The sequence below is a fragment of the Bradyrhizobium xenonodulans genome (assembly GCF_027594865.1).
Lineage (GTDB): Bacteria > Pseudomonadota > Alphaproteobacteria > Rhizobiales > Xanthobacteraceae > Bradyrhizobium > Bradyrhizobium xenonodulans.
Map to the genome: position 1 here is coordinate 1,077,030 of NZ_CP089391.1, position 56,479 is coordinate 1,133,508.

Consider the following 56,479-nt stretch of genomic DNA (forward strand, 5'->3'; position numbering starts at 1 on the left):
ACACCCAGCCGGCCGAGGCCGCGCAGGATGTCCGCGCCTTCGAGAGACGCGAGCTGGAAAAGATCGGCATGCCCGAGGAGATCTCGCTGCGCCACCGGCCCACCCAGTTCGGCCACATCTTCTCCGGTGATCACTACGCGGCCGGCTATTACAGCTACATGTGGTCCGAGGTGATGGACGCCGACGCCTTCGGTGCGTTCGAGGAGGCCGGCGACATCTTCGATCCCGCCGTCGCCAAGCGCCTGCACGACGACATCTACGCGTCAGGCGGATCGGTCGATCCCGAAGCCGCCTACGAGGCCTTCCGCGGTCGCCCGCCCGAGCCCGACGCACTGCTGCGCCGGCGCGGCCTGCTCGACAGCGCCAAGGCGGCCTGATGGGCATGCGCGCCCTGTTCGGTCTGCTGCTCGCCGCCGGCCTCACGTTCGTAGCGGGCGCGGCGCGGGCGCATCCGCATGTCTGGATCACCGCGACCAGCGAGCTGCTTTACGCGGCCGACGGCAGCATCACCGGCGTCCGCCACGCCTGGACGTTTGACGACATGTTCTCGGCCTATGCGGTGCAGGGGCTCGAGACCAAGACCAAGGGCGCCTATACCCGCGAGGAGCTGGGGCCGCTGGCGCAGACCAATGTCGAATCGCTGAAGGAATACGCCTACTTCACCTTCGCGCGAGCCGACGGCAAGAAGGAGCGATTCCAGGAGCCGGTCGACTACTTCCTCGACTACAAGGATACGGTGCTGACCCTGCACTTCACGCTGCCGCTGAAGAACCCGGTCAAGCCCAAACAGCTGATGCTCGAAGTGTTCGACCGCTCCTTCTTCATCGACTTCCAGATGGCCAAGGACAATCCGGTCAAGCTGGTCGGTGCGCCCGCCGGCTGCCAGATGAAGCTTGATCGTCCCAGCGACGGCTCGGCCACCGCCCAGAAGCTCAACGAGCAGACCTTCATGAACGGCGAGAATTCGAATTTCGGCATGATGTTCGCCAACAAGATCACGGTGGATTGCCCTTGAAGCCGCAACTCTCCCCGCTCGCGCGCGGATTGCTCGCCTGTGCCGGCGTTCTCTTCGTCGCGGCCGTGGCCGATGCTGCGCTTCACGATCTTCTCGCGCAAAACCCGTTCGGCGCGCCGCGCCCGGCGCAGGCGGCCGAGCCCGAGGCCGGCGGCCTCATCGGCTGGCTGCTGGCCAAGCAGTCGGAATTCTATCGCCAGATGTCGTCGACCATCCGCGCCGCGAAGTCCGACGGCTCGGCGGTGTGGACGCTGCTCTTCATCTCGTTTGCCTATGGCATCTTCCACGCCGCCGGCCCCGGTCACGGCAAGGCGGTGATCGCCTCCTATCTCGTCGCCAACCGCGAGACCGCGCGGCGCGGCATTGCGCTGTCGTTTGCCTCGGCGCTGATGCAGTCGCTGGTCGCGATCCTGATCGTCGGCATCTCGGCCTGGGTGCTGAATGCCACCGCCAAGACCATGTGCAAGGCAGAAGGCGCGATCGAGATCGCGAGCTACGCACTGATCGCGCTGTTCGGCCTGCGGCTGGTCTGGGTCAAGGGCCGCACCTTTCTCCGCGCGCTGCAGGCGGCCCAACCGGTGCCGGCGATCGCCGGCGTGCCGCATGACCATCATGATCACGGCCATCACCGTCATCATGATGCGCATGATCATCACGACCACGACCATCATCACCATGGTCACGCCCACGCGCATCACGACCACGGGCATGACCACGTCCACGACGAGCATTGCGGCCATTCCCACGGCCCGACCCCGAGCGAGCTCGCCGGCCCCGGCGGCTGGCGGCGCGGATTTGCCGCGATCCTGACCGTCGGCATCCGACCCTGTTCGGGCGCGATCCTCGTGCTGGTGTTCGCGCTGGCGCAGGGCCTGTTCTGGGCCGGCATCGCCGCGACCTTCCTGATGGGATTGGGCACCGCGATCACGGTCGCGGCTATTGCGGTGGTCGCCGTCTCCGCCAAGGACATTGCGGCCCGCCTCAGCGCCGGGCGCGACGGCGGCGGCGCGCTCTTCATGCGCGGCATCGAATTCGGCGCCGCCGGCCTCGTGCTGCTGTTCGGCGCAGGCCTGCTGTTCGGCTACATCGCCGCCGAGCGGACGACGTGTTTCTAGGCCGAGCTCTCGTGCCCCGGACGCAGTTCAGCGCGTAGCGGTGTGCTGCCGAGTCAACCAACAAGAATGATCGGGGGGGTCCATGTCGCGCGAAAACTTCTGGTTCTTTCACCCGTTCCGGGTGCGCTATTCCGAGATCGACGGTCAGGGCGTGGTCTTCAACGCGCATTATCTGACCTATTTCGACACCACCATCACCGAGTATTTCCGCGCGCTCGGCTTTGACCAATATGCGGACGCGCAGGCGAGCGGCATCGATTTCCACGTCGTCAGGTCTGTCATCGAATACAAGGCGCCCGTCCGGTTCGATTGGGAGCTCGACGTCGGTGCGCGCGTGGCGCGGATCGGCAATTCAAGCCTCACCTTCGAGCTCGCCATCTTCCTGAAGGACGGCACCGACGCGCTGATAACCGGCGAGATCGTGTGGGTCTACACCAACCAGGAGACCCATCGTCCGGTCGCGATCCCGCCGTCGATGCGGGCGCTGATCGCGACGCGGGAGCGTCATCTGCCGGCGTGAAGCCGCCTCACACCGGCAGAAACCGCTTCAAGACCGGCATGAAGAAGATCCCGAGATTGATGGCAAAGCCGATGCTGAAGAGGATCGAGCGCAGCGTCGGGCGGTTGCCGAGATAGGTCAGCACATAGGCGATCCGCACGATCAGGAACAGCACCGCGAGCTCGTCGATCAGGCGCTGCGGCGAATCCCGGAATTCGGCAAGCAGGACGGCAAAGGCGAAGAACGGAAAGGTCTCGATGCCGTTCTGGTGGGCGCCGAGCGCGCGCTGCGCCAGCGCGTCCTCGAAAAAGGCGGGGTCGCGCGGCCGGGAATTGTCGAACGTGCGAAACCTGATCCATTTGATCGAGACGATCGTCGCCAGATAAAGCAGCAGCGCTCCAAATACGCAGCATTCCGCGAGTGTCATCAGCCCCTCCCCGCTGGGGTGCGACCCTAGCGAAACGGGCCTCATCTTGACAAGTTCGGAGCAACGCGCGACGCAACGGTACCATGACGACCTTAGCCCCCATCGAGACCCCGAAGCCGGCCGTTCAGTCCAACCCGAAGCGGGTCGGCGTGCTCCTGGTCAATCTCGGCACGCCCGATACGGCCGATGCGCCCGGTGTGCGGGTCTATCTCAAGGAGTTCCTCTCGGACGCCCGGGTCATCGAGGACCAGGGCCTGATCTGGAAGCTCGTGCTCAACGGCATCATCCTGCGCAGCCGTCCGCGCACCAAGGCGCTCGACTACCGGAAGATCTGGAACAACGAGAAGAACGAGTCGCCGCTGAAGACCATCACGCGGTCGCAAGCCGACAAGCTCGCCGCCGCACTGTCGGACCGCGACCATGTCGTGGTGGACTGGGCGATGCGCTACGGCAATCCCTCGATCAGATCGGGCATCGACGCGCTGATCGCGAAGGGGTGCGACCGCATCCTCGCCGTGCCGCTCTATCCGCAATATTCCGCCTCGACCTCGGCCACCGTCTGCGACGAAGTGTTCCGCGTGCTCGCCCGCCTGCGCAACCAGCCGACGCTGCGGGTGACGCCGCCTTACTACGAGGACGAGGCCTATATCGAGGCGCTCGCGGTCTCGATCGAGACGCATCTGGCGACGCTGCCGTTCAAGCCGGAGCTGATCGTGGCATCCTTCCACGGCATGCCGAAATCCTATGTCGACAAGGGCGATCCCTATCAGTCGCACTGCATCGCCACGACGGATGCGCTGCGCCGCCGGCTCGGCATGGACGGCACAAAATTGCTGCTGACCTTCCAGTCGCGCTTCGGCAATGACGAGTGGCTTCAGCCCTACACCGACAAGACCATGGAGCGTCTCGCCAAGGAAGGCGTGCGCCGCATCGCGGTGGTGACGCCGGGCTTTGCCGCCGACTGCCTGGAGACGCTGGAGGAGATCGCGCAGGAGAATGCCGAGATCTTCAAGCACAATGGCGGCGAGCAGTTCTCCGCGATCCCCTGCCTCAACGACAGCGATCCCGGCATGGATGTGATCCGGACGCTCGTGCTGCGCGAGCTTCAGGGCTGGATCTGATGGTGCCTCCCGTGAAACGCCGGGAGGTTTTGGCGCTTCTTGGGATGACCGCCGCGCTGCCGGCCTCCGTGCTGGCGCAGCAGCCGAATGCGACGCGGCGGCTCGGCGTGCTCTCGGTCACGGCAGCGGATGACGCGATCGGGCAGGCCCGCAGCACGACCCTGGTCGAGGCGCTCGCCGTCCATGGCTGGAAGGAACACGACAACTTGCGGATCGATTGGCGCAGCGGCGCCGGAGACCGTGCGCGCATCGCGCGGCTCGCCGACGAACTGATCGCGCTCAAGCCCGACGTCCTGCTTGCGGTCGGCACGCCCTCGGTCGAGGAGCTGCGCCGGCGTACCGCGACGATCCCGATCGTGTTCGCCGTCGTCACCGATCCCGTCAGCCAGGGCTTTGTCGAAAACCTCGCTCATCCCGGCGGCAACATCACCGGCTTCACCGATTACGACGGCCCACTCGCCGGAAAATGGCTGGAGATGCTGACGCAGGTCACGCCAAAAGTGTCCCGCGTGGTCGTCGTCTACAATCCCGCCACCGCGCCATTTGCCCCGTTGATGCTGCGCACGATCGAAGATGCCGCACGGACGCTTCATGTGACCGTCGAGGCAGCGCCCGTCCACGACGCCGCCTCGATCGCGGCGCTGGCGTCGCGGAAAGATTGCGGCGTGCTGATCCTGCCGGACTTCTTCACCATGGCCAATCGTGCGCATCTGCTGGCTGCGATCGGCGAGGCGCGCGTGCCGGCGGTGTTCTGGAGCCGCACCTTCGTCGACGAGGGCGGGCTGATGTCCTACAGCACAGACAGCGCCGAGCAGCTTCGCCGCGCCGCCTTCTATATCGACCGCATCCTGAAGGGCGCGCAAGCGGCCGACCTTCCGGTCCAGAATCCCACCAAGTTCGAGCTCGCGATCAACCTGAAGACCGCCAAAGCGCTTGGCGTCACGCTTCCCCCAAGCCTGCTCGCCCTTGCGAATGACGTCATCGAATAGGGACGGCTGTGACGGAGCGGTGTGGCCGAATTCGTTAACTTCGGCCGCTAGGGCTGCGTCGGCGCGCTTTCAAGAGCGTGCTACAAATACATAATCGGGACCGTTCCCTCTCCGTACGTCTTGTGCAGAATCACGCCGATGTCGACGTTACGCACGACCGCTGAACCGGTAAGGTCGCGTTCCCGACCAATGACAGCGCGGGAAAGGGCTTTTCCCGCCTTGGAGGAGATATGAGCGGTTTCGACATTTTCGCGATTGTTCTGGTTTTGCTAGTCATCGTCACGCTGGTCGCCGGCGTGAAGACGGTGCCGCAGGGTTATGACTGGACCATCGAGCGGTTCGGCAAATACACCCAGACGCTGAGCCCCGGGCTCAATCTGATCGTGCCCTATTTCGATCGCGTCGGGCGCAAGATCAACATGATGGAGCAGGTGATCGACATTCCCGAGCAGGAGGTCATCACCAAGGACAACGCCACCGTGACGGTGGACGGCGTGGCCTTCTTCCAGGTGTTCGACGCCGCGAAGGCGAGCTACGAGGTCTCCAACCTCGTGCAGGCTGTTACGGTGCTGACCATGACCAACATCCGCTCGGTGATGGGCTCGATGGATCTCGACCAGGTGCTGTCGCATCGCGACGAGATCAACGAGCGCCTGTTGCGCGTCGTCGACGCCGCGGTCTCGCCCTGGGGCCTCAAGGTCAACCGCATCGAGATCAAGGACATCGTGCCGCCGGCCGACCTCGTCGAAGCCATGGGTCGGCAGATGAAGGCCGAGCGCGTCAAGCGCGCCGACATCCTCCAGGCCGAGGGTCAGCGCCAGTCCGAGATCCTGCGCGCCGAGGGTGCCAAGCAGGGCCAGATCCTCCAGGCCGAAGGCCGTCGCGAGGCCGCTTTCCGCGACGCCGAGGCGCGCGAGCGGTCGGCGGAGGCCGAAGCCAAAGCGACGCAAATGGTCAGCGAGGCCATCGCCAAGGGCGACGTCGCCGCGCTGAACTATTTCATCGCCGACAAGTATATCAAGGCGTTCGGGCAGCTGGCCGACTCGCCAAACCAGAAGGTCATCATGCTTCCGGTCGAAGCGATGAGCATGCTGGGCTCGCTCGCCGGCATCGGCGAGATTGCGAAGGCAACGTTCGGCGAAAGCGCGGCCTCGGCTGCCGCAGCCGCCCGCCGGGGCAGCTCGGTGCCGACAACCGGCAGCACGCCGCCGGCGGTGCCGCCGCGGCAAGGATGATGAAAGAGGTCGTGTCATGACCGACATGTTCGTATCGCTCGGCACCTGGAACTGGCTGATCTTCGGCTTCGTCCTGATGGCGTTGGAGGTGCTGGCGCCGGGCGTCTTCCTGTTCTGGCTCGGGCTGGCTGCGCTGCTCGTCGGCCTGATCTCGTTCGCGGTCGCCATGTCCTGGCAAATCCAGCTCGTGATGTTCGCGGTGTTTGCAGCCGCCGCCGTGCCGGTGTGGCGCCGTCTCGCGCGGCCGAAGCTGGACGCCAGCGCCAGCCCCTTCCTCAACAAGCGCACCGAGGCGCTGCTCGGGCGCGAGTTCACCCTGGAAAAGCCGATCATCGACGGCAGCGGCACGGTGCGCATCGGCGACACGGTGTGGCGCGTAGCGGGTCCGGATACGCCGGCGGGGACGCGCGTGAAGGTGGTGCGGGTGGACGGCGCGAATTTGACGGTGGCGGCGGCGTGATTCTTTCTCCCCTTCTCCCACAAGAATGGGAGAAGGGAAGACAGTGTCCTTGGCTGCTCCTTGAGCCCTACTTTCTCCACCTCTCCGCAAACCGGTGCAGCGGCATGAACTTCTCGCACAGCTCGCGTCCCAGCGCCGTCAGGCCATAACCTCCGCCGTCACCCAGCTCCACGAATCCGGCCTCGCGCAGCTCCGTCAGCCGCGCTTGCAGCACCGTCGGCGAAGCCTCATCGCAGGCCGTGCGCAGTGCGCGCGAGGTGAGGGGGCTCCCGCGCAATTCCCACAGGATGCGCAGGCTCCAGCGCCGGCCGAGCAGGTCGAGCAGCGCCATGACCGGCCGCCCGGTGCGCGAGCCGCGGACGCTTCGTGATCCGGAACCGGCCTGTTTCGCCATCGCTTTACCCCCCTTGCGCCATGCTACAGATAATGTAGCGTATTGCTACGATAAATGTAGCAATGGAGACGGCTCATGTCCCAGGCCACACCGCGCATCGCCCCGCTCGCGCCGCCTTATCCCCCGGAGATCCAGCAACAATTCGACCGCATCATGCACGGCGCGCCGCCGATTGTGCTGTTCCGGGTGATGGCGGGCCACGCCCGCGCCTGGGACAAGTTCCGCGCCGGCGGCCTGCTCGACCCCGGCCCGCTGTCGCTGCGTCAGCGCGAGATCGTCATCGACCGCACCTGCGCGCTGAACAAATGCGAATACGAATGGGGCGTGCACGTCGCAATTTTTGCCGGGCGTGCGAAGCTCGCGGAGAAGGAGGTGCGCGCCACCGTGCAGGGCGATGCAACGTCTTCGTGCTGGTCGCCGGCCGAGCAGGCGCTGATCGCGGCGGTGGACGCGCTGCATCACCGCGCGACGCTTGATGACGCCGAATTCGCCGCGCTTTCGGCGCATTACGACGAGGCGCAGATCCTGGAGATCATGCTGCTGTGTGGCTTCTATCGCACCGTGTCGTATCTGGCGAACGGCTTGAGGCTGCCGCTGGAGGAGAAGGCGGCGCGGTTTCCGCGATAGATTCCCTCGCCCGCTTGCTGGGAGAGGCGAAGGAGCTACGCCACGCCCGCCCGCAGCAGATCGTGCAGGTGGACGATGCCCACCACCTTGTCCGCCTCGGTCACCACCAGCGTCGTGATCTTGCGCGTGTTCAGCACCTCGATCATCTCGGTCGCCAGCATCGAGGGCGGCACGGTCTTTGGTTGCCTGGTCATGATGTCGTCGACGGACGCGGTCAGCAGATCGGGACGCATGTGGCGGCGCAGATCGCCGTCGGTGATGATGCCTGCGACCCCGCCGGCATCGTCGACGATGCAGACGCAGCCGAGACCCTTGGCCGACATCTCCATCACCGCGTCCGACATCTTGGTGCCGAGCGGCTTGAGCGGAATCTCCGCGCCGGTGCGCATGTAGTCGCGGACGAACTTCAGCATCGCGCCCAGCTTGCCGCCGGGGTGGAAATGCGCGAATTCCAGCGCAGTGAAGCCGCGTCCCTCCAGCAGCGCGATCGCGATGGCATCGCCGATCGCGACCTGCATCATGGTCGATGTGGTCGGCGCCAGATTGTGCGGGCAGGCCTCGCGCGCCTTCGGCAGCTCGAGCACGATGTCGGCGGCCTGTCCCAGCGAGGACGAAGCGTTCGACGTCACCGCGATCATCGGGATCGCGAAGCGCGCCGAATAGTTCACCAGTGTCTTCATCTCCGGCTGCTCGCCGGACCAGGACAGCGCCATGATGACGTCGTCGGTGGTGATCATGCCGAGATCGCCATGGGCAGCTTCCGCGGTGTGGACGAAGAAGGCGGGTGTGCCGGTCGAGGCCAGGGTGGCCGCGATCTTGCGGCCCATGTGGCCCGATTTGCCGAGGCCGGTGACGATGACACGGCCCTTGGCGTTGCGGATCAGGTCGACCGCCTTGGCGAAGGTTGCGCCCAGCGGGCCGCGCAGGGCAGCGGCGAGCGCGTTGATGCCGCCGCTCTCGGTCTCCAGCGTGCGGAGCGCGGATTCGACGCTATCGGGGATGGGGCCGGATGATTGGGTCATCAGCGGTTTCGAGCTCGGCATGTTCTGGTCCAGGGAAGGGTGGGGCGTTCGCCCGTTGGCGCCTGCTTAGCACGCCGGGGCGAACGAGGCGACGAGAGCGCCAAAACCCTCAACGGGTCATTAACCATAATTGTTTTAACTCCATTAACGATGGTTCCCGCCTCCCGGCGGAGGTCATCGTGAAAGTGTTTGATTTCGTTGGAGTTATTCCATCGTGGGGTCGTCTCCAGGCACCAGCCGGAGCAAACGCGTGCAATTCCTGCGCGCGGCTTTGCCATGCTTCGTGCTGATCGCCCTCGGAAGCGCGCCCGCGGCCGCCCAGAGCCTCACGCCGGACCTGTTCAATCCCAACCGCGGCGGTTTTGCTGCGCCCGACACGCTGCCGACGCGCCGTACGGCGGGCGTGCCGCAGGCTCCATCCGATGCGCTGCCGCAGCTGCCCGATCCCAGTGCCGATCCGCGCAAGCGCCAGCAGACGCCGTCAACCTCGCGCACCGGCCAACTTCCGGCCAACCAGGTCCCGACCTACGGCCTGCCCGCCGCCAACGGCGCGAGCAGCTCCGGCTACGACTCGCTGAACCGCAAGCGGCAGCAGCCAAAGCTCTATCCCGGCCAGCCCAAGCCGAAGCGCCCGCTCGGGCCCGGCTCGCCCGTGCCTCCCGCAGCACAGGACAGGACTCTCGGCCCGCCGCGCATCGCGCCGCCGCCGTCGGAGACCGCGCACAAGGTGCCGGTGCCGGCGGCAATGGCGGGCACCGTGCCCGGCCAGCCGCTGCGCCGCCGCCTCAAGGCCGATGACGATGCATTCGGCGCGGTCGGCGACTATGCCGGCAGTTTTCTGATCAAGGGCGGGCTCGAGCTCTCGACCGGCTACGACACCAACCCCGCGCGCCTCAACAAGCCGGTCGGCTCGCCGGTCTTCGTCGTCGCGCCCGATCTGCTCGTGGCCTCCGACTGGGAGCGTCACGCGCTGGTCGCGGATCTGCGCGGCTCGTTCTCGGGCTACACCAACAACATGCCGGCGACGATCGACGGCTTTGCCTCGCCGTCGCCGGTCGAGATCAACCGCCCCGACTTCACCGGTCATGTCGACGGCCGCCTCGACGTCGACCGCGATCTCAAGCTGACCTCGCAGCTCCGCCTGCGGCTCGCCACCGACAATCCCGGCAGCCCGAACGTGCAGGCCGGCCTGCAGAAATATCCTGTCTACGCGACCTACGGCACGACCGTCGGCTTCGACCAGACCTTCAACCGCTTCCAGGTCGCCGCCGGCGCCACCGTCGATCGCACCGCCTACACGGATTCCAAGCTCACCGACGGCTCGACCTTTGGCAATGGCGATCGCGACTTCAACCAGTATGGCGGCGTGGGGCGCTTCTCCTATGATCTGAAGCCGGGCCTGAAGCCGTTCGTCGAGGTTCAGGGCGACACCCGCGTGCATGACCAGGCCGCCGACCGCAACGGCTATTTCCGCGATTCGAGCGGCGGCTACGCCAAGATCGGCTCGTCGTTCGAGTTTTCCCGCATCCTCACCGGCGAGGTCTCGGTCGGCTATTCCGCACGCAACTACACCGACCCACGCCTCAGCCAGCTCGCGGGCTTCCTCACCTCGGGCTCGCTGATCTGGAACGCCAGCGGCCTCACCACGGTGAAATTCTTCACCGACACGCAGATCAACGAGACCACGATCCCCGGCTCGTCCGGCGTGCTGGTGCACACCTACGCCGCCGAAGTCGACCACGACTTCCGCCGCTGGCTGACGGCAGTGGGCAAGTTCACCTACGGCACCTACGACTACCAAAACCAGAATCGCAACGACAAGACCTACTCGCTCGAAGGCAATCTGATCTACAAGCTCAACCGTAACATCTGGGTCAAGGGCACGCTGCGTCACGACATCCTGGATTCGAACCAGCCGGGCTCGAGCTCGCAGGGGACGGTGGTGATGCTGGGGGTGAGGCTGCAGAATTGAGGGGGCGGCGGATCGCGGTCGAACGCACGCGGCCCGGTCGGCGCCGCTCTCGCCACTCACTCCGTCGTCATGCCCCGCGAAGGCGGGGCATCCAGTACGCCGCGGCTTCTCAGTGGGTCACAACTGTCTCGGCGTACTGGATCGCCCGCTTTCGCGGACGATGACAGCGCGTATCGGGTCTAGCAGCGGAGCGAAAAGCTACCGCGGCAGATCCGTCTTCCCCATCAGGAACGTATCGATCGACCTTGCGCACAGCCGCCCCTCGCGGATCGCCCAGACCACCAGCGACTGGCCGCGGCGCATGTCGCCGGCGGTGAACACGTTCGGGCGCGAGGTCTGGTAATCGAGCGTGTTGGCCTTGACGTTGCCGCGGGGGTCGAGGTCGACCGAGAGCAGCTTGAGGAGGCCCTCGTGCACGGGGTGGACGAAACCCATGGCGAGCAGGACGAGCTCGGCGTCGAGCTCGAACTCGGTGCCGGCAATCGGCTTGAACTTGTCGTCGACGCGGACGCAGTGCAGCTTCTTGACCTGGCCGTTCTCGCCGGAAAATTTCTGCGTCAGCACGGCGAATTCGCGGACCGCGCCTTCGGCCTGGCTGGACGAGGTGCGCATCTTCAGCGGCCAGTTCGGCCACGTGAGGCCCTTGTTCTCGCGCTCGGGCGGGGCGGCCATGATCTCGAGCTGGGTCACGGACAGCGCGCCCTGGCGCAGCGAGGTGCCGATGCAGTCGGATCCGGTGTCGCCGCCGCCGATGACGACGACGTGCTTGCCGCCGGCCAGGATCTCCTGGACGCCGTTCAGCGGTTCGCTGGAGACGCGGCGGTTCTGCTGCGGCAGGAAGTCCATGGCGTAGTGGATGCCCTGGAGGTCGCGGCCGGGGATCGGCAGGTCGCGCGGGGCTTCCGCGCCGCCGGTCAGGGCGACTGCGTCATACTCATTCAGCATCTCGCGCGGATCGACATTGCCCTCGGCGCCGACATGGCTGTTGTAGTGGAAGGTGACGCCTTCGCCTTCCATCTGCTTGACGCGGCGGTCGATGACGCCCTTCTCCATCTTGAAGTCGGGGATGCCGTAGCGCAGCAGGCCGCCGGCCTTGGCGAACTTCTCGAACAGGTGCACGTCGTGGCCGGCGCGGGCGAGCTGCTGCGCGCAGGCCATGCCGGCCGGACCCGAGCCGATCACCGCGACCTTCTTGCCGGTCTTCACGGTCGCCACTTCCGGCTTCAGCCAGCCATTGTCCCAGGCGCGGTCGACGATCGCGCATTCGATGGTCTTGATGGTGACGGGGTTGTCGTCGATGTTGAGCGTGCAGGAGGCCTCGCACGGTGCCGGACAAATGCGGCCGGTGAACTCCGGGAAATTGTTGGTCGAGTGCAGATTGCGCGAGGCTTCTTCCCAATTGCCCTGATAGACGAGGTCGTTGAAGTCGGGGATCTGGTTGTTGACCGGGCAGCCGGGCGTGCCGGGCGCCACCGAGCCGGTGCCGTGGCAATAGGGAATGCCGCAATTCATGCAGCGCGCGGCCTGGTCGCGCGTTTCCTTCTCGGTCAAGGGAACGACGAACTCGCCAAAATGCTTCACGCGCTCGGCGACCGGAGTGTACTTGCGGTCATGCCGTTCGATTTCGAGAAAACCCGTGATCTTGCCCATTAAACCCGAAGTCCCTGCCGCTTAAATTCTTTGTTCTCTCACCCCTCATCCCGAGAAGCGGCGCGTCTTTCGCGCCGCGTCTCGAAGGATGAAGGCCCGGATGGCTGTCTCATGGTTCGAGACGGCGCTTCGCGCCTCCTCACCATGAGGCTTTTTCCCTACGCCCCGATCGCGATTTTCGGCTCGGCGTCCGCGTTGGCGGCCATTTCGCGCAGTGCGCGCCGGTACTCGACCGGCATCACCTTGCGGAATTTGGGCAGCCATCCCTTCCAATTGGCAAGGATGTCGGCGGCGCGCTTGGAGCCGGTCGCTTTGGCGTGGCGCGTGATCAGGACGTGCAGGCGCTCGACGTCGGAGTCGAGCAGGTCCTTGAACACGTCGACCCGGCCGTGCGCCTCGAGGTCACCGGAGTGGTGATAGGTGCCGGCGTTGATCAGCTCCTCCGACAGCACCGGCTCGAGCTCGACCATCGCCATGTTGCAGAGCTTGTCGAAGTCGCCGGCCTCGTCGAGCACATAGGCGATGCCGCCGGACATGCCGGCCGCGAAGTTGCGCCCGGTCTTGCCGAGCACGACCACGATGCCGCCGGTCATGTATTCGCAGCAATGATCGCCGGCGCCTTCGACCACGGCCACCGCGCCCGAATTGCGCACGGCAAAACGTTCGCCGGCGATACCGCGGAAGTAGCACTCGCCCTGAATGGCGCCGTACATCACGGTGTTGCCGACGATGATGGACTCTTCCGGCACGATGCCGCTGTTGGCCGGCGGCTTGACGATGATCTTGCCGCCCGAGAGGCCCTTGCCGACATAGTCGTTGCCTTCACCCTCGAGCTCGAAGGTGACGCCGTTCGCAAGCCACGCGCCAAAAGCCTGGCCCGCGGTGCCCTTGAGGCTGACGTGGATGGTGTCCTGCGGCAGGCCGGCATGGCCGTAGATCTTGGCGACCGCACCCGACAGCATCGCACCCGCAGAGCGGTTGGTGCTGTTGATGGTGGCCTCGATCTTCACCGGCGCACCGCGATCGAGCGCGGGCTGCGCCTTCTCGATCAGCGTACGGTCGAGCACCGCCTCCAGATGATGGTTCTGGCGCTCGGAGTGATAGATCTTTTGGCCCTTCTCTTCCTTCTGCTTGACGAACAGTTTCGAGAAGTCGAGCCCCTTGGCCTTCCAGTGCGCGACCAGCTTGGTCTGGTCGAGCAGCTGCACCTGGCCGATCATCTCGTTGAAGCTGCGGAACCCGAGGCTCGCCATGATCTCGCGGACTTCCTCCGCGACGAAGAAGAAGTAGTTGATGACGTGCTCGGGCTGGCCGGTGAAGCGCTTGCGCAGGACCGGATCCTGGGTGGCGACGCCGACCGGGCAGGTGTTGAGATGGCACTTGCGCATCATGATGCAGCCGGCCGCAATCAAGGGGGCGGTGGCGAAGCCGAATTCGTCGGCGCCCAGCAGCGCGCCGATCACGACGTCACGGCCGGTGCGGAAGCCGCCGTCGACCTGGACCACGATGCGGCTGCGCAGCCGCTCGCGCACCAGCGTCTGGTGGGTTTCGGCAAGTCCAATCTCCCACGGCGAGCCGGCGTGCTTGATCGAGGTCAGCGGCGAAGCGCCGGTGCCGCCCTCGAAGCCCGCGATGGTGACGTGGTCGGCGCGCGCCTTGGCGACGCCCGCGGCAACGGTGCCGACGCCGATCTCGGAGACGAGCTTGACCGAGACGTCGCCCGTCGGGTTGACGTTCTTGAGGTCGTAGATGAGCTGCGCCAGATCCTCGATCGAGTAGATGTCGTGGTGCGGCGGCGGCGAGATCAGGCCGACGCCCGGGGTCGAGTGCCGGACCTTGGCGATGGTGGCGTCGACCTTGTGGCCGGGCAACTGGCCGCCTTCGCCGGGCTTGGCACCCTGCGCCATCTTGATCTGCATCATGTCGGAGTTGACGAGATACTCCGTGGTGACGCCGAAGCGGCCCGAGGCAACCTGCTTGATCGCCGAGCGCATGGAATCGCCATTCGGCATCGGCTTGAAGCGGTCGGCTTCCTCGCCGCCTTCACCGGTGTTCGACTTGCCGCCGATCCGGTTCATGGCGATCGCGAGCGTGGTGTGCGCCTCGCGCGAGATCGAGCCGAAGCTCATCGCGCCGGTGGCGAAGCGCTTGACGATGTCCTTGGCCGGCTCGACCTGGTCGAGCGGCACGGGCTTGCGCTTCTCTTCGTCCGCGTTCTTGATCCGGAACAGGCCGCGCAGCGTCAGAAGCCGCTCCGACTGCTCGTTGAGGATCTTTGCGAAGGCGCGGTAGCGCTCCAGCGAATTGCCGCGGGCGGCATGCTGGAGCAGGCCAACCGACTCCGCCGTCCAGGCATGATCCTCGCCGCGGCTGCGATAGGCATATTCGCCGCCGACATCGAGCGAGGTCTTGTAGACCAGCGCCTCGCCGAACGCGTCGGCATGACGGCGCACGGCTTCTTCGGCGATCTCGCCGAGACCGACACCCTCGACGCGGGTGTGCGTGCCGGCGAAGAACTTGGCCACGAAGTCGGCCTTGAGACCGACCGCGTCGAAGATCTGCGCGCCGCAATAGGATTGGTAGGTCGAGATGCCCATCTTGGACATCACCTTCAGAAGGCCCTTGCCGATCGACTTGATGTAGCGCTTGACGATCTCGTAGTCGTCGAGCGAGCCGGGCAGGCGGTCCTTCATCGCGATGATGGTTTCGAACGCCAGATAAGGATTGATCGCTTCGGCGCCGTAGCCGGCCAGACAGGCGAAGTGATGCACTTCGCGCGGCTCGCCGGATTCGACGACGAGGCCGACCGAGGTGCGCAAGCCCGTGCGGATCAGATGGTGGTGCACGGCGGCGCAGGCCAGCAGCGACGGGATCGGAACCCGGTCGGTGCCGACCATGCGATCGGACAGGATGATGATGTTGACGCCCTCGCGCACCGCGCTTTCGGCGCGCGCGCAGAGCTCGTCCAGCACCTGGTCCATGCCCGCCGCGCCGAGACCGGCGTGGAAGGTGGTGTCGAGCGTGCGCGACTTGAAGTGCGACTCGGCGACGTCGGAGATCGAGCGGATCTTCTCGAGATCCGCGTCGGTCAGGATCGGCTGGCGCGCTTCGAGGCGCTTGGTGGTGGCCAGGCCTTGCAAGTCGAACAGGTTCGGCCGCGGCCCGATGATGGAGACGAGGCTCATCACCAGTTCCTCGCGAATCGGATCGATCGGCGGGTTGGTGACCTGCGCGAAATTCTGCTTGAAGTAGGTGAACAGCGGCTTGGCCTTGTCCGACAGCGCCGAGATCGGCGTGTCGTTGCCCATTGAGCCCGCGGCTTCCTCGCCGGTGGAGGCCATCGGCGTCATCAGGATGGAGATGTCTTCCTGGCTGTAGCCGAACGCCTGCTGGCGATCCAAAAGCGATAGGTTGGAGCGCACGCCGGTGGTTGCCACCTTCGGCAGCTCTTCCAGCACGATCTGGGTCCGCTCCAGCCACTCCTTGTAGGGATGGCTCTTGGCGAGCTCGGCCTTGATCTCGTCGTCCGGGATCAGGCGGCCCTGTTCGAGGTCGACCAGCAGCATCTTGCCGGGCTGCAGGCGCCACTTGGTGATGATCTGGTCCTCGGGGATCGTCAGCACGCCCATCTCGGACGCCATCACAATGCGGTCGTCCCTGGTCACGAGGTAGCGCGCCGGCCGCAGGCCGTTGCGGTCGAGCGTGGCGCCGATCTGGCGGCCGTCGGTGAAGGCGATCGCGGCGGGGCCGTCCCACGGCTCCATCAGCGCGGCGTGATATTCGTAGAAGGCGCGGCGCTTCTCATCCATCAAGGGATTACCGGCCCACGCCTCCGGAATCATCATCATGACGGCGTGCGGCAGCGAGTAGCCACCCTGCACCAGGAATTCGAGCGCGTTGTCGAAGCAGGCGGTGTCCGACTGGCCTTCGTAGGAGATCGGCCAGAGCCGGTTGATGTCCTTGCCGTAGAGTTCGGAGCTCACCGAGGCCTGGCGCGCCGCCATCCAGTTGGTGTTGCCGCGCAGCGTGTTGATCTCGCCGTTATGCGCGATCATGCGATAGGGATGCGCCAGCGACCACGCCGGGAATGTGTTGGTCGAGAAGCGCTGGTGAACGAGCGCCAGCGCGCTCTCGAAGTCCTTTTCGTGCAGGTCGGGATAGTACTTGCCGAGCTGGTCGGCGAGGAACATGCCCTTGTAGATCACGGTGCGGCAGGACATCGAGCAGGGGTAATAGCCCGCGAGCCCGCGGTCGCGGCGCTGGTAGATCGCCTGCGAGATCGACTTGCGCAGGATATAGAGCCGGCGCTCGAACTCGTCCTCGGTCTTGGCGGTGCCGTTGCGGCCGATGAACACCTGCATGCAGGCGGGCTCGGTCGGCTTCACGGTAACGCCGAGCGAGGAATTGTCGGTCGGCACGTCGCGCCAGCCGAGCAGGATCAGGCCCTCTTCCTTGATCTGGTCGGCGATGATGCTCTTGATGACGTTGCGCCAGGCGGTGTCGCGCGGCATGAACAGCGCGCCGATGGCGTATTCGCCGGGATTGGGCAGCGTGAAGCCGAGATCTTTCGCCTTGCGGCTGAAGAAGGCGTGCGGGATCTGCACCAGGATGCCGGCGCCGTCACCGGCGCGCGGGTCGGCGCCGACGGCGCCGCGATGCTCGAGGTTGCAGAGAATGCTGAGCGCGTCAGCGACGATCTCGTGCGACTTCTTGCCCTTGATGTTGGCGATGAAGCCGACGCCGCAGCTGTCCTTCTCCAGGCTCGGATCGTAGAGGCCAACGGCCGGTGGGCGCGAATTGTGTTCCTGAATCGGATCGGTCGTTTTCGAGGCGACCGTCGCCGACAGCTCTTCTGCCACGATGTTTGCGCGCTCGAATTGCGACCCGTTCATGTCCTCGTCCTCTCCATGCGGCAAGCTGCCTCACCGCTCTCTTCGGCGCACCTTGGGCGTTCCGCGGCACCCGCCTCTGGGTCACCGCTCGTCCGTTGCGAGCCGCATTTTCTTAAATTCAGGCCAAGGCGTTCTTCGTCCCCGAGAACGGCTTTGCCTGTTGCCTTCTTGGCGCTCGAGAGCACCGACTTTCGTTGCAATCCGTATGCCGGAACTGCAAGCAAAATTAAGACAGTCTTCCTGTCCTAAACATCACCTTGCCAAATTTTTGTCTATCACACAAGCGCGCGGAAGTCCCGATTCCCGATATGTCAATCAATCGCTTTCCGAAAGTTGCGCAGCCCCGGTTTTGAAGCAAACGCGCCCTGATCCGGCCCTGTGGACGCCGAAATCCCGAATGAAGCTTCGGATCAGCCCTTCGAAAGGCGCGCCACGCCGCAAGAAGCGAAAGAGCGCGAGGCATTCGGGGGCCTGACAGGAGCGTGTCGACCATGAAGTTTTTCACAGGATGTGTGGCTGCGGCCACGCTGGCGCTGGCTGCGACCGTAGCTCAAGCGCAAGTTCCGGCGAGCGGTATCGCCGGCGGGGCCATCGCCGTGTCGGATTTCGACGGCCCCTATGCGCCGCCGGACGCCGCACCGCCACCACCGCCGCGTTACGGCCAGGGCTATGGTTACGGCCACGGCTACGGTTATGGCTATGAGGAACGCGGTCCGGCGCCGATGCTGCCGTCCACCGAGGTCTACGCGGTGCTGCGTGAAAACGGCTTCTCGCCGCTCGGCATCCCGCGCCTGCGCGGCGGCGTCTACACCATCGCGGTGATCGACCGCCGCGGCGACGACGGCCGGCTGGTGATCGATGCCCGCGACGGACGAATCTTGCGCTTCGTGCCGAATGCGGATGCCTACGGCATGGCCCCGGATTTCGAGGCGCCTGCGGTTGCACCTTACCGCCCGCAAAGCGCGCTGCCGCCACCGACCATGGTCCGAAACGGCCCACCGCGCCCGCCTGCCCCGATCCCGCATGTCGCCAGCCGCACCGTGCCGCTGCCCAAGGCCGCGCCGCATCGTGGCGAGGCGCCGGTCGCCGCCGCCAAGCCGGCCGAGCCTGCGCCGCAGGCCCAGGCGGTACAGGCACCAGTGCCGCAGGCTCAGCCCACGCAGCAGACCGCCGCCGTGCAGGCCAAGCCCGCCGAAGCCGCCGCGGCAACCGTCGGTCAGGCCAAGCCGGCGCCGACCATCCTGCCGACGCAGGACATGCCGGCGGCCCAGGGGCTGGATTAGCGCGCTGATCGTTTGACGCGATAGCGTCCATCACGCCCTGCGTTGGCAGGGACGACATCGCGGAGAGAGTTGGACAAAACAAAAAGCGCCCGAAAATGTCGGGCGCTTTTGCGTGACGGCGACTGAACCTCAGCTGCGCGGATACCCCGCAGCTTCCAGGATCAAATTCGCGACCTCCTTCGGATGCGACACCAGCGAGAGGTGGCCGGCGTCGAGCTCGACCGTGGTGGCGTTCATGCGCTTGGCGAGGAAGCGTTCGAGATCGGGATTGATGGTGTAGTCGTTCTTCGACACGGCGTACCAGCTCGGCTTGGCGTGCCACGCCGCTTCCGTGGTACGGCCGGCGAAGATCGAGGCGGCCGTCGGCCATTGCACGGCGTAGAGCTCCTTGGCCTGCTCGGGCTTCACGCCATTTGCAAAGTACTTCAGGAAAGCGTCTTCCGACAGCTTGGTGTCGCCGTCGTGCTCGACGATGCCGGCGCGCACAGGGCCGGTCGGAAATTGCTTCGACAGCGCGACGAAATCCTCGTTCGCATCGGGCGCGCGTGCCGCGACATAGACGAGGCCGGTGACCTTCGGGTCGTTGCCGACCTGGCTGATCACGGTGCCGCCCCAGGAATGCGCGACCAGCACGGTCGGTCCGTCCTGCTCGGCCAGCGCACGCTTGGTCGCTTCGACGGAGTCCGCAAGCGACGACAGCGGATTCTGCACGGCGGTCACATGCAAGCCTGCGGCCTGGAGAATCGGAATCACCTCGGACCAGCTCGAGCCGTCGGCCCAGGCGCCGTGCACCAGCACGACGTTCTTCGCTTTCACCATCTGCGGTGTCTGCGCGTGGGCGAGGCTGAGGGGGGCCGCCAGCAGGCTCGCGGCGACGAAAAGGCTGCGCCAAAGTGTCATGATTGTTCTCCGTCTCATCTTGTGTTCGACATCCAAAGGACGGTGCGCGGGGCGACGGCGTTACGCTGGTCACTGATCTGTGACGAGCGTCCTGATGGGCACGCACGAGGCGCACAGGGGAGCTTACGCAATGCCGGGGCAACGTAGAACGATAGGGCCAAGCTGTATTTCCAGTTCAACCGAAAACCAGCCGATGACTCGCCGCTTTTCACGAGCCAACGATTGAACACGCAAAAAAAACGCCCCGGGGCACCGGGGCGTTTTCTCAAACCTGGAAGTGGCGTGCGTGCTTAGGCGGCGACAGAGCTCTCGATCACCTGCGCCTTCGGCGCGCTGGTGTTGATCGCGATCTGGCGCGGCTTCTTCGCCTCGGGAATCTCGCGGACGAGGTCGACGTGAAGCAGACCGTTCTCGAGCGAGGCGTCCTTCACCTGCACGAAGTCGGCAAGCTGGAAGGCGCGCTCGAAGGCACGCGCGGCGATGCCGCGATAGAGCACTTCGGACTTCGAGTTCTCGTTGGCGACTTTCTCGCCCTTGATCGTCAGCGTGTTTTCCTTCGCGACGATGGAGAGCTCGTCCTTGGCAAAGCCCGAGACCGCAACGGTGATGCGGTAGTCGTTCTCGCCGGTGCGCTCGATGTTGTAGGGGGGATAACCGGGGCTGCCGTCCGAACCGGCCTGGTCGAGCAGGTTGAAGAGGCGGTCGAAGCCGACGGTGGAACGATAGAAGGGGGTCAGGTCGTAGGTACGCATGGTCAAGTCCTCCATTGAGCGACTGTTGGTAACCCGCCCGCCAATCGGGCCGGGCTTTAGTCTGTGTGCAGCCTGATGTTCCGGTTCCGAAACACTGGTAGCGGCCTGCACGAAAATGATATGGGTGGGACGAGACGGCGTTCAAGAGGGCGGCATTTGCGCCTTTTCGGCGCTTTTAGCCCCTTGATTTGCAGTCCTTCCCGCCCATGACGCTGGTCTCGATTCCGTCCAATCCCGTTCCCGAAGACGTCGTCAGCGGCACCATCAAGACCCCCGATGGCGCCGAGCTTCGCTTTGCACGCTGGGCGCCGCCGGCGAACCGCAAGGGCACGGTCTGCGTCTTCACCGGGCGCAGCGAGCAGATCGAGAAATATTTCGAGACCGTGCGCGATTTGCGCGACCGCGGCTTCGCGGTGGCGATGATCGACTGGCGTGGGCAGGGCCACTCCTCGCGCCGCCTGCGCGATCCGCGCAAGGGCTATGTCCGCGACTTCTCCGATTTCGAGATCGACGTCGAGACCTTCGTGCAGCAGGTGGTGCTGCCGGATTGCCCACCGCCGTTCTTCGCGCTCGCGCACTCCATGGGCGGCACCGTGATGCTGCGCATCGCGCATGCGGGCAAGCGCTGGTTCGACCGCATGGTGCTGTCGGCGCCGATGATCGACCTGCCCGGCCGCACCACCTCGTTCCCGGCGCGGGCGCTTCTGAAGACGATGCGCTGGATGGGGATGGGCGGCCGCTATGTTCCCGGCGGCGGCGACCGCATCACCGGTCTCGAGCCCTTCATCAACAATCCCCTCACCAGCGATCCCGTGCGCTATGCGCGCAATGCCGCGATCCTGGAGGAGGACCCGACGCTGGGGCTCGCATCACCGACGGTGGCCTGGGCCGACAGCGCCTTCCGCGCGATGAACACTTTCAAGGGCAAAAATTATCCTTCCGAGATCCGCCAGCCGATCCTGATGCTGGCGGCCTCCAACGATGCCGTGGTCTCGACCGCGGCGATCGAGGAGTTCGCCTATCATTTGCGTGCCGGCTCCCATCTCGTGATCGCCGGCGCCAAGCACGAGATCCTCCAGGAGCAGGACCGTTACCGCTCCCAGTTCTGGGCCGCCTTCGACGCCTTCGTGCCGGGCACGCCGCTGTTCAAGTGAGGGGAAGTCTCCGCGAGAGCGGTGAGAATTGGACGCGTGGAGCCTCCCCATTCTCCGTCATTGCGAGGAGCGCTTGCGACGAAGCAATCCAGACTATCTCCGCGGGGACAGTCTGGATTGCTTCGCTGCGCTCGCAATGACGGTGTGGATGCAGTCCGACCTCTCCCCGCAAGCGGGGAGAGGTAAGAAAGCAGCTCACAGCGTCTTCAGATACTCGATCAAATCGTAGCGCTCCTGCTCTTGGAGCACGCGGCCGATGGTGCCGTCCTTGCCGGGGCCTGGCGTGCCATCGAACGAGTGGCCGGCATTGCTGTTGCCGAACAGCTCGGTGCCGTCAGACGCGCGCGTCGAGAAGCGCGACTGCCCGGTCTTGCAGCTCTCGCCGTCGACGACCGCGAAGCCAACCTGCTTCGGATCGTAGTCGCGACCGCCACCCATGCAGAATGATTTGGGGCGATCGGCCGCGGGCCTCAGCATCCAGTAGAGCGAGGGCACCGATCCGTTGTGGAGGTAAGGCGCGGTGGCCCAGACGCCGTTGAGCGGGCGCGCGCGATACCAGGGCCCCGGCTCCGTCTTGTCGGGCGGTTGCGGACCGGGATTGGGGCAGTTCTGGCGCTTACCCCACCAGGCCTGCTGAACCTTCGGGGGGATCTTGGCATCGTCCATTGCCTTGCGGCTGACGATGTCGACGAGCACCATCAGGCCGAGCGAGTACGGCATGTCGGTCGAAGAAATATCCGGCAGATTGCAGGTCCACCAGGCATTGAGATTTTGCGTGGGATCGAGCTTGAGAAAGCCCGGCACCTGAACCGTCCGCGTCGCCAGCACACCGGCCTGGGCGGGGTCGGTCCCCATGCCTTTGACGCTTTTCTGGACCTCATTCAAAAATTTGTCGTCGCCGATGGCCTCCCACCGTGACGAGGACCAGATGCTCTGGTCGGGAAATTCGGTGTCGAACTTGGGATCGTTGACCGGCCCGAGATGGCATTCGGCGCAGATCTCCGCATAGAGCTTGCGGCCGCGTTTGACGCGGTCGTCATCGATCTTCCAGGCATTATCGCCGAAGACGTCCGACGGCCATTTCGGCGATGTCAGTCCGGAGAGCTGCTTTTTCGGATAGGGCGCCGAGCCCTTCAGCAGATCCTCGATCCAGTTCAGATTCTTGATGTCCATCGACGAGCGGAACAGCGTGTCCTTGGGTGTATTGTCGGACAGATTGAGCAGCGCGGTCACGCCCAGCGCTTCGCCGGCGTTGCGGATCAGCGGTTGTTCGATGGACGCGTCATATTGCGCGAATTTGAGCCAGGGCACGGTCCAGATCGGCGGGAAGCTGACTGGCGCGTCCTTGGCATGCAGGTTCTTCTCGAAGCCGCTGAGGCCACTGAGCGCCATGTCCTGGGAGAAAACCTGGTTGCCGATGCGGTTGAGCGCGTCGAGGCGGCCATAACCTTCCTCGGTGTCCTGCTGCTTTTCTTCCTGCTTCGTTTTCGGGTTGAGCCTCGTCTTGCCGTCGATGGTTTTCGCGTAGGTCTTCTCCCAGTCGACCAGGAACGTTTCGATCGCACGCAGCTTCTGCTTCAGCGCATCGCGATCCGCATCGCTGGCGGAGGCGCCGAGCACGCGGTCGGCAAAGCGCGTGAAGCGGCCCGGCACGAGCAGCGTGTAGGCGATCGACAGGCCGGTCGTGACCTCGAGCTTCCTGAGGTCGGTCATTGCCGGTCCGCCGTCGAAGCGGATGTCGATGCCCTTGTAGTGGATCTGGCCGGTGTGGCAGGCGGCGCAGGTCAGGCCGATCCGGTCCTCGCCGATCTGGCCGGTCGCGGGATCGGGCACGCCGGTCATGCGGGCAAAGCCGACGGGCAGGCCGTCGACGTTTTCAGCCTGGGCGCCCCAGTTGACCGGCGGATCCCAAAGCCGCGCCGGCACCGGCTTGGTCTTGTCGTAGACGTTGGCATAGCCGAACCGGCGCAGCGTGGCGTCGTCGGTGTTGATCGTCTGCGGGCTCGGAATGAAGCCGAAGCGCTGCAGATGGTCGCTGTCATGCAGCATCCCGGGCTTGGCGAAGAAATGAAGCCGTGGCTGCTCGAGTGCCATGAACCAGTTGTAGGGCACCGGGAAGGTCGCGGTGCCCTGGCTGGCGTGATGAAACCAGTGCCGGTCCTCCAGCGCCCAGTTTTGCTCGAGCCAGTACGCAGCCCGGGGTTCGACGTGCTTGGGCAATGGCGGCGCCACCAGGTCGCCGAGGATGCCGGGCAGCATCGGCTGGAATTGATCGGGAAAGCGCAGCGCCACGACGCCAAAGACGAGGAGCGCGGCGACGAGGCCGCCGGCCGCGCGCAAGATCAGCGAGGGCGGGGTGACCGGCTGGCTGACGACCCGCTGGGTGATCCTATCGGGGAATTTGCGCTCGTTGAACAATGTCCTGACCTCGGCCACGCTGAGATAGCGGTCGTCACCCTGACCCTTGCCGATGATCTTGAGCAGGATTGGCCACTCGAACTTCATCAGGATCCGGTAGTACCAGCGCGACTGATTGCCGGCGCGCTTGAGATTGTCGTCCATGAAGGTCTGGATTTGCGAGGCGTTGAGCCCGGTTTCGGTGCCGCCATCGGGATCGGCATAGGTGCTGCCGAAACTGGCGAGCCGCGCGATCTCGTCCTCGTTGACGCGCCCGTCGACGCCGAGGATGCGCGAGCCGGCACCGAGCTTGTCGAGCGGGCCGCCGCGCAGCCTGTTGAGCTGCGCGCCCCAGAAGATGCTTTGCAGGATGTGACAGGCGCCGTTGGCGATGAGTGCAACACCGCGGACCTGGATGCGGGCCGAGGTCTTCTTCAGCCCGGTCTCGCCGCTCGCATTCGCGATGGTTTGCGACAGCGTCCGGAGCGGGACGGTGCCGCCGTCGACGAAACCTTCGCCGACTAGGCCGCGTAGGAAGGGGCAGGGATTATCTGGCGAGACCTGGATCGAGGGATCGAAGGGGGGCTTCGAGGCGGGGTCGTTCATGGCCCAAAATCCTGAAAACGGCGAATCGTGAAATGCGCGCCGATCAAGCGCGAAAAAGTCCTAACAAACCGGCAGCAGCTTATACTACTTCAGCGTGTAGCGAAGTGTGGCGGAATTCACTGTCGTGTCAATAAGAGCCGGCGCGAGGTCGCCAAAGGACTGTTGAGAGAACGCTGCCCGGATGTCAGGACTCGGCGGCGCGTTTGACGTCGCTCTGGACCAGGGTCAGCTTGCCGAGCGGCACACCCGCATTCAGGAGCCCCTCGCGGTAATGGGCGAGGTCCTCGGGCCGCTTCCAGTGGAAATTGCGCAAGTGACGATCGACATTCAGGGTCGGGTAGTGGCCCATGAGCACGGCGGTGGCCTCGGTCGCCTCATCGTCCCGGCGCAACTGTGCCAGCGCCGCGGCGCGGATCGCCAGCGCCTGCATGTGGTTCGGGTTGATGTAGAGCTGCTCGCGGGCCCAGGACAGCGTCGCGTCGTATTGCCTCAGCAGATAATGGCTGAAGGCGTTCAGCGCGGCCCATTGGTAGCGCGGGTCGCTGTTGTCGCGCTGCGCGGCCATCGAGAACAGCTCGATCGCCTCGCGGTGCTCGCCGATGACGAAATGGCAGATGCCGAGCACGCCGCGCGCGCCATTGTCGTAGGGGTTGAGGGCAACCGCGCGCTTGGCGGCGTCCATCGCGGCCTCGTAATGCCCCTCCATGGCGTGGGCCCAGGACAGGATCGAGAATGCGAAGGAGGAGCGCGGGTCGAGCCGGACGCTGGTCTCGGCGAGGTTCATCGCCTCGGCCCACATCTCGCGCGTGCCTTTGACCCAGCCGAACTGAATGCTCTGGATCTGGATCGTGGCGAGATAGGCGTGGGCGATCGACAGTTTGGAATCGACCGCGATGGCCTCCCGGAACAGGTCGACGGCGGTGGCCAGGTCCTCTTTGGTCTGCCGGTAGTAGTGTGACAGCCCCTTGAGGAAGCGGTCCCAGGCGGTCACGTCGGTCGAGAGCCGCGCCGGCGCCGAGGCCTCCGCCCTGACGATCTCGGTGGCGATGGCCGCGGACAGGTTGGTGGTGATCTCATCCTGCATCGCGAACAGGTCGCCGATGTCGCGGTCGTAGCGGCCGGTCCAGAGCTGCTCGCCGGTCTCCGGCGCGATCAGCTCGGCGGTGACGCGGATCTTGGCGCCGGCGCGCCGCACCGAGCCCTGGATCAGATAGGTGGCGTCGATCTCGCGCGCGATCAGGCGCGTGCTCGTGTTCTTGCCCTTGAAGGCGAAGGTCGAGTTGCGGCTCAGCACGCGATAGAAGGATTGCAGCGACAGCGCGTGGATCAAATCCTCGGTGAGGCCGTCGGAGAAATATTCGTCCTGGGCGTCGCTGAGATTGGCGAAGGGCAGCACGCCGACGATCGCGGTGCGGTACTGCTGCGAGAGAGCGGAGGCCTCCCGGAGCTCGGGGGCCAGCGCCGGCGCGCCCTCGGGCGTCCAGGTCCAGACCCCGACGGCATCCCTGATGTTCTTGAAGCGATGGTTGCCGGCATCGGTCAGCGGCACGGTGAGATGCTTGCTCGCCTCCCGATGGGCCTTGGCCGAGATCGCGAAGCCTCCGGGGCTCGCCACGGCTTCGAGGCGGACGGCGATGTTGACATCGTCACCGAAGACCTCGTCCTCGTCGGCGATGACGTCGCCCATGTGGATGCCGAGGCGGAACTGCATGGCCCGGTCGGCAGGCAGATGGTGATTGCGCTCCGCCATCAGCGTCTGCATCGCGATCGCCGCCTCGGTGGCGCCGACGATCGAGGGGAACTCGAGCAGGAAGCCGTCGCCGGTGTTTTTGACGACGCGGCCGCCATGGTTGAGGATGATAGGGTGGATCGCGCTGCGATGGGCCTTGAAGGCGGCATGGGTGCCGGCCTCGTCACTGCCCATCATGCGCGAATAGCCGGCGACATCGGCGCAGACGATGGCGGCCAGACGTCTTTCCATAATCCGGGGCTCCAAGAGACTTGGAAGGGATCGACGACCGGCCACGGCGTGGCAGCCGCCTCGAATCCCGCATTTCGAGAACCCTGCCTTTATAGAGCAGATGCAGCCGGGCGATAGTATGATCCGCATTGCAAATTCGCGGTAAATCCCACGCAATCCCGGCGGTGGACGAGGGCGGGTGAACCGACTAAGCCCACCCCTTGAGACCGACGGTCGGACGGCGGGGCACCTCACACATGCTGGGCATTCACGAAATCTGGCTCTTCATCCTGTCGGGCGTGCTGCTCAACATCACACCGGGGCCCGATACGGTCTATGTGATCGGCCGCAGCATGCAGATGGGCTGGCGCGGCGGCGCTGCTGCCGCCTTGGGCATCAGTTGCGGCTGCTTTTTCCACGTTGCGGGCGCCGCGATCGGCCTTTCGGCCCTGCTGATGGCCTCGTCGACCGCGTTCTCGATCCTGAAGCTGGTCGGTGCGGCCTATCTGGTCGTAACAGGCCTTCAGATGCTGTGGTCACGTCCGGTGCTGGCCTCGGCCATCGGCGAGCCGGTGCGGAGCTCGCTGCGGCGGGTCTTCCTCCAGGGCGTCTTCACCAACGCGCTCAATCCCAAGGTCGCGCTGTTCTTCCTGGCGTTCCTGCCGCAATTCGTCGCAGCCGATTCGGCGCACAAGCCGATCGCTTTCCTGACCCTCGGCCTGATCTTCATCTGCACGGGCACGCTGTGGTGCCTGGTGCTGGCGGCGTTCGCGGCAAAGGCCGCGCATCGCTTGCGGACCTCTGAGGGCGCGATCGCCTGGGTCAACCGCGCGCTCGGCGGCCTCTTCATCTATCTCGGCATCCGCGTCGCCATGCTGGAGACGCGGTAGCTCGTTCGAACGAATGAGGGGAGCAGAGCGCGGCTCGCCCGATCCCGGCCGCGTGGGGAGGGTTTGATGATTCGTGGAAGCTGTCTGTGCGGCGCCGTGCGTTTCGAGATCGATCGGGTGCGCGCTCTCACGCATTGTCATTGCGGCAATTGCCGCAAGCTGTCCGGTACGGCATTCGCCACCTATGCCCATGTCGATGCCGACAAATTTCGCTTCGTTGCGGGCGAGGACATGACGATGGCTTACGAATCCGCGCCGGGGAGTTTCCGCTATCGGTGCAGGACCTGCGGCTGCCTAACCCCGGGCAAGGCGAGCTATCTGCCGACCGTCAGCATTCCCGCAGGCCTCCTCGATGACGATCCGCAAGCGAGGCCCCGCCTGCACGTCTTCACCTCGTCGCGTGCGCCGTGGTGGACGATCCAGGACGATCTGCCCCAGCATGAAAAATGGGTGCCGGGCTACGGGCCGAAGACATAGGCCTCTCAGGTGAACTCTGTCAGCAATGCGCTGCCGGCCAGATAAAGGCCGAGCAGGATCATCGCGATCAGGAACCAGCGGCGAAATGCTTCGGCCGGCATCCGTGCCCGCACCGACTGGCCGATGAACATGCCGGCAAAGGCCATGGCCATGCCCACGGCGCCCGGCACGGCATTGGCCGGTGTCAGCAATCCGCCGGCCGTCAGGTTGAAGGCGAGCGCCAGCGTCGCCGTCGTGAAGAAGACGCCGAGCGCCTGCACCAGCTCGTCCTTCTCCATGCCGATCGCCTGCATGAACGGCATCGAGGGGATCACCTGCACGCCGGTCGAGGCCGAGATGATGCCGGTGATCACGCCGACGACGCCGCCGACCCATTTTTCGTTCTGTGCCGCGACGTGGAACTTGAATTTGTTCAGGCCGATCACGGCGTAGATGACGAGCAGGGCGCCGAGCACGATCGTGCCGTAGCGCGCATGCGGGCCGGTCAGCGCGCCGGCATTGATCCAGCATCCGATCACGGTGCCGATCATCAGCGGCCAAAGCCGCCTCAGGATGTCGCGCAAGTAAGGGCCGACGAAGGTCTGCCAGATATTGGTGACGATGGCGGGCACGATCACGATGGCGATCGCGCGGCTCGGTGCCATGCTCACCGCGAGCAGGCCCATGGACACGGTCGGCAGGCCGAGCCCGACCACGCCCTTGACGAATCCGGCGATCAGGAAGACGGCGGCGATGAGGATGAGGAGCGGGTCGATCATATCTGCACATTGACCGAAGCCGCACGCGGGCACAATCTGAAGGTTACGGAGACAGCCTTCGTTCAGGCCGAAGGCTAGAGCATGATCCGGAAAAGTGGGCAGCGGTTTTCCGACTAGATCATGCTCCAACAATAAGAAGGAGACCTGCGATGCGCTTCGACCTCGTCGACCTCCAGCTCTTCATCGCGGTCGCCGACCAGCGCAGCATCACCCGCGGGGCGGAGCGGTCTCATCTCGCGCTGGCCTCGGCCAGCGCACGGATCAAGGGGCTCGAGGATGCGCTCGGCGTCGCCCTGCTCAAGCGCGGGCGCCGCGGTGTCGAGTTGACGGCGGCGGGCGAGAGCCTGCTCGATCATGCGCGCCTCGTCATCCACCAGATCGACGCCATGCGCGGCGATCTCGCCGGCTTTGCCAGCGGCGTACGCGCCAGCGTGCACTTTCTCGCCAACACCTCCGGGCTCTCGGAGCATCTGCCGAAGGCGCTGGCCGGCTTCCTGCGCGAGCATCGCGACGTCGCCATCGACATCGAGGAGCGCGAGAGCACCGACATCGCGGCCGCGATCACCGCGGGTGCCGCCGATCTCGGCTTCGCCGCCGAGCACGCGCTCCCTGATCATATCGAGCGTTTCGTGTTCAGCGAGGATCGCCTGACGCTGGTGACGTCGAAGCGCGGCCCGCTGGCCGGCCGCCGCCAGATCGATTTCCAGGAGGCGGGGACTTGCGAGTTCGTCGGGCTGACCAGCGCCACCGCGCTGCAGATGCACATCTCGAAGCACGCCGCGCGGCTTGGCATGCGCCCGCATTTTCGCGCGCGCCTGCGCGATTTCGACGCGATCTGCCAGATGGTCGCCGCCGATGTCGGCGTTGCACTCGTGCCCGAATCCGCCGCCCGCCGCTGCGCCAGGCTGATGCCGCTCGCGATGGTCCGCCTGCGCGATGCCTGGGCCAACCGCAAGCTCGTGATCTGCGCGCGGAGCTTCAAGGCACTGCCGCGGCCGGCGAAGATGCTGGTGGAGCATTTAAGGGCGGCGGCGGTGTGAGGGCAGACTATCTCGCCGTCTCCACCCCGGCGTCCTTGATCACCTTCGCCCACTTCTTCGTCTCATCGGCGATGAATGCGCGAAAATGCTCCGGCTCGTCGCCGATCAGCGTCGCGCCTTGCTGGCTAAGCTTTTCCTTCACCGCGGGATCCGCCATGGCCTTGGTCGCGAGGGCATGCAGCGCGGCGACGATCTCCTTCGGTGTGCCCTTGGGCGCGACCATGCCGTACCAGTTCTCGACGCGCAGATCGGGAAAACCCGCTTCTGAAAGAGTCGGCACCTCAGGCGCGGTCGGTGCGCGCTCGGCGGAACCGATCGCGATCGGCCGCAGCGCGCCGGCCTTGACCTGCGGCAGCAGCACGGGGAGATCGAGGAACGTCATCTGCACCTGCTGGCCCAACAGATCATTCACCGCGGGCGCGGCGCCGCGATAGGGCACGTGCACGATGTCGATCTTCGCCGTCAGCTTGAACAGCGCGCCGGCGAGATGCGGCAGGCTGCCGGGGCCGGAGGAGGCGAAGTTGAGCTTTCCGGGCTGCGCCTTGGCCAGCGCAATCAGCTCACTGATGTTTTTCGCCTCCACATTGGTGGCGACGACGAGCATTTCCGGCACGGTCGCAACCAGCGTCACCGGCGTGAGGTCGCTCGCCGTGTCGTAGGCGACCCTCTCCATGCTCGGACTGATCGCGAGCGCGCCGGCTGAGGAGATCGCGATGGTATAGCCGTCGGGCGCGGCCTTCGAGACCGCGTCGGTGCCGAGCACGCCGCCCTGGCCGCCGCGATTGTCGATCAGCACCGGCTGGCCCGACAGTTCCGACATGCGCTGGCCGATCACCCGGGCGATGATGTCGTTGGGGCCGCCGGCCGGGAACGGCACGATCAGCTTGATCGGCTTGGCTGGAAAATTCTGCGCGGATGCGAGCGTCGGCAGCAGAAGCAGGATGGCGAGGAGGAGCGTGTGTCGGGTTTTCATACAGGCCCTCGAAGCATGATCCGGAAAAGTGTGCAGCGGTTTTCCGACAAGATCATGCGCAAACGAAAAAGGCTTATCCGTTGAGCAGTTTCATTGCTTCTTCGTGAACGCGTGCGTCGCCGGCCGCGATGATGCGGCCGCCGCCCTGGGCAGGTTTGCCTTCCCAGGTGGTGACGACGCCGCCGGCGCCGGTCACGATCGGGATCAGGGCCGCGATGTCGTAAGGCTTCAGCTCGGTCTCGACCACGAGATCGACATGGCCGGCGGCCAGCATGCAATAGGAGTAGCAGTCGCCGCCATAGCGCGACAGCCGCGCGCCCTGCTCGATGCGGCCGAAGATGGCGCGGTCGCGCTCGTTCATCAGCAGCGGGCTGGTGGTGTAGGTCGTCGCCTCCGCAAGCGAGGCGCAGCGGCGGACCTGGAGCCGGCGCTCACTGGTCGGACCTTTGTAATTCGCCGAGCCGTTGTCGCCTGAAAAGCGCTCGCCGATGAAAGGCTGGTGCATCATGCCGAACACCGGCGCGCCCTTGTGCAGCAGCGCGATCAGCGTGCCCCAGATCGGAAAGCCCCCGATGAACGACTTTGTGCCGTCGATGGGGTCGAGCACCCAGACATAGTCCGAGTCCTCGCGCTCATTGCCGAATTCCTCGCCGACGATGCCGTGCTGGGGGAAGCTGGCCTTGATCAGCCGCCGCATCACCGCCTCCGCGGCGCGGTCGGCCTCGGTCACGGGGTCGAAATCCTTGGTCTTGCTCTTGTCGTCGACCGACAGCGAGGTGCGGAAGAACGGCAGGATGGTTTCGCCGGACGCGGTGGCGAGCCGTCCGATGAAGGCGGAGAAGTCGATCACCGTCACGGCGGAATCCTCGAAACGAAAGTCGGGTGAAGCTCGCTCCTGCCTAGCCCAATTCGCCCCTCGCGTGCAGCGCTGACTTGATTTGCTCCCTGGTATTTTGAATGCAGGGAACAGCTGCCTCAACTCAGTCATCCCCTGGCCAAATATCGATCACAGACTTGAAAACTTAGTTCCGAACATGCCTTGTTCGTATGCAAATGACTATCAACCCATTGAATTTCCTTATCAAAGAAACTGAATCTGGGTTTCTCTGGAAGCAACTGAGCCATGTGCATATTGCATGGGAAACGGCTCAAAAGCTCTTGCACTTTGTGCGTCGCGGTCGCATATTGTTGCGGTGCGGTAGCGCTCTGCGCTATCGCTGCCCTCCTTGGGCGTTTCCTCCCTAGACTTGGGCCGCTTCTTCATCAGAAGCGGCCCTTTTTTCTTTTCATCTCAATCTTCGTTCAACGCGCGCAAAGATGCGAAGCGAAAGCGCGCTCGCGCTCGTCGCAGGCAACACGATCGTACGAAGAAAAAACTTATTCCGCCGCGGCCTGGAACGGGCCGAGATCGCCGAACGGGATCGTGGTCGCCAACACGTCGGCGAGCACGCCGAAATCGCTCGCGACTTGCGCAAAGCGCGGACTGCGCTCGCGCCGCCGCTCGTCCATGTAGATCGCGCGGTTGAGCTCGAGCTGCACGGCGTGCAGCCCGCTCGCCGGATTGCCGTAATGCTCGGTGATGAAGCCGCCGGCATAGGGCTTGTTGCGGCCGATCGAATAGCCGAGTCCCGTCATGGTCTCCTCGACCCGGTCCGGAAGCAGCGGCGTGCAGCTCGTGCCGTAACGGTCGCCGATGACGACGTCGGGCCGGCGCGGCTCGTCTCTGCTGACGCCGACCGAGGGCATCGAGTGGCAGTCGACCAGCACCACGGTGCCGAACATCTGGTGCACCTTGTTGATCAGCCGGCGCAGCGCGCGATGATACGGCTTGTAGAGCGTCTCGATCCGCGCCAGCGCGTCATCGACCAGGATGCGGTCGCGGTAGATCTCCTGGCCGTCACCGACCACGCGCGGAATGGTGCCGAGGCCGCCGGCGACCCGCATCGAGCGGGTATTGGCAAAGCTCGGCAGCCGCCCGGTGAACATCCGCGGGTCGAGCTCATAGGGCTCGCGATTGACGTCGACATAGGAGCGGGGAAAGTTGACCCGCACGGTCGGAAAGCCGCGCTCGCTGAGATGGCCGATCAGCTCGTCCATGAAGGAATCTTCGGACCGCCGCAGCGTCGGCAGGTCGATCCGCGATGCCGCGAGGAATTCGTCCGGATAGGTCGAGCCGGAATGAGGCGAGTTGAAGATGACAGGCGCGCGCCAGTGCGCAGGCTCCACGATCTCGAAGGCTGGCGACATGTCGCCGTCAAACCGGGTCATCTTTTCAGGCTTCATCCCTTCGCGCCGCACGATCCGGCACGGGCCCCGGATCGAATGATTCGGCCGGTCGAGCGGCTCTTATGTGTCGTCATTGTCCGGAATCGCAACCATTCTGCCAAGCGAAAAGATGTGTTTGGCGCTGGAACATGTCTTAACCGTGCGGGCAAGGAGGCGGGGACGCGCCGATGCGGCTCGATTGATTCGTGCCGCATTCGGGTTCACAAGGGTCCGGCAGCGCAAGCCGGCTTGGGGTTAAGATTTTCACCCCAAATTTACCCTCTGTCGGGCTTAGTGACCTCTGCTGATATCCTCTGGGGATTTGACGTTTCCTGCCATGCCAAAGATCCTGCTCGCCGAAGACGACAACGACATGCGCCGTTTCCTGGTCAAGGCGCTGGAAAACGCCGGTTTTCAGGTTTCGTCCCACGACAACGGCATGGCCGCCTATCAGCGGCTCCGGGAAGAGCCGTTCGAGATGCTGCTGACCGACATCGTGATGCCGGAGATGGACGGCATCGAGCTCGCCCGCCGGGCTTCGGAACTCGACCCCGACATCAAGATCATGTTCATCACCGGCTTCGCCGCGGTCGCCCTGAACTCGGATTCGGACGCCCCCAAGAACGCCAAGGTGCTGTCCAAGCCCGTGCATCTGCGCGAATTGGTCAGCGAAGTGAACAAGATGCTGGCGGCCTAAATCGGCCCCGTTCCGTCCTTGCACCGGCTCCCCTGAGCCGTTATAGGGACCCGACCCGAACGCAAGTGGACTTTTAGGGCGCGTAGCTCAGCGGGAGAGCACTACCTTGACATGGTAGGGGTCACAGGTTCGATCCCTGTCGCGCCCACCACGCTTCGCCTTCGGCTTCGCGTGGCACAGCCAAGACTTTACCGGGCGAAGCGTGTCCGGGCGTTGCGCGAAGAGCGTAACCGGATTTTTTGCCGCGAGCTTCGTCCAGGCAAGCCACCATCCGATCTTTATGATCCCGGAGCATGTCCGCACCTCCTGACGAGGTGCGGCGAACTGTTTGCGACATTCGTGGTGGCCGACAAGTCGTATCGTCCTTGCCCCACTCAACTCAGCGGCAGCAGATGGTCCGGGATCGGCACCGGCGCGGCCGGCACGAGCGATGCGACGGAAACGTGCGGCCAGGTCAGGCCGGCGAAATCCAGCATGACTTTCTGCGAGTACTGGATCTGCGTTGTCGCCACCCTGACATGGCCGCCCTTGAAGCCCTTGTTGGGCACGAACGGGATCGCGGCGACGAAGCTCGGAACCAGCGGCACCTTGCCCTTCTGCCGCGGCTGCAAGATCACCGGCGGCGTTCCCGGTGGCAAATGCGGCACGTCGATGTCGTAAACCACCGTCTCGATCCAGAACACCGCGTCCATCTGGAATGCGTTGGCGTTGGCGCTCCCGCCGCCCGGCGGCGGATTGGGCTGCCCCTCGAGGAAGGCGATGTTCGCCGTGCCGCCCGCGAAGTTCGGCGCGGTAGGATGAGGCCCGGGCGCGGGAACGGCTGGCAAGGGTCCGCCTGATAGCGGCGAGCCGGGCTTCGTCGACGTCTCGATGACGATGGTCTGGGTGATGGTCTGATGCGCGATCTGATTGCGCAGCACCGTGTTCGGATCCGTGATCATGGCTTGCGTCAGCTTGCCGGAGGCCATCAACGCGGTCAGATCCTGCGGCAGCCGGCGCGTGGTGTTGTTGGTCGCGGTCTGGTTCTGGAACAGGATCTTGTTGCCCGGATTGCCGCCGATGAACGGGGTGATGTCGATCGCCGCGATGGTCGGCTTGCCGGCGACCGGAGGCAGCGCGGCGCCTTGCGCAGTGATCGTCGTGCCGTGCGGGATCGACGCCATGCGCGCAACGGTGAACGGCTCGTTCGGATTGGTGGTGGCCGGCACGGCTAGCCAGATGCCGGGTTCGAAATGAATGCCGACGGGTGTTCCGGTGGTGATGTCGTTGATGGTCTGGAGATACGGCACGCCGTTCAGGAACGCGTCCGCCTGCGTCCCCGTGCCGCGATTGGGAATCGAGCCGAGATTGTTCGAGAATGACAGCGTCTCGTCGGTGAGATTGAGCTCCAGCACGTTGTCGGCCGGGTCGGTCGTGTTCACCGGCCCCGGCATCGGCGTCGGCGTCGTCGCGCTGTCGGGCCGGAAGATCGTGTTGAAACCCTGCCCGGTGAACGTGCCCGTGAAGGCCGACAGCGGACCGAGGATGGGTGGCAGAGTGATCGGCGGAGGCGCTGCCCGTGCGGCGGCCGCCGCGGCGGGCTGTGCGGCATCCCTGAACACGTTGTCGACCTGGTGGATGGAGAAATTCGCGGTCTTCGCAAATGCATTGGTGAGTGGTTTGGGCTCGTCCATGGTGATCCCTCGTGCTGCTGCAACTGTCGATGCCGACATTCTTCCGGGCCGGCCGTCCGGGCAGATGAGTCCTTCGCTATTACGCCTCGCGTCCCGACCGATAGCGGGCATGACAAACCGGTCACGCGCGCTCATGCGCGCATGCTCACCGAGAACATGGAGCGGTCTTACGTCGTTGGCCGGACCACAGGCCAAATGGATCCGCGTGAATCGGTCGTGATTTTCAGCTTATGGTCCCGGCAAGTGCGTGGTCGCGAAATAGGCGAGCACTGCGAACCGAGCGAAGCATTGCCTCCTTCGACGCCGTGCTCGAAAATGAGATCGTCAAAAAATGGGTTTCGGGCGCTTGCCTGCCCGGCTCCGGTTTCGTTGTGCTATCATACAACCTTAAGATGGCCGCAAGTGTGTTCCATGTCACAGGGCCAAAAGAGTCGCAGCAACGGGAAATCAGCAGGGTCGCGCCGTGATTTGCGCGACCGGCGCGACGCAGGCGGATCACGGTAAGGGGACGCGAATGATGCGAGTGAGCTGTCTGGCCGTGGCGGCACTGGCGCTGATGGGGTCGCGCGCGGATGCCGCGATCATCGACTGGCAGGCTGAGCTCCAACGTTGCCGTACGCTGCGCGAGAACGTGGCGCCGCTGCTTCAGGCCGGCGAAGGAATATCCGCCGTCGGCCGCTCCAACAGATCCGTCCGTCGCTGCCTCTGGATCCAGCGCATGGCGGTGCGTAAGAAAATCCCCGGCGCGGAAGTGTGGTAGGGTCTGCGGTGAGGTCGCGTCGTCGCTCCATATTCCGTCATTGCGAGCGCAGCGAAGCAATCCAGAGTCTTTCCGCGGAGAGGTTCTGGATTGCTTCGTCGCAAGAGCTTCTCGCAATGACGGAGCGTGGAGCAGCAGCGCACTTTCTCACCGCGGAGGCGAGGTGTTGTCGGCCCGGATCCACACCGGCTTCAGCATGTAAAAGCCTCCCAGCCTTGATCCGTGACTCGCCGCCTGCCATTGTCCGGCCGTCCACCACGGCAACGCGTGGTGACATCCGGTTTGTGGCGTTCGTCGAAATGTGTCGCTTCGCCGGACGTGGAAGGAAGCCAGGTGACCGAGATGAGCAGCGTGAACAAGCCCGGCGGCAACTATCTGCCGGTGATCATCCATGGCGGAATCGCGTATGTCAGCGGTCAGTTGCCGCGCCGCGGCGAAGATCTGCTGTACGCGGGCAAGGTCGGCGCAGGTGTCGACATCGCGGCCGCGCAAGAGGCTGCTGCCCTCTGTGCCGATCTCTGTATTTCGGCCATCAACCACGCAACGGGCGGAGAGGACAAGATCGTCCAGGTCCTGCAACTCGTGGGATATGTCGCCTCGGCGCCTGGATTTACCCAGCAGTCGCAAGTCATGAACGGTGCCTCCGACCGGCTGATCGATCGCCTCGGCGATCGCGGTCGTCACACGCGTACGTCCGTCGGCGTCGCCGAGTTGCCGCGAGGGGCTCCGGTCGAGCTGAGCATGATTGCTGCTGTTCGGTCATAGGCCTACCGATCGGTGATCGACGCCGCGACCGGCGGCCTCATGCGACGAGATATTTTGCGACCGCCCCCTCGTCCCACCCAATCCCGTTCCCGGGCTCTTCGCCCGGCAGCGCAAAGCCGTCCTTGATCTTCAACCGCGTCGACAGCACGGCGTCGGCCCAGTCGACATATTCCAGCCAGTGCGCGGTCGGCGTCACGCAGAGCAGATGCGCGCTGACTTCCGAGAACAGGTGCGTCGACATCTCGATGCCGGCAGCGTGCGCGAGCGCGGCGGCGCGCAGCCAGCCGGTGACGCCGCCGATGCGCTGCACGTCGGGCATCACGTAGTCGCAGGCTTCCGCGGAGAGCGCGGTCTGCATCGAGAAGGCGCTGTCAAAGTTCTCGCCGATCTGGACCGGCGTGCGCAGTGCATCCGCAATGCGGGCGCAGCCGGCATAGTCGTCGTGGCGGATCGGCTCCTCGATCCAGCTCAGCCCCTCGTCATCGAGCATCTCGCCGCGGCGGATGGCGTCCGTCACCGTCAGCGCCTGATTGTAATCGCACATCAGCGTGACCTCATCGCCGACGGCCTTGCGCACCGCGCGCACGACGGCGAGGTCCTCCCGCGCGTCGGGCCGGCCGACGCGGATCTTGGCGGCGTGAAAGCCCTCGGCCAGCAGCTTGTGGGCCTCGTCCACTGCTGCGGCCGCCGGCATGATGCCAAGCCCCTTCGAATTGTAGGCCCTGACCGGCTTCGGCGCGCCGCCGAGCAGGCGCGCCAGCGGCAGGCCTTTGCTGCGCGCCAGCGCGTCCCATGCCGCCATGTCGATGCCGGATTGCGCCAGCCGCTGCAGGCCGGCGAGGCCGAGCAGGGTGAACCGCTGGGTCAGCTTGCGCTCGATCTCGAACGGCAGCAGCTCGTCGCCTTTGAGCAGCTCTGACATTTCCGTGACCATCGCGGTCAGCGGCTTCAGGACCGAAGGCGTGATCGAGAACAGATAGGCATGTCCGACGGCGCCCTGGTCGGTCTCGCAATCGATCAGCACCAGCGGCGCCTTTGCGACCGCCCCGGTGGAAGTTTTGAGCGGCAAATTCATCGGCACGATTACGGAGCGCGCATGGAAGCGCTTGATGCGGATGGTCTCGGTCATTCGGCGGATCTCCCGGGGCGCTGATGCAGCTCGTTGCCGATCTTAAGCATCCGTGATGAAACGAAAAGGCGCTTGGCACGACCACCATAAAATGGGGTTGCGCGCCGCCCGCGTTTATGGGCTCTGTGCCGCCGCCTGCTTTGCCGCAAATCCCGAGAGATTTGCGACAAATCGCACACAACGGAGCCACAGAGTGAAACAAGAGATCTCCGAAGAACAGCGCAAGAGCGGCCTCCTCACGGGTGCCGTGATCGCTTTCCTCCTGCTCGCTCTGCCGCTCGCGGTGTGGCTGGACCTGACCGAGCTCAGCAAGACGGCGCTGCGCCGGCAGGCGGTCGATCTCAACTCGGTCATCACCAGCGTGCGAAGCTATTACGCCTCCAACGTGGTCGGGCGCGTGCTGGCCAACCCCAATGGCACGACAAAGGTCGTGCACAATTACGAATCCGTCCCCGGCGCGATCCCGATCCCGGCGACGCTGTCGCTGGAACTCGGCCGGGTGATCGGCGCGCAGCAGGAGAACATCACCTATCGCTTCGTCTCGGACTTCCCGTTCCAGAACCGCGCCCCGCACCAGCTCGACAAGTTCGAGAAGGACGCGCTCGATGCGCTTCGGAAGGATCCCGAGCAGAAGATCGTCGAGACCGAGACCTCGCTGTTCAACGACAAGGTCCGTCTGGTCGCGCCCGTGACGATGGGCCCGGCCTGCGTGAGCTGCCACAACAGCCACCCCGAAAGCCCGAAGAAGGACTGGAAGGTCGGCGATATCAGGGGCATCCAGGAGGTGATCATCGCCCAGCCGATCGCCGCCAACATCTTCTCGTTCAAATTCCTGCTGGCCTATTTCCTGATTGCGGCGGGCAGCGGCCTGTCGTTCCTGTCGCTGCAGCGCCGCCAAGCGAGCCGCATCAAGGGCATGAACAAGGAGCTCGAATCCGCCAATGACTTCCTCGCCTCGCTGTCGATGAAGATCTCGCGCTACATCCCGCCGCAGGTCTACAAGAGCATTTTCAGCGGCCAGAAGGACGTCACCATCCACACCGAGCGCAAGAAGCTCACCATCTTCTTCTCCGACATCCAGAATTTTACGGCGACGGCGGAGCGGCTCCAGCCGGAGCAACTGACCCAGCTCCTCAACGAATATTTCACTGAGATGTCGGCGATCGCCCACGAATATGGCGGTACCATCGACAAGTTCATCGGCGACGCCATGCTGATCTTCTTCGGCGATCCCGAGACCAAGGGCGATCGCGCCGATGCGCAAGCCTGTCTCCAGATGGCCTGGCGCATGCAGCAGCGTCTTGCCGAGCTCAACGCGAAGTGGCGGGCGTCCGGCATCGAGCAGCCGTTCCGCTCGCGCATGGGCATCAACTCCGGCTACTGCAATGTCGGCAATTTCGGCAGCAGCGACCGCATGGACTACACCATTATCGGTGCGGAGGCGAACCTCGCCGCGCGCCTGCAATCGATCGCCGAGCCCGGCGGCATCGTGCTGAGCTACGAGACCTTCGCGCTGGTCAGCGACATCGTCCGTGCCCACGCGCTGCCGGCGATCACGATGAAGGGCATCAGCCGCGAGGTGATTCCGTATTCGGTGGATGCGCTAAACGATGCGGCCGCGGAGCGTAGCGGCGTCATCACCGAGCGCGCGCCGGGCCTCGAGCTGTATCTAGATCCGGCCGTGGTGAAGTCCGGCGACGCCGCGCGGGTGCGCGCGATGCTGGAGAGCGCGCTGGCTTCGCTGAAGCCGGCGTGAGGGGGACGTGCTTTTGATTGAGTTCAGATGTGGCCAAGAGGCAGGCGCACGCCCTCCCCCGCAAGCGGGGGAGGGAGCGCACCTCCTTCGTCGATACTGTGGAGCGCCGACCTCTCCTGTAAGCGGCGTTTTGGTACACCTTACCTTGCCGCACCTTCCGTGAACGCCGTCTCGATCACATCACCAAAGGGCTGCCACGACCGCCCGTCGAACTGCACCAGCCGCATCTGCCTGATCGGCAGATAGCTGTTCGGAGATGTATTCATCCTGATGTTGGGTAGCGCGACGGAGGGCTGATAAGCCTTCAGCGAAGCTGCCTGACGCATGATGTTCTCGCGCGAGAAGTCGTCGCCGCATTGCTTCAGCACCTGCGTCAGGGCCTCGGCCGCGGCGTAGCCGTAGAGCGCGGCGCTGTTGTTGGTGCTCTCGACGTGATGGTACTTGTCCATGAAGGCGAACCAGTCCTTCATGCCGGGATCGTTCTTCCATGCGGGATCACTCGGATCCTTTAGAAAGGCCGCCGAGATCACGCCGGCCGAATTCTCGAGGCCTGCGGGTGCCATCGCATTGGCGATCGAGGCGGAGGCATCGTTGACGATGAAGACCGGGCGCCAATTGAGCGACGCCGCCAGCTTGATCACCTTGGACGCCGTCGACGGCACGCCGAGGAAGACGAAGATATCGGCGCCGGTGCGCTTGAGAATCGAGATGTGCCCGTCGAGATGCTCGTCGTTGATGTCGAATGCGATGTCGACGAGGATCAGGCGGTTCAAATCGCCAAGTCCTTCCTGGATGCCCCGATAGAGCATGTGCCCGAACTGGTCGTTCTGCCAGAGCACGACGATCTTCTTCCTGGGGTAATAGGCCTGGATGTAGTTGGCGTAGATGCGTCCTTCCGACCGAATCGACGGCTGCCAGCCCATGGTCCAGGGGAATGCCCTGGCCTGGCTCAGCTCCTCGTCGCCGGAGGCGACGAAAAGCTGTGGGATCTTCTTTTCGTTCAGATACCAGCGCGCGGCGAGATTGCCGGGCGTGCCGAACGAGCCGAACATCAGATGCACGTCGTCCTTCTCGACCAGGTTGCGCGTCAGCTCCAGCGCTGTCGTGGGATCGGAATTGTCGTCGCGCGAGATGAAGCGGATCTTGCGGCCATTGATGCCGCCGCGCGCGTTGATCATGTCGAAATAGGCGGCCTCGGCCTGGCCGATGGCGCCGAATTCCGACAGCGGCCCCGAATAGGGCATGACGTTGCCGATCCGGATTTCATTGTCGGATGTCGGCTGCTCCGAATTGGGCTGCTCCGAGTGCTGCTGCGACATCGCCCCCAGCGAGGCGAGAGCGGCAATCAAAACGAACAGCAATCTGCCGGTGACGCGCATGCTCGACACCTTGACGTTGGCCCCCGACGTTGGCCCCCAACGAGATCGGCTCGATCTGTCCCAGCATGGGTTGATCTACGTCAAGCGTTTGGCGATCGTGTGGCGTGTTTGCCCGCTTCAATGCGGCGCATGACCGGCCCGAACGAAACGTCAGGCGTGTTGACAGGCCGCCTGCATCTCACCCCGTCATCTCTGCGCAACGGCAAAGCCGTTGTCGCTGGAGGTGCAAGGGGCGCGATGCAAAGCATCGCGCCGAGCCTCGAAGGATGTACGGCCACTGCTGCAACTGCGCGGAGGGAGCTGGGCCGTCGTCCTTCGAGGGCCGCTGAAGAAGCGGCCACCTTCAGGATGACGGTGATGGACTATAGGGGCGGCAATAGCGGGACCGGATCTGTCTGGGAGTTTTGTGCCCGGCAACGCTATGGCAACCCGCGCGCCTCGAGCTGATGCACCAGCAGCAGTGTCGGCTCGGCGAGGCTGTCGCCGGAGCCGTCGAGGCCAAAGGCGGCCGCGATGCCGTCGCGGCTGCGCAGCAGCGTGCTGCGCGGGCAGTGGCCGGCGCCGCAGAGCGTCTTCTTCAAGATCTCGCCCTGCGCGACGACGCCGGCGGGATCGTTCGCGGCCCAGGCCAGCACGATCGGCGCGTCGACGTTGAGGATGCCGGGAAAGACCGAGCGCTTGTCATATTGGGTGGCATCAGTGCCGAGATAGGCCCTCTCGCTGTCGCTGGCGTCCTTGCCGGCGCGGTAGATGCCGGACACCAGCACGACGGCGGCGACATCGGCGCGATCGGTCTGAAGCTCGGGATGCGCCAGCAAGGTGGCGACATGGAAGGCGCCGGCGCCGTAGCCGACCGCGACGATCTCGCGGGCATCGCCATTGAACAGGTCGATGTTGCCGTGGACCCAGGACAGCGCCGCCGCCACGTCGGTCGCACCCATCGGCCAGGTCGCCGAGGGCGCCAGGCGATAGTTGATGCGCACGCCGATCATGCCGTTGCGTGCGGCAAAGCACATCGCTTGGTCCTGGATCTCGCGGGACAGGTCCGGCGCGGCGCGGTCGCCGGTGAAGGTGTCGCCGGCGACGAACAGCAGCACGGGCCGGGGCGTATCGGCCTTGGTCTCGCCGCTGGTGGCGACATCGAGCACATTGGCCTCGCTCTCGCCGTAGCGCAGCCCCCGCGAGAACGAGACCTGCTCGCACAGGCGCGCAGTGCCGCCGGCGGTCGTGTCGTTGTCAGTGAGGCCCACGCGGACGAGATCGGTCGGCGTCGTCAGCCGCGCCGGCGTTGGGCCGTGCGCGGAGGCTGCCGTCACGCCCAGAACTAGGAAAAAAGCGAGATAATTCTTCATGTTGGTGCCGGCCCTGCGTGCCCCATATGGGCTCGCGCATTTGGCCTGTCTTTTCAATTCGCCTTATTAGTTAGATCGTCTTGAGGCGATTTCACGGCACCCGGGTTTCGCCCCGCGGGTTCAATTTCCCGGCTGGAACGTGCAGTCCGCCCCGCTGCCGTCCTTCCGCCTGATCGCATTGGGGTCGATCGTGCAGCTCAGCTTGCTCAGGCTCTCGAAGTTCGATCCCGCCGCTCCGTCAGGCGGGACGCCGGCGAGCACTTCGGTCGCGAAGATTTCATTGGCGGTCGAGCCGTTCACGGTCCTGGTTGTCTTGCCGAAGGTGACCTCGCAATTGCGCACCGTGATGTCGACATTGCCGGTGCGGCAGACGATCCTATCGGCAGTCACGATGATCGGCTTCTTGTAGGGAACGTCGCTGTTGGCGGCGAACAGCATCGCCACCGCCTTTTTCTCGCCGCCCGACAGGATCGGCGATAGCGGCGCGATCACGCCCGCGAGCGCCAGCGCCGTCGAGCCAGAGACCTTTGCGGGCGTGGCGCCGGAGGCGACGGCAATATTGGATGCGCTACCGACAACGATGGCTGATGCCATGCAAGCCCATTTCGCAAATGTCATGGTCTCGAATGTCATTGTCGTGAATTTCATTCGCCTAACTCCCGCCCGTCACGGCTTCGACGCCGCAACGCGTCCCAAGCCTACGACAGAATTGCCGTTCCGGGCAGGGCGATGCGCGCCAGCCTGCCGGTCGATGGCCTTGATGATCGTAGCCGCCGCCGTCTGGCCGGACTGGAGCGCGCCTTCCATGTAGCCGAAATAGGCGAAACACGTGTGCTCGCCGGCAAAGAACAGGCGGCCTTCAAACCCCTTGGCCAGCAGCGGCCCGGCGCGGCACACCTCGCCGGGAGCGGGGCAGGAATAGCCGGCGGCGGTCCATTCGTCGCGCGGCCAGGCCATGAACTCGGGCCCACCGGCCAGATGCTTGACATAGCCCTTGTAGACGCCGCCGATCTGCTGCGCGTAGAACGCATCGACCTGCGTCTGGTTGCCGGGCTGGTAGTGCTTGAGCGCTTCCTTGGCGACATTGCCGCCTGCAAACAGGCTGAGCTCGACCGGGTGATCGGGTGGCGCAATCTGGTTGTCGGTGCCTTCCCAGGTGACGCCGAACTGGTTCGAGATGGCCGTCGGGGCGAGGCCCTCGCCGATCCAGAAGCGCTTCGTCAGCGGGCTGAGATATTTCACCGCCGTCCCCATCGTGACGTAATAGTCGTGCGGCAGGTGGGGCGTGATCGTGATCTTGGCGTTCGGCGAATCCGGCCACAGGCTCGGAGGGATTGCGAGCACGGCATAATCGGCGGTGAAGGCGGCGCGCGTGGTCCCATTGCCGGAGGGACTGAAGTCCAGGGTGACGCCTTCGTCCTCGACGCGGATGGCGCGCACCGGCGTCGACAAATGGGTGTGGGCACCCTTGCACCCGATGTCTTTCGCGAGACGAATGGCGAGCTCCTGATTGCCCTCCGAGCAGCGCAGGGTTTCGGTCTGGGTGAAGAAGGCGTCGATCTGGTTCTTCATTCGCCCGCCGGCGACGACGGCGAGGTTGGCGAGCAGGCTCTGCTGGGTGGTCGGCTGGCCGGCGTCGTTGGAGAGTTGCTCTTCGAGCGCGTGCCTGGTGAGCTTCGAGCAGTCGAGGCTGGCGATCCACTCCGCGATCGTCCTGGCGTCGAGTTTCCTGGCACCCTGGGCGCGCCAGGGCTTGCGCGGGTCGACCCTTCCGGCCCAGCGGCTGAACTTGTCGAAGGCGTCGTCCATCTCGTGATAGACCCGCTTCATCTGGCCGTCGGACAGCTTGTGGCCGTCGAGAAACAGCGGCATGTCGAGCTCGAGCGCGTCGAAATTGGTGTCCGAGGTGATGACGGACAGGCCGAGCTCGAATTGCTTGGCGTAACGCAGCCAGAGCGGATGATTGTAGCCGATCAGCTCGCCGCCGGCCTCGACGATCCCGCTCGGCCTGGTCTTGCTGAAAACCCGTCCCCCGAAGCGGTCGCGCGCCTCGAACAGCGTCACCTCGCAATGCGCGACGAGCTCGGAGGCCGCCATCAGGCCGGCAAAGCCGCCGCCGATGATCGCGACCTTCGGGCGTCGCACGGCCAGCGCGCGGAGCGCGGTGGGTGAGCGGATCGAGGGCGGGGCGGGTTGAAGGGCGAGCTTGTCCTTGACCCGGCGCTGGCGCTCCGCCCCCGAAATCTTGGGCCCGTAGCGCCGGTGCAGCCGCGCAAACAGCGAACGCATCGCGTGCTTCCCTTGAAAATGTCTTCTGCCTGACGCCGCTGTGGCCGCCCGGCTCGCAAATGCAGCAATGCCGCCGGAAATCGGCGGATGGCAGGAAGACTAGCGTGCAATCTCAGGGGGAGTCGAGGGCGGCGCCCCAACCGCCGGCGTTCGGCCGTGTGCGTTGCAAGAGAGCTTCGAGAGAGGTGGCGTGCCCCTCAGGCCGCTTGCTTCCGCTTGGCGACCTTCCTGGTGGCTTTCTTGGCCTTTTTCTTCTTCGCCGCCTTCTGAGCTGCGAGATAGGCCTCGACCTTCTTCGAGGAATGGCCGGCGGCGGCCACGGCAGCCTTCAGCCTGGCCGGGGTGATCTTGAACTTCTTCGACCAGTAGCGGACCTCATAGGCCTCGCTGAGCGCAATCCGGCTCTTGTCGGAGGCACGGTGCTTCTGGAGCTTGATATAGGCCTCGACCTTCTTGGCGGAGCGGCCGACCTTCTTGACGGCGTATTTCAGCTTGGCCGGCGTCACCTTGAATTTCTTCGACCAGTAGGCGACCTCGTACTTCTCGGTGAGCGCAATCAGCGCCCGATCCGCGCCGCCCCGCTTTGCCTTGTTGTCGGCCATGCTTCCCTCCTGCCGTGGTCTGGGTGCGTCCAATCTAGCATGCAACCCGATTTGGAAGGCAAGGCGGGAGCGGGCGGCGATTGCGCGGAGCAGCCGTTTTGCACCGGCGCGTCAGATGCTTGCGCGGCGCGGCCTGGCCTCATGCCGGAATGCGGTTTCTACTGTGCATGGGGTTGTTTTCGCGGTTTTTATGGTCTCGCGTTTCCGTGACGGAACCTTTTGCCGGCTGATGCGACTTATCCATGACACGGGAAAACACGTGCGAGGCAGTCATGGCACACAAGCATACCGCTGATCCGGCAGAGATCATGCGGGCGACCGGTCATCCTGAGCTGGAATACGCCGCCGGCTGGACCATCGCCGGTCTGGTCACCATCGGCACCATCGTCGCCGCCTGGGTGTTCGCGATCTAGGCGACGGGAAATTGGAGCTCGAAGGCGACGCCGTCGTCGGTCGGCTTGAGCCTGATCGAGCCGCCATGGCTCGCCATCACCGCGCGCGCGATGGCGAGGCCCATTCCGGTCCCGCCCTGATCGCGGTGGGTGGTGAAGAACGCATCGAAAATCCTGTCGCGGTTCGGCGCCGAGATCGGCTCGCCGTCATTGCTCACCGTCAGCAGCACGATCGTACGCTCGTCGACGGCCTCCAGCCTGATCGTGCTCGACTTATGCCGCACTGCATTGTCGGCGAGGTGTGACAATACGATCAACGCCTTCTCAGCGGACATGCCGATCGGCCGGTCGAGGCTGCCGCTAACCTCGATTGAACTGGCCGGAAACCCCCTCCTGAGGTCGGCGATCACAGGCGCCAGCTCCGTGTGCTCGTTCTGCGGCAGGCTTTCGGCGCGGGCGAGCTCGCGCAGCCGCTGCGCCATCGCCTCCAGCCGCTGCGTGTCGGAGAGGATGTTGGCGATGAACGTGTTCTGCTCCGCCGGCGTCAGGCTGCCCGCCTTGCCCTGAACCGAATCCTGCAGCAGCTCGGCCGCGCCCTTGATCGAGGTCAGCGGCGATTTCAGCTCGTGGGTGAGATGGGCAGAGAACGTCGCGATATAGTCGGAGCGCCTTGCGAGCTGCTCGGCCATGCCGAGGAAGCTGTGCGAGAGCTGGGCGAATTCGCGTGTGCCGTAATGCCGGAGCGGCTGAAAGGCCTCGCGGTCGCCGCGGCCGATCCGCGCCGCGCGGTCGATCAGCTCGCGCATCGGCAGTGTGATGGTCCGGGAGAACACGAGGCCGATCGCAATCGTGCCGAGGATCACGGCAAGCCCCGCCAGCACGAACTTGCCGCGCTCCTGGTAGAGATGATCAAAAATGTTGCTCGGCGTCCGCGTGGTGTAGATCACCCCGGCGACGCGGTTGTTGACGATGACGGGCATCGCCGAGAACACGTGCACGCCGAGGCCGCGGCTGAAGGAATAGATCGGCGGCGGCGGCTTGTCCGGCACGCGGTTGCGCAAAGTCGCGCGATATTGCCCGTGCAGCGCGTCGGCGACCTCGTCGATATGGGCAAGCGACTGCCCGACCTCCTGCCGTCCCGCGATCACGACGCCCCGCGGATCGAGGATGCGAAAGCCCGCCAGCGTCACCTTCTGGGTCTCGCGAATGATCGGCGTCAGCTTTGCGCCGATCTCGACATAGGCGGGCTGCGCTGCTTGCGGCGCGGGGAGCGCATCCGGCCGCCGCCGGAGCAGGTCGTTGGCCGTGAGGTCGAGTGCGGGACGGATCGGCGTGACCTGGTCGCCGGGATCGGGCAGCACGTTTGGCGGCACCTCGGCGCCGAGCGCGAGGCCGCTGTCGAGCCTTGCGGTGACCTCCTGCGCATAGATCGTCGCCAGCACGCGGCTCTGCGCGATCAGCTCGGCCTGGGTCTGGCGGATCAGCTGATTGTCGTAGAGGCGGAAGAAGAACAGGCCGACCAGCGGCAGCACGCCGACGGTCGCCAGCACCGTGAAGATCACGAGCGTGAGCGACGGCCGCCATTTGTCGGGCGCCGCGCTCATGCCTCTTTCTCGCAGCGGCCGAGCTTGAAGCCGACGCCATGAATGGTCTCGATGACGTTGTCGCAGGCGAGCGCCGCGAGCTTGGCGCGGATGTTGCGGATGTGGCTGTCGATGGTGCGGTCGGAGACCTGGATGTTGAGCTGATAGGCCGCCCGCATCAGCTGCTCGCGGTTGAACACCGAGGTCGGCCGGGTCAGGAACGCGCGCAGGATGCCGAACTCGATCGCGGTCAGTTTCAGCGGCGTGCCGGCGAAGGTCGCGATATGCTGCTCGGGATCGATCAAGAGGCCGCCTTGCGACAGCGCGGCCGGCCCCGCCTTGGCCTCGCTATTGCGCGGGCTGAGGCGGCGCAGGATGACGTTGACCCGCGCCACCAGCTCGCGCGGGCTGAACGGCTTCGTCACGTAGTCGTCGCCGCCGATCTCGAGGCCGAGGATGCGGTCGATCTCCTCGTCGCGGGCAGACAGAAACAGGATCGGCACGTCGGAGCTCTTGCGGATCTCGCGGCAGACGTCGAGGCCGTCGAACTCGGGCATGCCGATGTCGAGCACGATCAGATCGGGCTTGTCGGCGGCAAAGCGGGCGAGCGCCTCCTTGCCGTCACGGGCTTCGATCACGTCCATGCCGGCCTTCTTCAGCGCGACGCGGATGACCTCGCGGATGTGGCCTTCGTCGTCGACGATGAGAATGCGATGCGCCAAGAATATCTCCGCTCACCCTGCCGGCTGATTGCCGGGCTGGCCTTTGGCCTGAGCATCGAGCCGGCGCTGCAGCCGCCAGCTCCGAAAGCCCCAGGCGCGCCAGGCCATGTCCAGTCGTTGGGTTTCTACAAGCCGATCGCGGCGCCGCGCAAGGCAGTCGTCGCCCGGGCGATGGGCGATGACCTTGTCGAGCGCGGGCAGCGCCTGCGGTCCGAGTGTGAGGAGATAGTTGGCATCGATCGTCACGCCCTTGCCCGACATTTCACTGCTGTGCGCCACATTGTAGTCGGCAATGAACGCGTCGAAGTTCACCAGCGAGACAGTATAGAGCACGATCGTTAACGCGATCAGATTGGCGCCGACGAGCCAGCGGTTGGAGCGGTCGAGCGCGATGCGGGCCACGATCAGGATCAGCCCGAGCGCCACCAGCCCCATCCAGACGAAGGCCGCGATACGCCAATAGGTCAGCATGTAGATGTCGACGTAGAGATCGAGCCGGAGGATGGAGGAGGCGACCAGGAGCACATTCTGCCCCACCCAGAGATAGACCAGCGGCCGGATCACCGTCGATTTTTCGGCCGGCCCGCCCGGGCGCATCGCGACCAGCACGAAGGCCGCGGCGAGCAGGGCGGTCGCGATCAGCGGATAGGCGCCGCGATGGGCATAGGCCGCATAGGTCATGTTGGCGGGCAGCGCCACATGGCCCCAGAGATAGATGCCGTCGAGAATGGACTGTGCCGCGAACAGCAGGTTGAACAAGATCAGCGAGCGCAGGATGGTGGAGGCGCCCAGAAACTCCGCCGAGACTTGTGGCGGCGCCGGCGGCGGCACGGGGCCATCGGTGAGGGGCGTGTTGACAACGGTCCGGCGCCGCCAGCGGACATGGATGAACGGCCAGACTAGCGCCAGCATCATGACCCAGAACAGCACCCGCGGGATGCTGATATAGCGGAGGATGAGCTTTGGATTGAGCAGGAATACCCACTGCTCGATGACCGGATTGGCCGCGGCGAACAGTGCGACGAAGACGGTGCTGAGCGCTGCCGGGAGCAGCCAGAGCGCGATGCCGCGGGTGAACGCCGACAGGCTGAAGATCTGGAGCGCCTCGAGGAAGAACCTGAAGGGGCCGAGCAGGAAGAAGTTGCGCAGTGCATGGGCACGCTCGGTCAGCTCGGTCGTTTCCGGATTGGTCGCGATCAGAAGCGCAATCGTCAGCGACAGGATGAGGATCAGCAACGACAGCGTGTTGAGCTCCTCGACGGCCGGTGCGAGGCCGGCGACGAAAATGGCTGCGCTGATCATGCCGCGCCGTACATCAAGGGTCGCATGATTGAATAGCACGGATACGCAGGCCATCGCGATCGCAAACGGCGTCAGCGACAGCCCGATCCGCTCGCCATAGAACAGCCAGTCGGCGAGCCCCGCCAGCGCCAGCGTGAGACCAAGCTTGACCGGAATCGCGGAGGGCCTGAGCGGCTGAAGATCTGCTGCTATCGTCGAAGCCAGGCTCGTCATGTCCAGAAGACCTTTCGTGATGGGTGGCATCACGAAGTCTGACCGTCGCTTGTGCAGAAGCCGGGACCATGGTCAGCACGGTTTCAGGAGTCTTTTGCAGTTTTCGTGCAGGAGTGCTTTTGCCTCTCGCGCAGCGTAAGTCGCGCTGATAGGTGCGATGCGTTCATCACTTTGGGCGTGACGCATCATGCAATTCCTTCATCGCATCGGTTTCATCCTGCTCTGGCTTGCCGCGCCTGTCGTCGCGTTCGCGGCGGCGAACAAGAACGATCCTTATCTGCTGGTGCTGCGCGGCGCCGGAAACATCGCGCTTGTCGTCGCAAGCATCCTGATCGTCGTCGTCCTGCTGCGTCGCGGACGCTGGCGCAGCATCGCGGGTAAGCTGCTCGTCATGCTGTGGTGCCTGCCGTCGGTGCTGATGTCGGCAGCGCATCTGAAGTTCGAGCTGCGCAAGCACGATGTTCTGGCCGCGAGCGCCGCGGAAGCACGACAGATCGGGCCGCACTTCATGGTCGGCTACTCCTCGTTTCCCGATGTCGCGCGCCTCGCCGAGCAAGGGTTGATCGGCGGCGTCTACGTCACCCGGCACAACATCCGGGGCCGGTCCGTGGAAGCGCTGCGGGACGAGATCGCGGCGCTCCAGGACAAGCGGCGGGCCGCGGGCTTGCCGCCGCTGGTCATCGCCGCGGACCAGGAGGGCGGCATCGTCGGGCATCTTGCACCGCCATTGACCAAGGTGCCGGCGCTGGCGACGCTCACAGGGCTTGCCCCCGACGAGCAGCAGGTTAGGGCCGAAGAATTCGGCCGCATCCATGGCCGCGAGCTTTCGGGGTTGGGCGTCAACCTCAATCTCGCGCCGGTTCTCGATCTCAAGCCGCCGCAGCGGCGCATCCGCCTCGACTTCCATACGCTGATCGGCCAGCGCGCGATTGCGACCGATCCTGCGGTCGTCAGCACGATCGCGAGCGCTTATGTGCGCGGGCTGGAAGAGTCAGGCGTCGGCGCCACGCTCAAGCATTTTCCCGGCATTGGCCGCGTGCGAACTGATACGCACCATTTCAGCGCCAATCTCGACACGCCGGTGAAGGAGCTCGAAGTCACCGACTGGCTTCCGTTCCGCGAGGTGCTGTCGCATTCGCGTAGCGCGCTGATGGTCGGTCATGTCACGCTCACGGCTGTCGATCCTGACCGTGCAGCCTCGCATTCGAAGCGCGTCGTCGATGGCATCATCCGTGACAAATGGGGCTATCAGGGCATGGTCATGACCGACGACCTCGTGATGGGCGCGATCTATCAGAACGACGTCTGCAAGGCCGTGGTCGAGGCCATCAATGCCGGCGTCGACATGCTGCTGGTCGCCTATGACGGTGCGCAATTCTACCGAGTCTTTGCCTGCGCCCTGGACGGATCGCGGCAGGGCAAGCTCGACGTGGCGATGCTGCGCGCGAGCGCAGCGCGGCTGAAAGCGGGCCTTCCGACCGAGCAGGCGCGCGCCGCTTCACGCGCTGTCAGCATCGCCCGTCAAAACTAGCCTTTCGCGAACTGACGGTAGTCCGGCTCGCGATGAAACCAGAACTCGTAGCCAGAGATGGTTTTCTGCATGGCGACGTCATGGATCGGCTGGTTGAGTGGCACGACAGGGACGTCGCGCATGCAGAGCGCGATGAAATCCTTCACGCACCTGTCGTACTCGGCCGTATCCGCGGTGAACCGAGCCTTGTCGATCAGCGTGTCCATCGCCTTGTTCTGGTAGGAGGAGATGTTGAAGATCGAGTTGTTGCCGTGGAAATTCCAGTAGAAGTAATATTCGGGGTAGTCCAGCCAGCCGCTGAAGCGGTTGAGGGCGAGCGGCAGCTCCTTCTTGTTCAGCGTCGTGCGCCAGTTCGCGCCGGGAATCTTTTCGATCGCTGCCTTGATGCCGATCTTGGCGAGACTCTCCTGAATCAGGATAGCGGTCGGCTCTCCGACCGTTGCGGTGCCGGTGTCGAGCGAGAGCGTCGTTTCCAGGCCGGACTCGAAGCCGGCCTCCTTCATCAACGCCCTGGCCTTGTCGAGATCGGTGACGTAGGGAAACGGTTGCGGCCAAACCGGCTTTGAGACCTCGGTTGCCCCGCCATACATGGGAACGGCGCGCCCGAAGAAGGCGCTGCTCTGGATCTGCTCATAGGGCATCGCCCAGGCGACGGCCTGGCGCAGCTTCACATTGTCGAACGGCGGCTTCGCGCTGTTCAGCGCGACGTACCAGAGCGCGTTCGGGATCGGCACGCCCGACACCTTGACCTTGCCCTCTTTGATGATCTGCTCGAAATCGCGCGGTGCAAAGCCGCTGGAAATATCGGCGTCGCCCCGCTCCAGCATGGCGCGGCGGGTGCCGGCGGAGGGGACGTCGCGCGCAATGACGCGCTTGACCTTCGGCAGCGGCCCGCTCTTCCAGTCGTCGAACCGCGCCAGCACGGTCTCGCTGCCGGGCTTCCAGCTCTCGATCCTGTAGGCGCCGCCGCCGGCTTCGTTGGTCTTGAGCCACGCCAGCGCCCAGGGGTCTTCGGCCGTCGCGTTCTTCTTCGCGAGTTCGGAATTGATGATGAAGGGCACGACGACCGCGACGTTGAACAGCAGCATCTTGTCCTTGCGCACATAGTCGATGCGGAAGGTGTGGTCGTCGACCACCACGAACTGTTCGGGCTTTTCCAGCGATCCCGCCGACATCTGGAAGGTCGGGAAGCCGCCGACCTTCACCGCGCGGTCGAACGACCATTTGACATCCTTGGCGGTAACCGGCGTGCCGTCGTGGAATTTCGCGTCCTTGCGCAAGCGGAAGGTGCAGGACATGCCGTCGGCCGCGACCTCCCAGCTTTCGGCGAGTTCAGGCGCCAGCTTCTCGCGGTCGTAGGAGATGGTGCCGTCGGGCAGCGTCTTGGAGGCGTAGGTCAGCAGACGGTCGTAGCAATTCCAGGACAGGCCGTTCACGGTCTGGTTGGAGCCGACACCCTGCATGTCGAGCGAGTTCGGACCCAGCTCCTGCACCACCAGCAGCGTCTCGCGGCGCCCCTGCGCCCAGACGAAGCGTGGCGCGACGGCCGTCATCCCGGCCGCGCCGAGACCGCCAAGCACCACATTGCGGCGGCTGATGTCGAAGGGTGATGCGCTCATCGGTGCCTCTTTTGCGATATCTCTGCGACGTAAAGAGGCAAGGCGCATGCCACCAGCCGCGCTTCACGGCGTCGCATCCGTGCCGCGCCTATCTCAACTCCTCCGCCAGGAAGTCGACCAGCGCGCGCACCTTGGTCGAGGGGCGGGGACCTGCCGGAAACACGGCGTAGACGTCGACGGGGGCGAGCTTGTAGCTCTTCAAGAGCGGCACCAGCGCACCCGAGGCGACTTCGGGGCCGGCCATCACCGGCGAGGTCATCGCGATGCCGAGTCCCGCCAGCACGCTCGCGAACACGCCGGGGCCGGAATCGGTGGTGATGCGTCCCTGGACGTCGACCGAGGTCTCCGCGCCGTTGCGGGTGAACGACCAGGTGGTTCGGCCGAACAGGCCGGGGCCGAAGATGCAATCATGCGAGGCGAGATCGGCCGGCGTCTTCGGGATGCCGCGCTCGGCAAGATAGGACGGCGCGGCGACGAGGAAGCGCGGCAAAGTCGCAAGCCTCCTTGCGCCAAAGCCGGAATCGTCCAGCGGACCCAGGCGGACGGCGACGTCGGTGCCCTCCACGACGAGGTTGTGCCGTTCGTCGGCGACGGACAGCTCGACGCGCAGCAGGGGATGAACCCTGAGGAATTTCGGCAGGCGCGGGATGATGTGCCTTGTGCCGTAGACGATGGGCATCGTGATGCGCAACGTCCCGCGCAGGGAGTCGATGCCGCGGGCGGCGTCCTCGGCATCCTCGATATCCGCCAGCACGTCGCGCGCGCGGATGAGGAACAGCGCGCCGGCGTCCGTCACCGTGATGCGGCGCGTGGTTCGCAGCAGCAGCTTGACCCCGAGCCGGCTCTCCAACTCTCCGATGATGCGCGACACCGAGGGCTGCGACAGGCCGAGCTCGCGTCCGGCCTTCGAAAAGCTGCCGCTCTCGGCCGCCCGAACGAACACGGCCAATTCCTGAAGCCGGTCACTCATTCGAAATCCAGATAAATGTTCTCCGGAATCGCCTTATACCCCTCCATCTCCGGATGATCCAGATAAACGCGGGCAAGCAGCAAAAGATGGAGTTTCGCAATGGCCCTGCAAGACAAACTCGATGCCTTCAAAGCCGATTTCGAAGAGGGCCGCTTCCCGCTCAAGCCGACAAAGGAGGCGCTGGACTCCATGCATCGCGCCACCGCCGAGCTGATCGCGAGCGGCCAGGCGCAGCGCGCCAGGAAGGCCGGCGACGTCGCGCCGGAATTCACCCTGAAGGATCCGGACGGCAAGCCGGTTGCCTCGCGCGACCTGCTCGCGAAAGGCCCGCTGGTCGTGTCGTTCTATCGCGGCGTCTGGTGCCCCTATTGCAACCTCGAGCTCCAGGCGCTCCAGGAGAGGCTGCCGGAGATCGCCGCGCGCGGCGCCAGCCTCGTTGCGATCTCGCCGCAGACTGCGCCGAACAGCCGCAAATCCGAGCGCGACAACAAATTGTCGTTCCCGATCCTCAGCGACGTCAGGAGCGAGGTTGCCGATGCCTTCGGTATTCGCTTCGCCCTGCCCGCCGATCTCGTCTCGCTCTACAAGTCCTTCAAGAACGATCTGCCCACGTTCAACGACAATCCCGCCTGGGTGCTGCCGATGCCCGCGCGCTATGTCATCGGCCGTGACGGCATCATCGCCTACGCGGAGGTGAACCCGGACTACACGCATCGCCCCGATCCGTCCGAGCTGCTGCCGGTGCTTGACCGGCTGCGGGCGGGCAAGGCGGCCTGAGCGTTACGGCGTCACCGCTCCACGTGCGACCGCGCGCGGGGCGGTCAGCTCTTTCCAGGTCGAGTTGGCGACATGCACCGGTGAGAACGCCGGGCGTTCGACATAGCGGCCGTCGCCGGCCTCGGCGCGCAGATCGCCGTCCTTCCAGACGACCCGGCCGCGCGACAATGTCATCGCAGCGCCGCCAATGCAGGAAAAGCCCTCGAACACATTGTAGTCGATCCGGCTCATCTGCCGCTTGGCGCTGATGGTCCTGCTCGCCTTGGGATCCCACACCACGACATCGGCGTCCGAGCCGACGGCGACCGCGCCCTTGCGCGGGTAGATGTTGAGGATGCGGGCGATGTTCGCCGAGGTCACCGCGACGAATTCTTCCTTGGTGAGTCGCCCCGTGACGACACCGGCGGTCCAGAGCAGCGCCAGGCGGTCTTCCAGACCGCCGGTGCCGTTCGGAATCTTCCTGAAATCGCCGCGCCCGAACCGCTTCTGTTCCGTCGTGAAGGCGCAATGGTCGGTCGCGACCACCTGGAGCGAGCCGGATTGCAGGCCAGCCCAAAGACTGTCCTGGTGCGACCTGTCGCGGAACGGGGGCGACATCACGCGCTGGGCCGAATGATCCCAATTCTTGTTCTGGTACTCGCCCTCATCGAGCAGTAAATGCTGGATCAGCGGCTCGCCATAGACGCGCTTGCCCGCTGCACGTGCCCGCGCGATCGCCTCATGCGCTTCGCGGCAGCTCGTATGCACGATGTAAACAGGCGTGCCGGTCATGTCGGCGATCATGATGGCACGATTGGTGGCTTCGCCCTCGACCTCTGGAGGCCGTGAATAGGCATGTCCCTCGGGGCCGGTGACGCCCCGCGCGATCAGCGCCTCCTGCATCAGGGCGACGACGTCGCCATTCTCCGCGTGCACGAGAGGCATGGCACCGAGATGGGCGCAGCGCGCGAACGAGTTGTAGAGCTCGTCGTCGTTCACCATCAGCGCGCCCTTGTAGGCCATGAAGTGCTTGAAGGTGTTGATGCCGTAGGTCCTGACCACGGTCTCCATCTCGTCATGGATCTGCTTCGACCACGACGTCACCGCCATGTGGAAGCCGTAGTCGGCGGCCGCCTTTTCCGATTTGTGCCGCCATTCCTGATAGGCCGCCAGCATCGACTGGCCGGGATCGGGCAGGCAGAAATCAACCACCATGGTGGTGCCGCCGGCCAGCGCCGCCTTGGTTCCCGATTCGAAATCGTCGGCGGTCACGGTGCCCATGAACGGCATTTCGAGATGGGTGTGCGGGTCGATTCCGCCTGGAATGACATAGGCCCCGCCGGCGTCGAGGATATCGCTTCCGGCCGGCGCATCGAGCGATGCCCCGACGGCGACGATGGTCTCGCCGTCGATCAGCACGTCCGCGCGGCGCGAATGATCGTGATTGACGACGGTGCCGCCGCGGATGAGGAGGGGCATGAAAGGCTCCGGAGAAAGAAGATCTCACCGAAGCTAGGCTTGCCGCCTGCGATGCGACAGGCGAAATTTTAGTCAGGCGATGCGGCTAGTTCTGCCGCGCGATCAATCCGTCGATCATCGCGCGCACGAGGCCTGCGATTTCCTTGCGCAGCGCCGGCAGCGGAACGGCGACCAATTTCTGCTCCAGGCCCAGCGCCACCATGCCGTGCACCGCCGAGAACAGGCTGCGCGCGGTGATGCCGAGCTCGTCCGGGCTGCGTTTTGGAAACAGTGCGGCCAGCGGCACATAGATGTGGCGGAACAGCTGCATCTGGTCGTCGACGGACCAGTCGGGAACGATCTTGTCGGCCTCCATGCGGTGCTCGAACAGCGCGCGCCAGAGCTGGAGATTTTCGGCGGCGAAATCGCAGTAGGCGATGGCGATGCGGACCAGGGTTTCCTGCGGCGAGGGCTCGCCCGCGCGCTCCGCCGCGCTGAGCATGGCGTCGAGTCGATACAGGGTCCGCGAGCCGACGCGCAGGATCAGCTCGTCGACATCAGTGACGAGATTGTAGACCGCGCCATTGGCGCAGCCGATCTCGCGGGCGAGATCGCGGGTTTTCAGGCCGGCTAATCCGCGGCTGGCGATCATCTGTTC

At 64.9% G+C, this 56,479-nt stretch carries 49 protein-coding genes and 1 tRNA gene (2 of these 50 only partly in view); 23 read left to right on the forward strand and 27 right to left on the reverse strand.

Annotated features, from left to right (window positions below):
- From I3J27_RS05100 to I3J27_RS05115, 4 genes are all read left to right on the forward strand, one after another.
- Nucleotides 1-377: the 3' portion of a M3 family metallopeptidase gene (locus I3J27_RS05100; RefSeq protein WP_270165973.1), read on the forward strand. The gene continues 1,705 nt to the left of window position 1, outside the view; 377 of the gene's 2,082 nt are visible here — the last part of the coding sequence; its start codon lies off the left edge, out of view; it ends in the stop codon at nt 375-377.
- Entirely contained in the window at nt 377-1,015 is a 639-nt protein-coding gene (locus I3J27_RS05105) for a DUF1007 family protein (RefSeq protein ID WP_270165976.1), read from the forward strand. The genes I3J27_RS05100 and I3J27_RS05105 overlap by 1 nt, the downstream gene beginning before the upstream one ends.
- Nucleotides 1,012-2,130 (forward strand): nickel/cobalt transporter, encoded by a 1,119-nt coding sequence (locus I3J27_RS05110; RefSeq protein WP_270165978.1) that lies wholly within the window; start codon nt 1,012-1,014, stop codon nt 2,128-2,130. Before I3J27_RS05105 ends, I3J27_RS05110 begins: the two co-directional genes overlap by 4 nt.
- An 82-nt stretch (nt 2,131-2,212) precedes the next feature.
- Complete coding sequence (locus I3J27_RS05115; RefSeq protein ID WP_270165980.1) at nt 2,213-2,650, forward strand: acyl-CoA thioesterase; 438 nt, start codon at nt 2,213-2,215, stop codon at nt 2,648-2,650.
- Between the two features lie 7 nt (nt 2,651-2,657).
- Here I3J27_RS05115 and I3J27_RS05120 read toward each other — a convergent pair whose 3' ends face one another.
- Nucleotides 2,658-3,056, reverse strand: coding sequence for an MAPEG family protein (locus tag I3J27_RS05120; RefSeq protein WP_270165982.1), 399 nt, complete (start codon nt 3,054-3,056; stop codon nt 2,658-2,660).
- 83 nt (nt 3,057-3,139) lie between these two features.
- Here I3J27_RS05120 and hemH point away from each other — a divergent pair, with 83 nt between their 5' ends.
- The 4 genes from hemH (at nt 3,140) to I3J27_RS05140 (ending at nt 6,861) form a co-directional block, all read left to right on the forward strand.
- Nucleotides 3,140-4,177: a ferrochelatase gene (hemH, locus tag I3J27_RS05125; protein WP_270165984.1), complete on the forward strand. Its 1,038-nt coding sequence runs from the start codon at nt 3,140-3,142 to the stop codon at nt 4,175-4,177.
- Nucleotides 4,178-4,188: 11 nt separating this feature from the next.
- The gene (locus I3J27_RS05130; RefSeq protein ID WP_306417051.1) at nt 4,189-5,166 is read left to right on the forward strand and encodes an ABC transporter substrate-binding protein; all 978 of its coding nucleotides are present in this window, start codon (nt 4,189-4,191) and stop codon (nt 5,164-5,166) included.
- Nucleotides 5,167-5,396: 230 nt separating this feature from the next.
- Complete coding sequence (locus I3J27_RS05135) at nt 5,397-6,401, forward strand: SPFH domain-containing protein (protein WP_270165988.1); 1,005 nt, start codon at nt 5,397-5,399, stop codon at nt 6,399-6,401.
- Between the two features lie 16 nt (nt 6,402-6,417).
- The gene (locus I3J27_RS05140) at nt 6,418-6,861 is read left to right on the forward strand and encodes an NfeD family protein (protein WP_270165990.1); all 444 of its coding nucleotides are present in this window, start codon (nt 6,418-6,420) and stop codon (nt 6,859-6,861) included.
- Nucleotides 6,862-6,928: 67 nt separating this feature from the next.
- On the opposite strand, the gene I3J27_RS05145 is transcribed toward I3J27_RS05140, so the two are convergent.
- On the reverse strand, nt 6,929-7,255 hold the full coding sequence (locus I3J27_RS05145) for a winged helix-turn-helix transcriptional regulator (protein WP_270165992.1): 327 nt from the start codon (nt 7,253-7,255) through the stop codon (nt 6,929-6,931).
- A 75-nt stretch (nt 7,256-7,330) separates the two neighbouring features.
- Here I3J27_RS05145 and I3J27_RS05150 point away from each other — a divergent pair, with 75 nt between their 5' ends.
- The gene (locus tag I3J27_RS05150; RefSeq protein WP_270165994.1) at nt 7,331-7,882 is read left to right on the forward strand and encodes a carboxymuconolactone decarboxylase family protein; all 552 of its coding nucleotides are present in this window, start codon (nt 7,331-7,333) and stop codon (nt 7,880-7,882) included.
- 35 nt (nt 7,883-7,917) lie between these two features.
- Here the strand turns inward: I3J27_RS05150 and I3J27_RS05155 are convergent, their stop codons facing one another.
- Nucleotides 7,918-8,925, reverse strand: a complete 1,008-nt coding sequence (locus tag I3J27_RS05155; RefSeq protein ID WP_270165997.1) for a KpsF/GutQ family sugar-phosphate isomerase — start codon at nt 8,923-8,925, stop codon at nt 7,918-7,920.
- Between the two features lie 193 nt (nt 8,926-9,118).
- Between I3J27_RS05155 and I3J27_RS05160 the strand changes: the two genes are divergently transcribed.
- Nucleotides 9,119-10,876: an outer membrane beta-barrel protein gene (locus I3J27_RS05160; protein ID WP_270165999.1), complete on the forward strand. Its 1,758-nt coding sequence runs from the start codon at nt 9,119-9,121 to the stop codon at nt 10,874-10,876.
- A 198-nt stretch (nt 10,877-11,074) separates the two neighbouring features.
- Here the strand turns inward: I3J27_RS05160 and I3J27_RS05165 are convergent, their stop codons facing one another.
- Together I3J27_RS05165 and gltB are read right to left on the reverse strand one after the other, a co-directional pair.
- Nucleotides 11,075-12,526: a glutamate synthase subunit beta gene (locus tag I3J27_RS05165; protein ID WP_270166001.1), complete on the reverse strand. Its 1,452-nt coding sequence runs from the start codon at nt 12,524-12,526 to the stop codon at nt 11,075-11,077.
- Between the two features lie 158 nt (nt 12,527-12,684).
- On the reverse strand, nt 12,685-17,418 hold the full coding sequence (gene gltB / locus I3J27_RS05170; protein ID WP_270166002.1) for a glutamate synthase large subunit: 4,734 nt from the start codon (nt 17,416-17,418) through the stop codon (nt 12,685-12,687).
- Between the two features lie 491 nt (nt 17,419-17,909).
- Here gltB and I3J27_RS05175 point away from each other — a divergent pair, with 491 nt between their 5' ends.
- Nucleotides 17,910-18,701, forward strand: coding sequence for a hypothetical protein (locus I3J27_RS05175; RefSeq protein ID WP_270166004.1), 792 nt, complete (start codon nt 17,910-17,912; stop codon nt 18,699-18,701).
- A 129-nt stretch (nt 18,702-18,830) separates the two neighbouring features.
- On the opposite strand, the gene I3J27_RS05180 is transcribed toward I3J27_RS05175, so the two are convergent.
- Both I3J27_RS05180 and I3J27_RS05185 read right to left on the reverse strand, forming a co-directional pair.
- The gene (locus I3J27_RS05180) at nt 18,831-19,601 is read right to left on the reverse strand and encodes an alpha/beta fold hydrolase (protein WP_270166007.1); all 771 of its coding nucleotides are present in this window, start codon (nt 19,599-19,601) and stop codon (nt 18,831-18,833) included.
- Between the two features lie 290 nt (nt 19,602-19,891).
- On the reverse strand, nt 19,892-20,353 hold the full coding sequence (locus I3J27_RS05185; protein WP_270166009.1) for an Hsp20 family protein: 462 nt from the start codon (nt 20,351-20,353) through the stop codon (nt 19,892-19,894).
- A gap of 206 nt (nt 20,354-20,559) precedes the next feature.
- Between I3J27_RS05185 and I3J27_RS05190 the strand changes: the two genes are divergently transcribed.
- Nucleotides 20,560-21,507: an alpha/beta fold hydrolase gene (locus tag I3J27_RS05190; protein WP_270166011.1), complete on the forward strand. Its 948-nt coding sequence runs from the start codon at nt 20,560-20,562 to the stop codon at nt 21,505-21,507.
- 195 nt (nt 21,508-21,702) lie between these two features.
- Here the strand turns inward: I3J27_RS05190 and I3J27_RS05195 are convergent, their stop codons facing one another.
- Together I3J27_RS05195 and I3J27_RS05200 are read right to left on the reverse strand one after the other, a co-directional pair.
- A complete protein-coding gene (locus I3J27_RS05195) occupies nt 21,703-24,510 on the reverse strand; it encodes a di-heme-cytochrome C peroxidase (RefSeq protein WP_270166013.1) in 2,808 nt (935 codons plus the stop codon).
- Nucleotides 24,511-24,694: 184 nt separating this feature from the next.
- A complete protein-coding gene (locus tag I3J27_RS05200) occupies nt 24,695-26,491 on the reverse strand; it encodes an adenylate/guanylate cyclase domain-containing protein (protein WP_270166015.1) in 1,797 nt (598 codons plus the stop codon).
- A 236-nt stretch (nt 26,492-26,727) separates the two neighbouring features.
- Here I3J27_RS05200 and I3J27_RS05205 point away from each other — a divergent pair, with 236 nt between their 5' ends.
- Complete coding sequence (locus tag I3J27_RS05205; protein WP_270166017.1) at nt 26,728-27,360, forward strand: LysE family translocator; 633 nt, start codon at nt 26,728-26,730, stop codon at nt 27,358-27,360.
- A gap of 66 nt (nt 27,361-27,426) precedes the next feature.
- Nucleotides 27,427-27,837 carry a GFA family protein gene (locus I3J27_RS05210; RefSeq protein WP_270166019.1) on the forward strand — a complete coding sequence of 137 codons (411 nt, stop codon included), beginning with the start codon at nt 27,427-27,429 and terminating at the stop codon, nt 27,835-27,837.
- A 5-nt stretch (nt 27,838-27,842) separates the two neighbouring features.
- Here I3J27_RS05210 and I3J27_RS05215 read toward each other — a convergent pair whose 3' ends face one another.
- Nucleotides 27,843-28,595: a sulfite exporter TauE/SafE family protein gene (locus I3J27_RS05215; protein WP_270166021.1), complete on the reverse strand. Its 753-nt coding sequence runs from the start codon at nt 28,593-28,595 to the stop codon at nt 27,843-27,845.
- Between the two features lie 149 nt (nt 28,596-28,744).
- On the opposite strand from I3J27_RS05215, the gene I3J27_RS05220 reads away from it, so the two are divergent.
- Nucleotides 28,745-29,635 carry a LysR substrate-binding domain-containing protein gene (locus I3J27_RS05220; protein ID WP_270166023.1) on the forward strand — a complete coding sequence of 297 codons (891 nt, stop codon included), beginning with the start codon at nt 28,745-28,747 and terminating at the stop codon, nt 29,633-29,635.
- A gap of 7 nt (nt 29,636-29,642) precedes the next feature.
- On the opposite strand, the gene I3J27_RS05225 is transcribed toward I3J27_RS05220, so the two are convergent.
- From I3J27_RS05225 to I3J27_RS05235, 3 genes are all read right to left on the reverse strand, one after another.
- The gene (locus tag I3J27_RS05225; protein WP_270166025.1) at nt 29,643-30,608 is read right to left on the reverse strand and encodes a Bug family tripartite tricarboxylate transporter substrate binding protein; all 966 of its coding nucleotides are present in this window, start codon (nt 30,606-30,608) and stop codon (nt 29,643-29,645) included.
- Nucleotides 30,609-30,681: 73 nt separating this feature from the next.
- A complete protein-coding gene (gene hisN / locus I3J27_RS05230; protein ID WP_270166027.1) occupies nt 30,682-31,464 on the reverse strand; it encodes a histidinol-phosphatase in 783 nt (260 codons plus the stop codon).
- Nucleotides 31,465-31,985: 521 nt separating this feature from the next.
- Nucleotides 31,986-32,876, reverse strand: a complete 891-nt coding sequence (locus I3J27_RS05235) for an N-formylglutamate amidohydrolase (protein WP_270166029.1) — start codon at nt 32,874-32,876, stop codon at nt 31,986-31,988.
- A gap of 334 nt (nt 32,877-33,210) precedes the next feature.
- Between I3J27_RS05235 and cpdR the strand changes: the two genes are divergently transcribed.
- A complete protein-coding gene (gene cpdR / locus I3J27_RS05240) occupies nt 33,211-33,570 on the forward strand; it encodes a cell cycle two-component system response regulator CpdR (RefSeq protein WP_007597092.1) in 360 nt (119 codons plus the stop codon).
- Nucleotides 33,571-33,646: 76 nt separating this feature from the next.
- Nucleotides 33,647-33,721: transfer RNA gene (locus tag I3J27_RS05245), tRNA-Val, on the forward strand.
- A gap of 223 nt (nt 33,722-33,944) precedes the next feature.
- On the opposite strand, the gene I3J27_RS05250 is transcribed toward I3J27_RS05245, so the two are convergent.
- Nucleotides 33,945-35,243 carry a heme-binding protein gene (locus I3J27_RS05250; protein ID WP_270166050.1) on the reverse strand — a complete coding sequence of 433 codons (1,299 nt, stop codon included), beginning with the start codon at nt 35,241-35,243 and terminating at the stop codon, nt 33,945-33,947.
- 514 nt (nt 35,244-35,757) lie between these two features.
- Here I3J27_RS05250 and I3J27_RS05255 point away from each other — a divergent pair.
- Nucleotides 35,758-36,003: a hypothetical protein gene (locus I3J27_RS05255; protein ID WP_270166052.1), complete on the forward strand. Its 246-nt coding sequence runs from the start codon at nt 35,758-35,760 to the stop codon at nt 36,001-36,003.
- A gap of 342 nt (nt 36,004-36,345) precedes the next feature.
- Complete coding sequence (locus tag I3J27_RS05260) at nt 36,346-36,768, forward strand: RidA family protein (protein ID WP_270172568.1); 423 nt, start codon at nt 36,346-36,348, stop codon at nt 36,766-36,768.
- 37 nt (nt 36,769-36,805) lie between these two features.
- On the opposite strand, the gene I3J27_RS05265 is transcribed toward I3J27_RS05260, so the two are convergent.
- The gene (locus I3J27_RS05265; RefSeq protein ID WP_270166054.1) at nt 36,806-37,897 is read right to left on the reverse strand and encodes an enolase C-terminal domain-like protein; all 1,092 of its coding nucleotides are present in this window, start codon (nt 37,895-37,897) and stop codon (nt 36,806-36,808) included.
- 193 nt (nt 37,898-38,090) lie between these two features.
- On the opposite strand from I3J27_RS05265, the gene I3J27_RS05270 reads away from it, so the two are divergent.
- Nucleotides 38,091-39,653: an adenylate/guanylate cyclase domain-containing protein gene (locus I3J27_RS05270; RefSeq protein ID WP_270166055.1), complete on the forward strand. Its 1,563-nt coding sequence runs from the start codon at nt 38,091-38,093 to the stop codon at nt 39,651-39,653.
- A 140-nt stretch (nt 39,654-39,793) separates the two neighbouring features.
- Here the strand turns inward: I3J27_RS05270 and I3J27_RS05275 are convergent, their stop codons facing one another.
- From I3J27_RS05275 to I3J27_RS05295, 5 genes are all read right to left on the reverse strand, one after another.
- Nucleotides 39,794-41,032, reverse strand: a complete 1,239-nt coding sequence (locus I3J27_RS05275) for an ABC transporter substrate-binding protein (protein ID WP_270166057.1) — start codon at nt 41,030-41,032, stop codon at nt 39,794-39,796.
- 419 nt (nt 41,033-41,451) lie between these two features.
- Entirely contained in the window at nt 41,452-42,384 is a 933-nt protein-coding gene (locus tag I3J27_RS05280; RefSeq protein WP_270166059.1) for an alpha/beta hydrolase, read from the reverse strand.
- Between the two features lie 120 nt (nt 42,385-42,504).
- A complete protein-coding gene (locus I3J27_RS05285) occupies nt 42,505-43,017 on the reverse strand; it encodes a hypothetical protein (protein WP_370691965.1) in 513 nt (170 codons plus the stop codon).
- Nucleotides 43,018-43,050: 33 nt separating this feature from the next.
- Nucleotides 43,051-44,673: a flavin monoamine oxidase family protein gene (locus I3J27_RS05290; protein WP_270166063.1), complete on the reverse strand. Its 1,623-nt coding sequence runs from the start codon at nt 44,671-44,673 to the stop codon at nt 43,051-43,053.
- Nucleotides 44,674-44,870: 197 nt separating this feature from the next.
- Nucleotides 44,871-45,275 (reverse strand): DUF3606 domain-containing protein, encoded by a 405-nt coding sequence (locus I3J27_RS05295; protein WP_270166065.1) that lies wholly within the window; start codon nt 45,273-45,275, stop codon nt 44,871-44,873.
- A gap of 272 nt (nt 45,276-45,547) precedes the next feature.
- Here I3J27_RS05295 and I3J27_RS05300 point away from each other — a divergent pair, with 272 nt between their 5' ends.
- Nucleotides 45,548-45,688, forward strand: a complete 141-nt coding sequence (locus I3J27_RS05300) for a hypothetical protein (protein ID WP_018321489.1) — start codon at nt 45,548-45,550, stop codon at nt 45,686-45,688.
- On the opposite strand, the gene I3J27_RS05305 is transcribed toward I3J27_RS05300, so the two are convergent.
- From I3J27_RS05305 to I3J27_RS05315, 3 genes are read right to left on the reverse strand one after another with little or no spacing between them, the layout of a single operon-like run.
- A complete protein-coding gene (locus I3J27_RS05305; protein ID WP_270166067.1) occupies nt 45,685-47,271 on the reverse strand; it encodes an ATP-binding protein in 1,587 nt (528 codons plus the stop codon). The two genes, I3J27_RS05300 and I3J27_RS05305, sit on opposite strands and share 4 nt — an antisense overlap.
- Complete coding sequence (locus tag I3J27_RS05310; protein WP_270166095.1) at nt 47,268-47,972, reverse strand: response regulator; 705 nt, start codon at nt 47,970-47,972, stop codon at nt 47,268-47,270. The genes I3J27_RS05305 and I3J27_RS05310 overlap by 4 nt, the downstream gene beginning before the upstream one ends.
- A gap of 12 nt (nt 47,973-47,984) precedes the next feature.
- On the reverse strand, nt 47,985-49,487 hold the full coding sequence (locus I3J27_RS05315; protein ID WP_270166097.1) for a DUF4153 domain-containing protein: 1,503 nt from the start codon (nt 49,485-49,487) through the stop codon (nt 47,985-47,987).
- Between the two features lie 187 nt (nt 49,488-49,674).
- On the opposite strand from I3J27_RS05315, the gene I3J27_RS05320 reads away from it, so the two are divergent.
- Nucleotides 49,675-51,018, forward strand: coding sequence for a glycoside hydrolase family 3 N-terminal domain-containing protein (locus tag I3J27_RS05320; protein WP_270166099.1), 1,344 nt, complete (start codon nt 49,675-49,677; stop codon nt 51,016-51,018).
- Here I3J27_RS05320 and I3J27_RS05325 read toward each other — a convergent pair.
- Entirely contained in the window at nt 51,015-52,637 is a 1,623-nt protein-coding gene (locus tag I3J27_RS05325) for an ABC transporter substrate-binding protein (RefSeq protein WP_270166101.1), read from the reverse strand. The two genes, I3J27_RS05320 and I3J27_RS05325, sit on opposite strands and share 4 nt — an antisense overlap.
- 88 nt (nt 52,638-52,725) lie before the next feature.
- Nucleotides 52,726-53,607 (reverse strand): LysR family transcriptional regulator, encoded by an 882-nt coding sequence (locus tag I3J27_RS05330; protein WP_270166103.1) that lies wholly within the window; start codon nt 53,605-53,607, stop codon nt 52,726-52,728.
- Between the two features lie 99 nt (nt 53,608-53,706).
- Between I3J27_RS05330 and I3J27_RS05335 the strand changes: the two genes are divergently transcribed.
- Nucleotides 53,707-54,384, forward strand: a complete 678-nt coding sequence (locus tag I3J27_RS05335) for a peroxiredoxin-like family protein (RefSeq protein WP_270166105.1) — start codon at nt 53,707-53,709, stop codon at nt 54,382-54,384.
- Between the two features lie 3 nt (nt 54,385-54,387).
- On the opposite strand, the gene hydA is transcribed toward I3J27_RS05335, so the two are convergent.
- Nucleotides 54,388-55,842 carry a dihydropyrimidinase gene (gene hydA / locus I3J27_RS05340; RefSeq protein ID WP_270166107.1) on the reverse strand — a complete coding sequence of 485 codons (1,455 nt, stop codon included), beginning with the start codon at nt 55,840-55,842 and terminating at the stop codon, nt 54,388-54,390.
- Between the two features lie 85 nt (nt 55,843-55,927).
- Nucleotides 55,928-56,479, reverse strand: the 3' portion of a protein-coding gene (locus I3J27_RS05345; protein ID WP_270166109.1) for a TetR/AcrR family transcriptional regulator. Its footprint extends 57 nt past the window's final position; 552 of the gene's 609 nt are visible here — the last part of the coding sequence; the start codon falls outside the window, past its right edge; its stop codon occupies nt 55,928-55,930.

What these genes read in the sequence shown, in the direction of transcription:
- I3J27_RS05105 (WP_270165976.1), top strand. Translation starts at nt 377, where the DNA reads ATGGGCATGCGCGCCCTGTTCGGTCTGCTGCTCGCCGCCGGCCTCACG.
- I3J27_RS05115 (WP_270165980.1), top strand. Translation starts at nt 2,213, where the DNA reads ATGTCGCGCGAAAACTTCTGGTTCTTTCACCCGTTCCGGGTGCGCTAT.
- I3J27_RS05120 (WP_270165982.1), bottom strand. Translation starts at nt 3,056, where the DNA reads ATGACACTCGCGGAATGCTGCGTATTTGGAGCGCTGCTGCTTTATCTG.
- hemH (WP_270165984.1), top strand. Translation starts at nt 3,140, where the DNA reads ATGACGACCTTAGCCCCCATCGAGACCCCGAAGCCGGCCGTTCAGTCC.
- I3J27_RS05135 (WP_270165988.1), top strand. Translation starts at nt 5,397, where the DNA reads ATGAGCGGTTTCGACATTTTCGCGATTGTTCTGGTTTTGCTAGTCATC.
- I3J27_RS05140 (WP_270165990.1), top strand. Translation starts at nt 6,418, where the DNA reads ATGACCGACATGTTCGTATCGCTCGGCACCTGGAACTGGCTGATCTTC.
- I3J27_RS05145 (WP_270165992.1), bottom strand. Translation starts at nt 7,255, where the DNA reads ATGGCGAAACAGGCCGGTTCCGGATCACGAAGCGTCCGCGGCTCGCGC.
- I3J27_RS05150 (WP_270165994.1), top strand. Translation starts at nt 7,331, where the DNA reads ATGTCCCAGGCCACACCGCGCATCGCCCCGCTCGCGCCGCCTTATCCC.
- I3J27_RS05155 (WP_270165997.1), bottom strand. Translation starts at nt 8,925, where the DNA reads ATGCCGAGCTCGAAACCGCTGATGACCCAATCATCCGGCCCCATCCCC.
- I3J27_RS05165 (WP_270166001.1), bottom strand. Translation starts at nt 12,526, where the DNA reads ATGGGCAAGATCACGGGTTTTCTCGAAATCGAACGGCATGACCGCAAG.
- gltB (WP_270166002.1), bottom strand. Translation starts at nt 17,418, where the DNA reads ATGAACGGGTCGCAATTCGAGCGCGCAAACATCGTGGCAGAAGAGCTG.
- I3J27_RS05175 (WP_270166004.1), top strand. Translation starts at nt 17,910, where the DNA reads ATGAAGTTTTTCACAGGATGTGTGGCTGCGGCCACGCTGGCGCTGGCT.
- I3J27_RS05180 (WP_270166007.1), bottom strand. Translation starts at nt 19,601, where the DNA reads ATGACACTTTGGCGCAGCCTTTTCGTCGCCGCGAGCCTGCTGGCGGCC.
- I3J27_RS05185 (WP_270166009.1), bottom strand. Translation starts at nt 20,353, where the DNA reads ATGCGTACCTACGACCTGACCCCCTTCTATCGTTCCACCGTCGGCTTC.
- I3J27_RS05190 (WP_270166011.1), top strand. Translation starts at nt 20,560, where the DNA reads ATGACGCTGGTCTCGATTCCGTCCAATCCCGTTCCCGAAGACGTCGTC.
- I3J27_RS05195 (WP_270166013.1), bottom strand. Translation starts at nt 24,510, where the DNA reads ATGAACGACCCCGCCTCGAAGCCCCCCTTCGATCCCTCGATCCAGGTC.
- I3J27_RS05200 (WP_270166015.1), bottom strand. Translation starts at nt 26,491, where the DNA reads ATGGAAAGACGTCTGGCCGCCATCGTCTGCGCCGATGTCGCCGGCTAT.
- I3J27_RS05205 (WP_270166017.1), top strand. Translation starts at nt 26,728, where the DNA reads ATGCTGGGCATTCACGAAATCTGGCTCTTCATCCTGTCGGGCGTGCTG.
- I3J27_RS05210 (WP_270166019.1), top strand. Translation starts at nt 27,427, where the DNA reads ATGATTCGTGGAAGCTGTCTGTGCGGCGCCGTGCGTTTCGAGATCGAT.
- I3J27_RS05215 (WP_270166021.1), bottom strand. Translation starts at nt 28,595, where the DNA reads ATGATCGACCCGCTCCTCATCCTCATCGCCGCCGTCTTCCTGATCGCC.
- I3J27_RS05220 (WP_270166023.1), top strand. Translation starts at nt 28,745, where the DNA reads ATGCGCTTCGACCTCGTCGACCTCCAGCTCTTCATCGCGGTCGCCGAC.
- I3J27_RS05225 (WP_270166025.1), bottom strand. Translation starts at nt 30,608, where the DNA reads ATGAAAACCCGACACACGCTCCTCCTCGCCATCCTGCTTCTGCTGCCG.
- I3J27_RS05235 (WP_270166029.1), bottom strand. Translation starts at nt 32,876, where the DNA reads ATGACCCGGTTTGACGGCGACATGTCGCCAGCCTTCGAGATCGTGGAG.
- cpdR (WP_007597092.1), top strand. Translation starts at nt 33,211, where the DNA reads ATGCCAAAGATCCTGCTCGCCGAAGACGACAACGACATGCGCCGTTTC.
- I3J27_RS05250 (WP_270166050.1), bottom strand. Translation starts at nt 35,243, where the DNA reads ATGGACGAGCCCAAACCACTCACCAATGCATTTGCGAAGACCGCGAAT.
- I3J27_RS05255 (WP_270166052.1), top strand. Translation starts at nt 35,758, where the DNA reads ATGATGCGAGTGAGCTGTCTGGCCGTGGCGGCACTGGCGCTGATGGGG.
- I3J27_RS05260 (WP_270172568.1), top strand. Translation starts at nt 36,346, where the DNA reads ATGAGCAGCGTGAACAAGCCCGGCGGCAACTATCTGCCGGTGATCATC.
- I3J27_RS05265 (WP_270166054.1), bottom strand. Translation starts at nt 37,897, where the DNA reads ATGACCGAGACCATCCGCATCAAGCGCTTCCATGCGCGCTCCGTAATC.
- I3J27_RS05275 (WP_270166057.1), bottom strand. Translation starts at nt 41,032, where the DNA reads ATGCGCGTCACCGGCAGATTGCTGTTCGTTTTGATTGCCGCTCTCGCC.
- I3J27_RS05280 (WP_270166059.1), bottom strand. Translation starts at nt 42,384, where the DNA reads ATGAAGAATTATCTCGCTTTTTTCCTAGTTCTGGGCGTGACGGCAGCC.
- I3J27_RS05285 (WP_370691965.1), bottom strand. Translation starts at nt 43,017, where the DNA reads ATGACATTCGAGACCATGACATTTGCGAAATGGGCTTGCATGGCATCA.
- I3J27_RS05290 (WP_270166063.1), bottom strand. Translation starts at nt 44,673, where the DNA reads ATGCGTTCGCTGTTTGCGCGGCTGCACCGGCGCTACGGGCCCAAGATT.
- I3J27_RS05295 (WP_270166065.1), bottom strand. Translation starts at nt 45,275, where the DNA reads ATGGCCGACAACAAGGCAAAGCGGGGCGGCGCGGATCGGGCGCTGATT.
- I3J27_RS05300 (WP_018321489.1), top strand. Translation starts at nt 45,548, where the DNA reads ATGGCACACAAGCATACCGCTGATCCGGCAGAGATCATGCGGGCGACC.
- I3J27_RS05305 (WP_270166067.1), bottom strand. Translation starts at nt 47,271, where the DNA reads ATGAGCGCGGCGCCCGACAAATGGCGGCCGTCGCTCACGCTCGTGATC.
- I3J27_RS05315 (WP_270166097.1), bottom strand. Translation starts at nt 49,487, where the DNA reads ATGACGAGCCTGGCTTCGACGATAGCAGCAGATCTTCAGCCGCTCAGG.
- I3J27_RS05320 (WP_270166099.1), top strand. Translation starts at nt 49,675, where the DNA reads ATGCAATTCCTTCATCGCATCGGTTTCATCCTGCTCTGGCTTGCCGCG.
- I3J27_RS05325 (WP_270166101.1), bottom strand. Translation starts at nt 52,637, where the DNA reads ATGAGCGCATCACCCTTCGACATCAGCCGCCGCAATGTGGTGCTTGGC.
- I3J27_RS05330 (WP_270166103.1), bottom strand. Translation starts at nt 53,607, where the DNA reads ATGAGTGACCGGCTTCAGGAATTGGCCGTGTTCGTTCGGGCGGCCGAG.
- I3J27_RS05335 (WP_270166105.1), top strand. Translation starts at nt 53,707, where the DNA reads ATGGCCCTGCAAGACAAACTCGATGCCTTCAAAGCCGATTTCGAAGAG.
- hydA (WP_270166107.1), bottom strand. Translation starts at nt 55,842, where the DNA reads ATGCCCCTCCTCATCCGCGGCGGCACCGTCGTCAATCACGATCATTCG.